We start from the raw sequence: 47,582 nt of genomic DNA on the forward strand, positions 1-47,582 counted from the left end.
CTAATTATTTTTTTTCTAAAAAATTAGAATTTTAGCTGTGCGCCAACAGTCATAAGATCTACATCATCACCTAGCATGTCATATTCAGCTTCTACACTGAAGTCAGAGTTTACTGCGTAACCTAGACCTACACCACCAGCAATGTTGGTATCATCATCTGAGAAATCAGAGGCACCAGCAAAGTTGGTATCGTCAGCTTCGATTTCAGTTTTTGCAACACCTAACTTACCTTTAGCATATAGACCGCTGTTTGGGAATGCGTAACGGTAAGTACCATAAGCGCCATACGATTTAGCATCAATGTCGCCGCCTCTATAGTCAGCATCATCTGAACCTACATACTCAGCTTCGATACCGAAGTTAGGATCAAAGTTATAACCAGCAGTTACACCATATGCAGTTGGGTCATCAGCACCATCGACATCTAGATCGAATTGACCAACTTTAGCACCAACGTACGGTTGACCTGTATAGCCATTACCATAACCAACGGCAGCTTGTGCACCTACAGTCAATAAAGAACCAGTTGCTAGTGCAAGTATTGTTTTTTGTAGAGTTTTCATAATTAGCTCCTTGAAAGAAATTTGGACAAACAAGTTATTTATTTATATTGGCCTTGTGGCCCTATCGCCTTGTCTGCTAACGATGGATACATAGTAACAAACTATTTCAGACACTCTGTCAGTGTTTAATGGTACGAGAGTTAAGATTTGAAAGCGTTTATCATCGTGTGGGTTACAAAGGCTTAGATATGAAACCTTTTGTTACATCCACCCAATTTATGCAATAATCCGTACTCATTTCACAGTTTTCTTACTAGGCAAGTCAGCTAAATACGACCGTTGTAACAATAATTAGAGAGAAAAAATGCAAAATTCTATTACTGAGCGTTTGCAAACCGCACTTGGCGATCTAAAAACCAAGCAACAGTATCGTCAACTACCAGACTTGCAACATAATGGACGTTACGTGATTAGCAAAGGCAAAGCTCTACTTAATATCGCGAGTAACGACTATCTTGGTTTGGGTGGTGATGCTGAGTTGCAAGCTGAGTTCCTTGCTCAAGTAGGACAGTTACCTGCTACACATACTCCCAAAATGAGTGCCACCTCCTCACGCCTACTTACAGGCAATGATATACAGTTACAAGCCTTAGAAGAGGAACTGCAACACTGGTATCAAAGTGCAAGAGAAAAACAGAATTTAACCGACTCAAAATCTGTGTTGGTTTTGAACAGTGGCTACCATGCCAACCTAGGTATCTTGCCAGCATTGACAGCTTTGCCAGTCAAGACACTTATTTTGGCTGACAAGCTAGTTCATGCCAGTATTATTGATGGGATGCGTCTAAGCCAAAACAAGCTTGTCGCCTATCGTCGTTACCGTCATAACGATTATGAGCACTTGGCAAAACTCATTGAACAAGCAGACGAGACGGTTGAACGCATCATTATTGTCACCGAGAGTGTCTTTAGTATGGATGGTGACCGTGCTGACTTGCCTCAACTCGTACAACTAAAAGCCAAAGATGATCGTATTGAGCTGTATATTGATGAAGCTCATGCTATTGGAGTGCTTGGCAATACAGGTCTAGGATTGGCGGAAGAAACGCATACCTTGGCTGGTATTGATTATTTAGTGGGCACTTTTGGTAAAGCATTTGCTTCAATAGGTGCTTATATAATGTGTGACGAAGTTGTCAAACAATGGCTGATCAATGCCATGCGTCCACTGATTTTTAGTACTGCACTCCCTCCAATAAATCATGCTTGGACACGATTTATATTAGCAAAAATGCCGACCTTAACTGACGAACGTGCGCATCTAGCACAGTTGTCTACTACACTTAGTCAAGCCATTGATCCACAGCACCGTGTGTTACCCTCTTTGCAAGAGGTACACTACGCATCGCCTATCGTGCCTTATATGTTAGGCGATAACGCAAGTACGCTTGCCAAAGCACAACAGTTGCAAGCTGCTGGATTTTACGCGCTCCCTATCAGGCCACCTACTGTACCTGCAAATACTGCTCGCATTCGCTTAGTTATGAATGCCAACTTGACTAATGAAGACTACGAGCGATTAATACAGCAGCTGTAGCGTCTCGTTTAACGCAAACATTATTTCTACTATTGATAGATAACTGGCTCACTTGGATATCATAAAGCCTATGACAACACTCGACACCTCTAACGACCTCAGTGTTAGAAAACAGACCATTGCTCGCCACTTTGCGAGTGCTGGTGACTATGACCAACATGCCAATATTCAGCAGAAGGTCTGTCAGTCCTTACTTACTAATATTACTCAGACCGAACAAGACAGTGTATTAGAAGTGGGTGCCGGCACAGGTCAAATGACACGACTACTCGCTGAGCATATACAAAGCCCATACTGGGTCATTAATGAGTTATGTAGTGAGCAAGCTGCTACATTGCAATCCATATTGCCAACTGCTGGCATCGTCATTGGTGATGCTGAGACCATAGACTTAAAGGAAAATCATAGTTTGATTATCAGTGCCAATGCAGTGCAGTGGTTTGATGATCCATTGAGTTTCGTCACGCAGTCAGCAAGCCGTCTACGAACGGGAGGTCAACTGGTATTCAGTACCTTTACCCCAAATAACTTTTTGCAAATTAAAGCACTAACAGGTCAAGGACTCTACTATCCAGATATCGACAAGTGGCAATCTACATTGGTTGATGCATGTTTTGAGAATATCAAACTCTCAACTCAGCGTTTTGATTTACCATTTCCCACTCCTTACGCTATCCTAAAACATATGAAACTGACTGGCGTATCAACTAATCAGACACAAGTGAAAGCAGATAATACCCAGACCTTTATATGGACAAAATCGCGTCTACGGCAGTTTGAATCAGACTATTGGCAACATTTTTCAGAAGAGGACGAAACAGGAAAGCTCGTGGTTAATTTAACTTATGAAGTGCTCACAGTGAGTGCGTTTAAATCATAAGCACGCCTCTTAATTAATAAAAAAATAGCTAGTAGAAATAATAGCAAACAGGAAAAACAGCCATAAAAAAACGCACCCCGAAGGATGCGTTTTTTAATTTAACCAGTTAGTAGCCGTATTATTTTTTGTCTTCGTCTACTTCAGTAAACTCAGCATCAACGACGTCGTCATCTGCTTGGTTGTTATCAGCTGCACCCTCAGCACCTTGTTGGAACTGGCTTGGGTCCATACCTTCTGCACCAGCGCCACTATCAGCGTAGATTTTTTGGCTGATTGGCAAGAATGCATTGTCTAATGCTTCAAGCTTAGCTTTGATTTCATCATGGTCATCTTCTTTCGCTGCTGCTTCAAGCTCAGTGACAGCAGATTCTACTGTTGATTTTTCTTCATCAGTTACTTTATCTTCTGCTTCTTTTAGTGCTTTTTGTACAGCATGAATACGACCATCTGCTTCGTTACGAACTTGCGCTAGGTTAGCGAACTTCTCATCTTCAGCAGCGTTAGCTTCTGCATCTTGTACCATTTGTTCGACTTCTTCGTCCGACAAACCAGAATCTGCTTTGATCTGGATACTTTGTGCTTTACCAGTACCTTTATCTGTTGCAGAAATATTCATGATGCCATCAGCGTTGATGTCAAAAGATACTTCGATTTGCGGTAGGCCACGTGGTGCTGGTGGAATATCCGTCAAGTCAAAACGACCAAGCATTTTGTTTTGGTTAGCGATTTTACGCTCACCTTGATATACCTGAATCGTTACTGCTGGCTGGTTGTCTTCAGCAGTTGAGAATACCTGTGATTTCTTAGTAGGAATCATGGTATTTTTCTCGATAACTGGCGTCATAACACCACCCATCGTTTCGATGCCTAGCGTCAATGGCGTTACATCAAGTAGCAATACGTCAGTTTTGTCGCCAGATAATACGGCACCTTGAATCGCTGCACCAGCTGCAACTGCTTCATCAGGGTTCACGTCTTTGCGTGGCTCTTGACCGAAGAAGTCTTGTACTTTTTGCTGTACTAGTGGCATACGAGTCTGACCACCCACTAAGATAACGTCATCGATATCGCCAATTTTTAGACCAGCATCTTCAAGTGCAGTCTTACAAGGACCCATAGTACGCTGTACTAGGTCTTCAGTTAAGCTCTCAAGTTTTGAGCGGCTGATAGTCACAACCAAATGCTTAGGACCACTGCTATCAGCAGTGATGTATGGCAAGTTCACTTCTGTACTTTGTGCACTTGATAGCTCAATCTTCGCTTTTTCAGCCGCTTCTTTTAGACGCTGCATTGCAAGAGAGTCACCTTTTAGGTTCACATCTTGCTCTTTTTTGAACTCAGCAACTAAGAAGTCAATCAACGCTGAATCAAAGTCTTCACCACCTAGGAAAGTATCGCCGTTAGTCGCTAGTACTTCAAACTGTTGCTCGCCGTCTACATCTGCGATTTCGATGATTGAGATATCGAAAGTACCACCACCTAAGTCATATACAGCAACCGTGCTATCGCCTTGCTTCTTGTCCATACCATAAGCAAGTGCAGCAGCAGTTGGCTCATTGATAATACGTTTTACATCAAGACCAGCGATTTTACCAGCATCCTTAGTTGCTTGACGCTGTGAATCATTGAAGTAAGCAGGTACCGTTACAACTGCTTCAGTTACGCTTTCACCAAGATAGTCTTCTGCTGTCTTTTTCATTTTCTTCAAAATTTCAGCAGAAACCTGTGGTGGCGCAAGCTTTTTGCCGTTGATTTCTACCCATGCATCGCCGTTGTCTGCTTTAGCGATTTTGTAAGGAACCATGCCGATATCTTTTTGTACAACTTTGTCATCAAAACGACGACCGATCAAACGCTTGATCGCAAACAATGTGTTGCTTGGGTTGGTTACTGCTTGACGCTTAGCTGACTGACCAACAAGTGTTTCGTCATCTTTATAAGCGACGATTGATGGTGTTGTACGGGTACCTTCAGCGTTTTCGATGACTTTAACTTTGTCACCTTCCATTACTGCTACACACGAGTTAGTAGTACCTAAATCAATACCAATTACTTTACCCATAATCAATTGCTCCTAATTTGTTTTTAACAATAAATACTTATTTATCCAGACCGTAGTCGGTCACTTGTTGCTATATATCGGTTTACCCGTTGTATTTTTCAAGGCGATAATCACGCAAAAACGGTGTTTCATGTGATTTTTTGTGAAAAGCCTTCATATTAGTAGGGTTTAGCCCTAAAAATATTACTGACCAACACGAACCATAGCTGGACGCAGTAGACGACCGTTTAGGCTATAGCCTTTTTGTAAGACCGTACCAACCGTATCGGCTTCAGCTTCTGGGTCAATACCAACGGCTTCATGGAAGTCAGCGTTGAATTTTTCGCCTTGTGGGTCGACCACTTCTACGCCGTGCTTGGTCAATACTGCTACCAACGCTTTGTGCGTCAATTGAACACCTTCAGCAACTGGATCATTGGCATCAGCGTTTTCGATAGCACGCTCTAAATTATCAACGATGTCTAACAATTCTTTAGCAAACTTCTGTAGCGCAAATTTTTTGCTCTTATCCGCTTCTTGTTCCATGCGTTTTTGCGCATTATAAGCTTCAGCATTAGCGCGTGCAGTACCTTCTTTAGCTTGCTTTACTTCGCCTTCTAGCTCGGCAATACGTGCTTTGAAAATATCAAGGTTGATTTCGTTTTCGATAGTCGCTTCTTCACCTGAATTATTCTGTGGATCAAATTCTTTCATGGTTTCTTCTAAGATACTGTCATTCTGATCAATATTTTCATGTGCCACATTCTGGTCAAGATTTTCGTGGTTCGGGTTTTGCTCGCTCATGATAGCTCCTTGGAATTTCAATAATGAAGATTAAGATACGGCATAGTAGACCGAATAATTGCTGGATCATACTATGCCATTATTAAATGCTCGATAATTCTGACTCATTGTTTTTTTAATACGCTCTAATAGCTGCTTGATAAAGGTGATGAAGACAAATTTCAAGCCTAAAGCAAAGGATTTTTTACCATTTAAGACAAATATTAGTGAAGTATTATCTTGAACGTAAATTTAAGATTTTGCTTCTATGCCAATAAACCTCAATATTCGCTCGCAAAAAGAACAAAAAGCGGCTATTTATTCCAAGTGCTTTACGCTTACTAATCAAGCTATTACCAAAAGACACGCTGTTGCTTTGTTAACTATCTTATTATTACCATAAATAGTATCGCCTACACTCGAATGCACGCTAAAAATCATTTATGAGAGCTGTCATGCCTAATTCAAGAAATTTATCTATCAATACTTTACTGAATAAAGCGTTGATGACATTGCAATTAGCGTCAAAAAAGCCGTCGAACCAAGATGAAAAGTTATTTGACTGGTTAGAAAAACGTCTAAGCGTTAAAGAGAAAATACTCACCTATAACCCTGTGACAAATTACCAGCAGCATACATTGCATTATGCAATGAAGGGTCTAGGCTACCTACCAGATCCTATATTAGAGGGCATGATTGGTTACCTGAAAGGTCCCAACTCAAAACAATACCTACATGCTAATGCTCATCTGCGCCTTATCCTTGCAGTAAACAACTACCTCAAAATACCGTTAGAACTTATGTCAATGCCAGAATTACGTGAGAAATTTACTGCTGATGCGGTAGCCATGCAATCACCTAAGGTATGGCAGCAAACCAATAGCAATATGCTAAGTAATATAACGCCCTTTACCAAAAGAAGTGACTCATCTGTTAGCTGGAAAAACGAGGTGATTGCCAATGCTGATGATGGCGGTATGACGCTTCGTTGTTACAAAGCAGGTGGTAAAAAGTCTGGTTTCAGAAGAAAACGTATCCATAACCCTGACGAAACGGTGATGCTATTCTTTCATGGTGGCGGTTTCTGTATTGGTGACGTTGATACGCATCATGAATTCTGCCATACAGTCTGTGAGCAGACTGGTTGGTCTGTCGTTAGTGTCGATTACCGCTTAGCACCTGAATGTCCTGCTCCAGCAGCACTAAAAGACTGCATCACCGCATATGCTTGGTTGGTTGAACACTGCGATAAATTAGACGCATTACCTTCTCGTATCGTCTTAGCAGGTGATAGCGCAGGGGGTGGACTATCTACTCTCATGGCGCAGCAACTGACAGCGCCGAGCAAAAGTGCATGGACAGATCTAGGTATAGATGAACAGAAGACGTACAGTTTATTAAAGAAACTACCCAGCCCCTTAGCTCAAATGCCTTTATACCCAGTCACTGATATTGAGACAGATTATCCAAGTTGGGAGATATATGGCGAAGGACTGCTGTTAGACCATGCTGATGTAGCAGTATTTGATGCTGCTTGTTTGGAGAATAGCCTGCTGCCTCGCCTACACGTATTGAACTCACCTATGCTGGGCGATAATAGTAAAGTTTGCCCAACTTACATTGTGGCTTCTGAGCTTGATGTATTGCGTGACGAGGCTTTTGCTTATGCAAAGCAATTGGAGGGCTATGGCGTTGCTGTGGAGACACATACGGTACTGGGCGCACCGCATGGCTTTATTCATTTGATGAGCATTCACCAAGGTCTTGGACAGGAGACAAACAATATCATTCACAGTTTTAGTAACTTTGTACGTGAGATTATCGGTACACAATCGCGGTTAGCTGCATAAACTGCTAGCTACCTAACTGCTGGTTTTACATCTAGCTAATTCGTACTGCCAGAGAGCGTAATTAACCAAATCTCTGAACGCGACCCTAGCCGAAAAGGAATACCCCAAAAACCATAACCAGAAGACACAACAAAGTGTCCTTTACCAATCTGCTCATAGCCATAACCCAATCGATTGATAGCATTGACGATGAAGTTAGCAGGGAATACTTGACCGTTGTGAGTATGTCCTGAGACTTGTAAATCTATAGGTAATTGACTGTGATTATCTATATCGCTCGGTCTATGGTCTAACAATATCACTGGCTGCGACGTATCTACTTGCGCAAGTAGATTAGTAGTCGCTACACGTTGACGTTTATGATTATCAAAACGGCCAACCAACCATACCGGTTGACCTTCATGCTCGATACAGAGCACCTCATCGTTCAATAGTTGTACACCTGCATTTTGTAGCGCTTCGCTAATAGGCCGCTCATGGCCATATAAGTCATGATTGCCCAACGTTGCATAGACACCACGTGGCAGACTACTGCACAATTCTGATAAATTCCGCTCCATATGATAGTCATTAAACGCATCTGTATTATCATCCATGATATCTCCTGGCATCAGTAGCATATCTGCACCAGAACGAACCATAAGTTGATGCAATCTATCTATAGCTTTCACACCAAATAATCGTCCTATATGCAAGTCACTAGCGACTGCAATACGTAGTGGCTTTGCCAAAGGTTTATCTATCTTGATAGACAGTTTGCGCACGACAGGAGAATAGGCGCTATATAAGGAGTAGCTGAATAGTGCTAACAATAGGAATAGCGCTAGTACTCTTAGCCCTATAGCCATTTCATTAGGTTGGTACAACATACTATCTAATGAAGCAATTACTAGCAGATACCCTCCGTAGAGTAGACTCACTGCTAATGCCGTCAGTATCATAAAATGCATGACTAGCATCCAACCACTAACCCAGCGATAACTGTTAGCAAATACTCTTTTTATGCTCAATACTAGTAGACCATTAGTAATAATAAATATACTAGCCCATATCGTTGTCTGTAATGTGGAAGTCATCCAAGGCTGGAGCCACCATTGTATGCTTAATACTGTACCCAAACTAAACAACTGTAATAGCAAAAAGATAGTGAAGAAAAACGCATAACGCATGGACTGCCCTCAGACACAAATACGGTTCAATAAGCGGTTATCGAAAAATGAGTATTAATGTTTCACATGAAACAATTGACATATACCTATTTCTGATCTTCTAATGCTTGCTGCAGTGTCGAATGTTTGAACGAATAACCTGCATCTAATAGCGCTTGTGGTAGCACCTTTTGCCCATCGATAAGTAATGTCGACATTTCCCCAAACATCAGTTTGAGCATAAACTCTGGTAAAGTAAAAAATGTAGGACGCTGTAACCAAGATCCAAGTGCTTTGGTAAAAGTATGGTTAGTCACAGGGTTTGGAGCGGTCAGATTATATACGACTGCAGTCGTATCATTTCCTGCACTATTTTCAGTTTCAAAGGTATTTTCACTAATAGATGTGTTGTCTTGGGTTAAACTATTGATGTGATTGATATCTGTTTTGCTTGCAGATTTCAGGTGCTGCTCGATAATAAAGATAACTGCACTGACCCAGTCCTCACGGCTAATCCAACTCATCATCTGTTGTCCATCACCCAACTGTCCGCCGACGCCAAATTTAAACGGCAGCAGTAATTTAGCCACCATACCACCCTCAGGGTGAATCACCACACCTGTTCTGACAATAGCCACAGGCACATCATAATCAGTCGCTTTGAGTGCCAAGCGCTCCCATTCATCACATAATGTATGGGCAAAATCCGTCTTATAGTCGCTGTTTTCAGTCAGTGGCTTGTCGCCCTGTGTACCATACCAACCGATTGCTGAACCGCTCACTAGCAAATTAGGTTTTGTGCTAGCACGTGCGATAAAATCCAATATCGACTGAGTAGGCTTGATACGGCTCGCCATCAACTCTTCTTTTCGCTCATCGCTCCAACGAGAGTCAGCAATCCCAGCACCTGCTAAATTCAGTATGACATCAAAGCTCATATCAGACGTCGCAAGCTCGTCATAAGTCATCATATTGATATCATCGGGATGTGCTTGGCTTGCATCACGAGTTAACCAAGTAATCGTCACGTTTTTATTTTGCGCGCGATACCGTGCCATTAGTTCTCGACTGAATGCACTTCCCAAAAACCCTGAACCGCCACTAATTAAAATATTCATACCCTACTCCCTATATACATCAAATATAGCCGCTATGACTTATTGTTGAATTGCTCATCGTTCAACAAAGACTAGCCTGTTGTAACCATCGTCTACTTTTTTGTGGTTTTTATCAAAACGACTTTTACATACTTTTGGTAAAGGTGTGTGGAGAGAAATAGTCAAATTAGAAAATATTTGATTTATGAATGCTCAAATGAATAAGGCGCAGCAATACCTATCACTTTGTATGACAAGTAATCGTATTTGAGAAGTTTAAGAAATTTTATAGCGAAAGCTATCGAACGACGAAACCTGTCGTTGCATCACGAATCTGGCTAGGTAAGGTATAACCCAACGTATCACCTTGCAAGTAACCAATTTCATCTTCGAAATAAGCATAGGCGGCTTTAAAGGTGCTAGCAGGTGTTTGACCTGATGGGTTGCAGCTTGTAGAAACTAACAGACCAAACGGGTTCTGTTTACTAACTACCTGCTGGCAAAGCTGACGGATTATAGGATGCGAGATAACTCGAACAGCGATAGTCTGATGCTGACCCGTAATCCAAGTGGGTATAGTGTCAGCAAGCTGCTGAGGAATTGGTAATAACCAAGTATGTGCTTGGTCATTTCGCAGCTCACCTTCACTATCATCTGTCTGCCAACTATCAATAACCTGCTGGCGCTGAGTATCGTCTAAAGATGCGAGCAAAGACGCCAAGCGAGATACACTATCAGTAACGACTATCATGCCTTTAGCTTGTGGACGTTTTTTGATATCCAATATACGTTGAACAGCCACTTGATCATAAGGGTCACAGCCGATACCCCAAACGCTTTCTGTGGGATACGCGAGAAGCTGTCCGTCTTTAAGCCATTTAGCAGCTTGGATAGTAGAATCAGTGATAAGAGGTGTAGGTTGGCTCATGACTTAAACGGTTCATAGAAGTAAATTCTAATAATACCACAAGAAAGATATTATCTAGGAGAGTCTATAACTAAGACTATCTATGCCACTGTCTAATAAGGAATGTTTTCAGTCTTTTAAACGCGTAAATATCGTCCGCCCTGTTCGCTGATGAGACCCATTAGCTCAAGCTCCATCAGCTGACCAATCAACTGCGGTGGTGCAAGCTTGGTTACACTAACAAGCGCATCTAAATCCTGCCCATGCCAATCAAGCTGCTCATAGATTATAGCTAAATGCTCAGGTACAACGACTGTGCTACGAGCAGGCTTTATCTCAGAGGATGGTTGCTGGCCAGTGGGCTGGATTAAGTTAGCTTTTACTTTTGTCTCAAGCGCATCAGAAGTTTGAGTAATGTTCGAGTAATTATTGGAGTTGGTCGCGTTCGCTGCTCTATAAGCGCCTTGATTATAGTCAAGCTGACCATAGACGTCTTCTAGTACTTGCTGAGGATGATAAACTAAAGTCGCGCCTTCACGTATCAAATGATGGCAACCCTCTGCATTACTATTATCAATATGACTGGGAATGGCAAAGACCTGCTTACCTTGCTCAGACGTTAGACGTGCAGTGATAAGCGAGCCACTTTTGATCGTCGCTTCCGTCACAATGGTTGCGAGACTCAGCCCAGCTACCAGACGATTGCGACGCGGAAACGTATGTTTATGCGGCTGAGTATGCGGTAGTAACTCACTGATGATGCAGCCACCTTGCTCGATAACTTTAGTAAACAACTGATCCCTATGATTAGGATAGTTTACATCGATTCCCGTACCCATTACCCCAACTGTCCGTCCCTGATAGTCAGAGTCTGTCTGTGCTAGTGCACCTAAATGCGCACGTTTATCCACACCCATAGCTAGACCGCTAGTGATGATGTAACCTGCTTGCGCTAAGTACTGCGCCATATCGAAAGTAATTTTTTGCGCATGTGCAGTGGGTTTTCGACTACCTACTATAGCGATTTGTGCCTGATGTAGGCGCGCGCTATTGCCACGATAAAATAATAAGGGTGGTGGATCGTATATTTGTGAGAGTTGGGCAGGATAGTCGGAATCATCAGCAAATAACAAACCATAGCGTCCCTCTATCAATGCTTGGTGAATTTTCTCGATATTAGCGAGTGTTTGCTCTGGCTGTTCATGACGTTTTAGATGGGTATGATGAATACCCAACTGCCGCCACGCTTCTACTTTAGCTTGCCAAGCAAGCTGCGGATAACCAAAAGAGGTAATGAGTTTTTGATAAGCAGATAACGACGCGTTCACCTCGTACCACAGCGCTAAAATAGCACGCTGATCGTCGGATAAAGAAGAGGTGACTGTCGTCATTGTCATCTGTCTCGTATAGGCAAGCTTAGGTTAGTATGTCGTTTAATATATTACTTAATGAAGCCTTATCGCTATTTATAAATAAGGAGGTGGCAATAACTGATCACCAATATTAAGTGGTAACTCAGAGTCTAGTACATAAGCATAGCTGATGTGATCAAAAGTATTGAAAACCATCACCATACCGCTAGGCTCGTTTGGTAGACGTACAGGCGTATCGTTGTCCTTAGTATCACGTACCAAAGGTCCTTTTTGATAAACCGTCAGCACATCACCTGGCTTAGCACCCTGCAAACTACCCAAATTGATAGCGACCACACTGCCCTTCGCAGCCGAGCTGATAGAATCCATCACACGTACAATCATACCACCACGACTGACACTCGCAGGCGTTGGATAAAAGACAGGCGGAATAGCGTTGTCTAACTCTACAAATACGCGATCTCCTTCGCGTACTTCTTTGCCATAGCTATCGATAAGCTGCAAGCTAGTCACACCATTACTCTCTGTAGACGTAACAAGACCCGTCGCTACTTGTGTAACTTCTAGGCCAATCATTTCTTGGGTCTTAGGGTCCACGTATAGCTCACCCTCACGGTAAACTCCGTAACGCTGACCCACGATAAGTGGGACACCTTTAGCATAGACCTTATCACCGCTAGCGGTAATCAAGTTACGATTTTTAGACGCTAAAATATAGGGCGTAGTATTGAAGTCTTGGGGATCAACGATAAGCGTTTTATCAAGCCAATGCTGAACCGCTGACCACGGAATCGGAGGAACGCTATTAGCGGTTGAGGTAATCGCGAGCGTACTTGTACCTACATTCCCATTAAGCTGTTTTTCAATGCCAGCACAGCCTTTACCTGTGTCAACGCCTATCAGTGTTTTACCTTGAATCACACATAAGATAAGAACGTCATTAGGATAGATAAGGTTTGGATTTTTGATTTGCTTATTGGTTGCCCAGATTTCTGTCCAGCGCCACGGGCTATCTAGGTAGCGACCTGAGATATCCCATAAGGTATCGCCTTTTTTGATAGTATAACGATTAGGCGCATCAGCTTTGATAGCAGGTGGAGGGTTGTTTGCTTGAGCTGTGCTCATCAACATGGCGCTACTAAACGTCGTAATCAGTAGTGCTTTTGCTATTTTTTTTAAGCTCATCTTCATCGTTATATCCACAATATGTACCATTATGTTTGCTATGAAAAGTCGTATTTTATTTATCACTGTAGATATTTTTTAAATTAGTAAATAATCAATATTATCAGCAATTTATAAAAAAAGTTCTCATAGTAACTATAGGGTAACTGTTTAGCATAATTGGCTAGAATAATTCCTAAAAAAGCGCCTAGCACAATGATGACTTGCTGGCGCTATTTTTTAATATTACAATTATATCTACCATAACACAATCATAAACACTTTATTACAATAGTGTAACTTTTGCGTGGACACTTTTTTATCGACGATAGGCCCAAAAGCCTTAACTACCTAAGCAGGATTCGGTGTGACATGTTGACGAATTTGCTCAGCGACTAGCTCGGCCTCGTTACCTAATACAACCACATGCTGTGGTAGGTCTTCCAAACCTTTGGTATGCGCTGGACGCTCAATGTCTATGTGACCTACCGATTCTACGATAGTGTCAGCAAATTTAACTGGTAGTGCCGTCTCTGCACAAACTATGATCTCATCATCTAGCTGCAACTCTTTGGCGACTTTAATTCCGTCTGCAGTATGTGGATCAACCAATTCACCATGTTGCTCATAAAGCGATTTGATAGTTTGTAGGCGGTCGTTATGAGTAGATTTACCAGCAGCAAATCCATAACGGTTATTGACCGTCTCCATCAAGTCGGATAAGTCAAACCCTCGACCTGATTTTACGCCGTCAAATAACTCATGAACACGCGCACTGTCTTTATCCAATAATAGGTACACAAAACGCTCAAAATTAGAGGCTTTTGAAATATCCATTGAAGGACTTGACGTTACATAGGTTTTTTCAGTCGGACGCGGTTGGTATGCGCCTTGGTTAAAGAAGTCATTCAATACATCGTTTTCATTGGTTGCGACAATCAAACGGTCAATTGGTAGCCCCATTTCACGAGCGATATGACCAGCACAGATATTACCGAAATTGCCCGATGGTACACTAAAGCTGACTTTTTCATCATTGTTTGAAGTCACAGCGAAGTAGGCTTTAAAATAGTAAACAATCTGCGCTAGGATACGGCCCCAGTTGATTGAGTTTACCGTGCCTAGATTATAAGTTGCCTTAAACTCAGCATCTTGCTGTAGCGCTTTGACAATATCCTGACAATCATCAAACATACCATCGATAGCGATATTATGGATATTAGTATCAGTCAAGCTATACATCTGCGCACGTTGGAATTCACTCATTTTGCCATGAGGTGACAGCATAAAGACTTCAATGTTTTCTTTACCACGCAATGCGTACTCTGCTGCACTACCTGTGTCACCACTGGTCGCACCAATGATGGTGATACGCGCGTCTTTTTTCTTGAGCACATATTCAAAGGCATTACCTAAGAACTGCATCGCAACGTCTTTAAATGCTAGTGTTGGACCATTTGATAGTCCTAGAATGTATAAACTGTCTTCAAGTTTGCGGACAGGAACAATCTCTTCACTACCAAATACCTCAGCAGTATAAGTACGTTCAATAATATCTTGCAAATCAGCCGTAGGAATATCAGTGGCAAAATGCTGCATAATCGCCATAGCAAGCTGCGGATAGCTTAGCGTACGCCACTCATTGAGGGTTGCACTACCGATGTTTGGGTACTGCTCAGGCAGCATCAGACCGCCATCTGGGGCAAGACCCATCAAAAGCACATCACTAAAGTCCATCGGCGCTGTCTGACCACGAGTACTGATATATTTCATTAGCTTGTCCTGTCTACAATAATGTTATTCAATAGTTAAAAACGTTTTATTCAGCTGTTTTTTGTAGCAACGCATAATAAAAACCATCGCCACTTGCGCTATCAATCGGTAAGCACTGTCGACCAATCGCTTGTCCGATACCCCAGTTGCAATCCTCTGTAAACTCAATCACTACCGCATCATTATGATGAGTGATGAAGTCCTGCATTTGCTCGACGTTCTCTTGTTTTAAGATAGAACACGTTACATACAGCAGATAGCCACCAGCTTTGAGTTGTGGCCATAGATTATGCAAAATGTCTGCTTGCAATAGTGCCGTTTGCTCAACATCCTCTTCAGTACGCAGGATACTGATATCAGGATGACGACGAATCACCCCAGTCGCGGTACAAGGAGAGTCCAATAATATCGCATCAAATACTGGCTCATTAGTAGCCGCTTTTTTATTTTTTCCATGCTGCCATCTGGTCGCATCGGCACAAACGATGTTAAGTGCGACACTTTTCTCTGCTTGCTGCAAATCATGCTGACTTAAATTCAAACGCTGTAAATTCTCACAAATACGCTCAATACGTGGTGCTTCATTATCAATAGCTGTTACTTTGAGATTAGTAGTCACAGATGATGTTTTAGCATTATCTTGTTTCACGTGAAACAACGATGATTGATCATTAGCACTTATGAGTTCTAACCAATGAGCAAGTTTGCCACCAGGTGCCGCACAGGCATCTAAAATATGTATTCCTTTTCCAGTACTATCGCTATCAGTACCATCAATGTCGGCAACTTCAGAACTGTTTATATCAGCCCTGAGCTTAGCCATCAATGCTTTGTTGATAATCGGTGCTGCTAGCTGGGCATGCATGTCTTGGACGCTAGCAGTTCCTTGGGCAAATTCAGGCAATGCGTTAACGGCCGTGCTTTGATGTAGTCTAAGACCTTTGGTTGATAGTGTTGTAGCCGTAGCAGACTCTGACGCGTTCAATAATTTAAAACCACTCGTTAGTTCAACGATGTCAGCATCAACTTCTGCACCATACAGTGCATGATGATAATCTTCTACCGACGTAACCGACGAGTTTACTCGTAAAAACATCGGAGCTGATTGGCGTAAGCCTTGTGTTAACTCATCATACTGCTCGCTCCAGTCTTGCTTAAGCTGATAAGCAAGCCAATTCGGTAGGCTATGCTTTTTATCGCACTTCTTACGAAACTTACTTGGGTTCTTAGCGACTTTGCGCAAAATAGCATTGACTAGACCAGTAGAGTGAGCAAATCCAATCTCTTTTGCTGCTTCAACGGTTTCATGAATCGCAGCATGGTCAGCCACTTCCAAATACAGCAATTGCACTAAACCTACTTGAATAGTGGTACGAACTTCTACCTCATCAATCGGGTTGTCTGCTAGCGTATCGAGCAAACGTGCCAGCGCATGCCACTGACGTAATGTCGTGAGTAGTAACGCATGGGCAAAACCTTTATCACCATCGTGCAGACTATTTAGTAATGGGTCGAGGACGCTTGAGAGTGACTGGCCATTTTGGATAGCCAGTAAGGTACGAATCACACGCACGCGTACGCTACCATTCATAATAAGGTTGCTTGATGGTTTGAGCTTATTGTTTCTAGGCGCAGTACTGTTTTGTCTCATTAAATTTTATTTCCTTGACGTATGATCGATAGCGTCTTGTGCAAGTAGGTTAAATATAAGTAAAAGTTATTTTGATTCTGTCGTAAATTGATCGCCATCGTTTAATTGATTGCCGTGGCAAACTTGCTCAGCAGTCATTGGCTTACCACCCGCAAACTGTAAGCGAGTAATGGCTAACGTAGTAGCTGTTGATTCAGCTTCGCTCTCTTTACCACAAGCGACTAGAATCGCTTTGCGACCGACACTGATAACCGTTCCAGCAGCCTCATTGGTTGGCTGCGACGTATTGACAGGCAGACTAGCCAATATTTTGACACGTTGCCCTGCGAGGAAAGTATATGCACCTGGCCATGGTGTCAGCCCTCGGATTTGGCGTTCAATAGCAGCGGCAGACTGCGACCAGTCAATTTCACCTTCGGCTTTGACCAGTTTTTCAGCATAGTTAGCCTGACTCTCATCTTGAACCACAGCCTGTGCTTGATAATGCGGCAAATCTTGTAATACAGTGCTAACGGCATCCGCACCAAGCTCAGCCATTTTATCGTGGAGACTGGCAGCAGTATCATCAGCCTCAATACGAGCGCTGGTTTTGTAAATCATATTGCCAGTATCTAAGCCCTTATCCATCTGCATAATGGTAATGCCTGTTTCATCATCGCCAGCCAACAGCGCGCGGTGTATTGGTGCAGCGCCGCGCCATCGTGGTAGTAATGAAGCATGAATGTTTAAGCAACCATGAGTAGGCGTATTTAACACACCAATAGGTAGGATCAATCCGTAAGCGGCGACAATCATCACATCTGGCTGATAGGTGCGTAGCGTTTGCCGTGCAGCCATTCCTTCTGTGCTAGATTTCTTAAAGGTGGTTGGTTGCTCTACAGCGATATCGTGTGCCAATGCCACCTCTTTTACCGCAGAGGCTGACAGTTTTTGACCACGGCCTGCTTTACGATCAGGCTGCGTATAAACAGCGACTATCTCTATATTGAGTGCTTCCTGCTGATCGATCAATGCTGATAGACTGATAGCTGCAAATTCAGGTGTCCCTGCAAATACTACCCTCAATCGATAAGTAGTTGGGGTATCATGGTCAGTGAACGAATTGGATGTATCAAAGGTGGGAGTAGTCATAGTCATACATTATATAAGGTTTATTTGTTCATTATAGGTGAGTTTACGGCGCAGTGCCATGATTGTAATGGCCTCACTTCATGATAACCGATGACATGGTTTATCCTCATAATATAAAGAATATTAAATGTTCTATTTATATCTTTTACAAAACAATTTGATGTTAACAACCACTCTCTATAAACAGAGAGCTGTTATTCTGCTATAAATAGAAGTAAGCATTTATACCTTTAGGCAATCTAGCTATCGTATAATCCACTTTCTGTATGTAGAAACCTCATTTTAGTTTCACTATATTTTTCGTGTCGAGATAGGGCAACGCTTTCATGCAACAGTATCAGTCCTTACAGCGCTTATTGATTTTTTATACCTTATCTCTAATGGTTATGTTGCTGTTGTACTATGTCACACTGTTTGATGGGTTGCAGAAACATAGCGAGCAACACAGTATAGATACGTTTCATTCTTTACAGCACAATATCGTTGAGCATGCAGCGCCTGTAGATAATGAAATAAAGAAAATCTTAGAACAACCTACTTTTGACCGCATCAGTTACCAACTGATTTTAATGATGCCTTCTGGACAAACCTATATTCATCATAATACCCGTCCCAATGAGTCTGCTTTTTCTACCGTTACTTTTCCTACTATTGGTACATCAACTTCTAACAGCAATGATCATAGCTCTTACACAGTCAACAGCAATGAATTAACAGGAACAATTAACCTAAACAGCGGACATCAGATTTACATCATATTGCGTCACGAACCTTTTGATATCGACTGGGTATCCTACCATTATTGGCTCCCTTTAATGGTAGCCATCGTACTTTTCTTTATGGCACTACTTTATGTACTTAATCGTCGAACCAACTGGGAACAATTACTGATCTATACCGATAATTTGAGTAATCGCGCCAAAGAGTCCTATGCGCCACCGCCTTTCTTACAGAAAAAATCTACTACCGAGTTCATGCTTTTAGGTCATGCACTAAGTCGCGCTAGCTACCAAATGCATAATGACTATCGGCGTATCAAAACGTTGACGCATCGTTTAGAACGTTTAGTTGATCAAGCACCCTTACCGATGTTGATGAGCATACGTCATGATAAAATCAGTTTCTACAATCAGCGTTTTGAACAGGTATTCACTCCTTCTACGCAGAAGGAGCAGAGCTATCAGCTGACTGATTTCGTTGAAGGGAAAGATGAGGCCACTCAAATACTCTTACAAAACATCTCGAGTCTACGCGTTACTCGTACACTCATAGTTTACGGCTTGGAAAACAAACAAGCCTACCAACTACACGTCACCCCATGGTTTGGTGAACACGGGCAAGCTCACGGCTTTACGGTACTTCTTAGTAATATTGATGAATTTACCAATCAAATTGAACAATTACAGCTGCACAACCAACAACTGCAATTACAAATTAATGAATCAAACGAAGCCCGAGCATTTATAGGTCGTAAGTTAAGGCTACCACTAGAGAAGATAATTGATTCGTTAGAGCCCATCGACCCTTCAACATTGACGGATCAAGGCAAAAAAACTCTAAATACATTGATTGCAACCAGTCAAAAGATGCTAGCGACACTCAATGACACGTTAGCGACAGAAGAAGTTGAAGTCAGAAAAACACATCTAAGTATCGAAACGGTTGATATTTATAAGGTAAGCAAAAAGGTTAGTAATTTAGTCACAAAAGAAATAAGACAACAAGGGTTAGAATTGATCTACTTCTTTGCGCCAGACTGTCCTCGTTATATCGAAACTGATTACATTCGACTGCACCATATCCTATTAAACCTGTTGAAAAACGCCATTAGCTTTACAACGTCAGGCTATGTCGCGCTCACTGTGGATCGTTTATCTGAAGATAAAGTAACGCGAGTAAGCAATCAGTATTTAACTCCTGACAATGACCCTACAATACCTGCGCAGACACCTTATTGGATTCGGTTTAGCGTAAAAGACACTGGAGCAGCCATTACTCCTGAGAGACAAAATCAATTAGTTAACATCTTGAATCAAGACAGTGACCAAACCAATCACAACTTAGTTGAAGACAGTAATATTGGCTTGAATGATGCCAATAGCTTCGCTAAGTTACTTGGCGGTTTTATCGAACTAAACACTACGGTGGATAAAGAAACGATATTTAACCTTTACCTTCCTTATCCTCATTCCACTTTTCAGTCGGTATATCATCGTTGTTCGCAGCTACCCCATATTCATCTGATCGCTATCATCAATCAACCTCTAGTTGCTAAACATTTACAACGTTTATGCGAGTACTTAACGATATCCGTGACTACCTACAGCATTTTAGAGAGAGCCACTGTCCAGCAGCTAAAAAACAAATTAAAACAAGACGAGCAAACCGTCATTCCTGTTTTGTTATTAGATTATGAGTACAGCCAATCTATCACCTCATCAGCTCATGCGAGCAACAAGTATAGTGAGCAACAGGAAGTGTTAAACGACCTAGTCGCTACGCCTTCATTACCAAAGATATTACTTAGCATGAAACCTGAGAGGCATATCCCCTCTACTTTACTGGGACGATATGATGGATTTTTAACCAAACCCTTGGATGCAAGCTTACTACTTTCTGAGCTGCTACGCTTATCCTTGTCTGCAAGGAAAAAATTAAACATACTAGTCAAACATCAATATGACAGCAGTCCATCTTTTGTGGAAGAAGATATATCTGAAAAAGAAGCTTTGCCTCCACTAATTTTGGTCGCAGAAGATAGTCCTACTAACCAAAAAATAGCCTGCAAGATGTTAAGTAAACTCGGTTATCGTAGTATTGTTGCAGAAGACGGACAGCAAGCACTTGAAAAACTCAAAAGCCAGCGCGAAGAGATTTCTTTGATTTTGATGGACTGCCGAATGCCTGTTATGGATGGCTTACAGGCCACACAAGTGATTCGTTCACAAGGTGATAAAATACCTATTGTGGCGCTAACTGCAAATAATACAGAAGAAGATCGCGAGGCTTGTATGCAAGTAGGTATGGATGAGTTCTTATCCAAACCCATTAGCAAGAAAGATTTAGAATCCGTTTTGCAGAGTTTTATACAATAAATTTTAAAAACAAATAAAAAACACCCTTTCGATATCACTCAGTTTAAGCAATATCGAAAGGGGTAAACGCTTGGTACGAAGAGGTCATCTTTGTAAGCTTAGTGGTTATTTCATAAACCCATTATCTGCCAAAAATGACTCTGTGATTTTACTTTGCGGGCTTGACGTATTCATACCGTCAGATTGAGATTTATTTAATAGACGTTCTAGATAACGCGCAACGATATCTACTTCGATATTGACCTTATTACCTACTAACCAATGCTTAGCAATATTTGTCACTTGAGCAGTATGCGGGATAATATTTAAAGAGACGATATTATCACGCACCAAATTTGTTGTCAGGCTAATACCATCTACCGTGATAGATCCTTTAGTCGCTGTATAATGTGCCAGCTCTTGTGGTATCTCAATCTCAATATAGATAGAGCGAGCATCTTGTTGTAGTTTACTAACCACCCCTACCCCATCTACATGACCTGCAACGATATGACCACCAAAACGAGTGGTTGGTAGCATGGCTTTTTCTAGATTGACCGTGTGCCCTGCTTTTAACCCTTCTAACGCTGTTCTAGCAATAGTTTCACGTGAGACATCCACAGAGTAGTGGTTACTTCCAAGCTCCACCACAGTTAAACAAATACCATTTGATGCAATAGAATCACCTAGCTTCACGTCACTGAAATCTAAGTCATCAGACTCTACTGTCAAACGTATGTCACCGCCTGTTGCCTGCATGGACTTAACTGTTCCAACGCTTTCTATAATTCCAGTAAACATATCACCCTCATCTCATCACAGTATTGCCGTCATAGGCGAATATTTTAGTTTATCAATTCTTTATCACAATTTGTTCAAATATCTGACAATTAAACATTATTAGATTTGACCTTCAATAGGATAGATTGTGGATAAGTAAGGATAAATCAATAGAGATATATCTAAAAGTCTTTATGAATACATAGTTATCCACAATAGATGCAAATTTTTCGTGGAACATGAAAAACTAATAAAAAATACATAAAATATTGATTCTGTTAAGTATTTAGTAGAAAAATCAAGATAAATGCATATTCCCTGTTTCATGTGAAACAAAGCTATACACAGTTCCATGTGAAACATAAAAACCAATAAATTATTTATCCACATCCTAGTCTTATTTCCAGAAGCTGTGGATAGTATGATTACACAAAAAATATTTATAAAGGTAATAAAGTTAATTTGAGATCTGGGCCAAGCTGTTGATAATTTTCGATATCAAAACGTAACTGCTGAGCAAGGGAGATAGGATTGAAGTTAACCATTGGACGTGCTTGGTCACCTAGCAGACAAGGTGCCTGATAAACGATTAGCTCGTCTACCAACTGTTGACTTAAAAAACCACCTGCGACACTAGAACCTGCCTCCACTAACACGTCATAGCATTGATGCTCACTAACCAGTTTGGCTAACAACGCCGACAAATCATCTTCGTGCCAGTAGATAGTATCTGGATGCCGACACAGCTGATAATCAGACTGTAGACTGTACTTTAAACGCTGACGCCTATCAAGTATGACTATTTTGGGATTAGGTATTTTCTCAGATGGTACATCCAGTTGTCTTGAGCGCACATTGAGTTGTGGATTATCAGTTATTACGGTTTCACTGCCTGTGATAATCGCGCCACTTTGTGCTCGTAGTTTTTGAACATCTTCGCGGGCAGCTGTCGAGGTAATCCACTTTGATTCACCAGATGCCATTGCTGTACGGCCGTCTAAACTGGTCGCTATTTTCAATCGTACATAGGGCATTTGAGTGCGCATAGCTTTTAGAAAACCGCGGTTTAATGCTTCTGCCTGCTCTGTCAAAATACCGACCGTTACTGCAATTCCAGCTTGCTCTAATAGTTTCACACCACGTCCTGCAACCTGCGGATTTGGATCTAGATCCGCAATCACAACGCGTTTTATCTTAGCAGCAACAAGCGCCAACGCACATGGCGGTGTACGTCCCGTATGACTACATGGCTCTAATGTTACGTAAGCAGTTGCTCCTGCTGCCTGTGTACCAGCCTCTTTAAGCGCAAATACTTCTGCATGTGGCTCACCAGCTTTTGGATGAAACCCTTGACCGACAATCTGCTCTGCCTGAACAATAACGCAGCCTACTGCGGGATTTGGTCTAGTGGTATACAAACCGCGCTTCGCTTGTTCAATAGCAAGCATCATAAAATAGCGGTCTTGTGCATCTTGAACATGGCTTTGAATAGACATAAGGCTAAGCTTAATAAATGATTGAGGGTTCTATACAAGAAAATAAGGTTCGAAAGCTGATTGGCCGTTAAAATTTACTTATTAGGTTGGTTTGCTTACTTTTCATTTGGACGAATATTAGCAATTTCTTGATGAAAGGCATCGATATCTTGAAAGTCGCGATACACACTGGCAAAGCGTACATAGGCGACATCATCTAAAGTTTTAAGCTCACTCATGATGATCTCACCCAAGACCTTACTACTGATTTCTCGCTCACCCATCTGCCTGACACGCTTTTCTATACGACTAATCATCGCCTCTTGTTCATCGATAGTGATAGGACGCTTTTGTAAAGGTAGTAAAATAGAACGGCGCAGCTTTTCATTGTCGTAAGGTTCAATCTTGTTACTCGATTTAATAATCCTTGGCATGACAACTTCTACCATCTCAAAAGTCGTAAAACGTTCTTGGCAGCTGTTACACGAACGGCGTCGACGCACTTGTGCACCTTCCGCAGCAAGACGTGAGTCAATAACCTTGGTCTCTGACGCATTACAGTACGGACAGTGCATAGCATTTCCTTATTTTACGATTGAGCATAAGAGCAGTGTTTTTAACATAGCTAAGTTTATTAAATAGTAAAAAACACCACTTACTAGTTATTTACCAATACAAAAGCTGCCGAATATCTTACCCAACAAGTCATCGGCGCTGAACTCACCCGTAATTTCACCTAAACTTTGCTGGGCCTGACGTAAACTATCAGCAACCAACTCACCCGCTTCAAATACCGTTAATTGTTCATGTGCCTCTGCCAAGAAATCAGCTGTGCGTCTAAGCGCATCTAAATGCCTAGTACGAGCGGTTAAGCTATTCTCTGGTGGATGAAAACCTACTTTTTCACATAGTGCTTCGACTAAATTATCAATACCAACGCCTGTTTCACATGAAACATTGACTTGCTCATAACCTCTGCTCTTGATTTCAGCTTGGGTCATAGCAGCGACTTTTTCATTACTACTATCGCTCAATAAGTCGCTCTTATTAGCAATGATTAGCAAACGCTTAGCTTCTGGCAACTCACCAAATAACTGCTCTGCAAGCTGTAACGGTGTGCTCTCTTCTTCCACATCACGAGTCACATCATAGACCATCAGTAGCATATCAGCTTGCGTGATGGCAGTACGGGCACGTTCAATACCAATACGCTCAACAGTATCCTCTGTATCGCGTAGGCCTGCCGTATCAGTGAGATGTAGTGTCAAACCGTTGAGCACCACAGTCTCTTGTAGCGTATCACGTGTCGTACCAGCGACATCAGTCACAATAGCACGCTCCTGCCCTGCAAGACGGTTTAGCAAGCTCGATTTACCTGCATTTGGTCTTCCTGCTAGCACAACATGGATACCATCACGCAAAAGTTGACCCTGCTTTGCCGTTGCTAAGACTTGTTGTATTTTATCTTGCGTGTGCTCGAGTTTGCTTTGTATGACTCCATCAGACAAAAAGTCGACATCTTCTTCATCAGGAAAATCAATCGCAGCTTCAACATGTAAACGCAAGTGAATAAGTTGTTCTAATAGTTGGTTGATTTTTTGTGAAAACTCACCGCTTAGTGAGCGAATTGCACTACTGGCTGCGGCGGCACTAGTTGCATCGATCGCATCGGCAATTGCTTCTGCTTGTACCAAGTCCAATTTATCATTATCAAAGGCACGGTAAGAAAACTCTCCTGCACTTGCTTGCTTGGCACCTAGCTCAAATACACGCGAGAGCAGTTGGTTTTGTAAAATAACTCCACCATGCCCTTGCAGCTCAATCACATCCTCACCTGTGAACGAATGCGGTCCCTTGAAGAACAAGACCAGCCCTTCATCGATAACAGTGCCGTCAGCCTGATAAAAACGACAAAAACTGGCCGTGCGTGGTGTAAAAGCAGATTTACCCGTCAAAGCGCATGCCATGTCATAAGCACGACTGCCTGATAGGCGTATAACACCTACACCGCCTCGTCCAAGCGGCGTTGCAATCGCAGCAATTGTGGCCAATCCGGATGTATTAGACTTTTCAGAAGAATCAGGTTTGGCTAATGCTGTCTCTAAGGAATCCACAATTACTCTCAATGTTTAAAAACTCCATTATAGACGTCTGGACTCATACTGACAAAGCAAACTTTGAAAGGAGATAGTATTAGACGCACTTTCGTTTTGGTGTTGATAAGCTGTGGATAAAATCTATCACTTACCCACCACCTATAAAAAAACCACCGCTTACGCGATGGTTTTTTATGTTTCTTACAAAAAGCTAGTTAATCAACTACTTTTACCGTACGGCGCTTTTGCTCTTCTTCAACTTTTCTATTAACGATATATTGTTGAGTCATACTAAACAAGTTATTCACGGTCCAATATAGAACTAAACCTGCTGGGAAGAACAACATAAACGCTGTAAAGATAATCGGTAAGAACTTCATGACTTTTGCTTGCATTGGATCAGCTGGCTGAGGGTTCAGCTGCTGCTGTACAAACATTGAAGCGCCCATTAGCAATGGTAAGATAAACCATGGATCCATCGCTGAGAGATCTTGAATCCACAAAATCCATGGTGCATGACGAAGCTCAACACTCTCTACTAATACCCAATATAGCGCTAAGAAAATTGGCATCTGCATCAAGATAGGTAGACAACCCGCCATTGGATTGACCTTTTCTTCTTTATATATTGCCATCATTTCTTGTGACATTTTCATACGATCATCGCCATGCTCTTCTTTGAGCACTTTGAGTTTTGGTGCGATAGCGCGCATTTTTGCCATAGAGTAGTAGCTCTTATTAGAGAACCACATTAAGGCAATTTTAACCAAGATAGTCAGGATAATAATCGACCAACCCCAGTTACCCACTACTTTGTGCACACCATCCAAGATAGCGAACAAGACTTTAGATATAGGCCATAATAAACCGTAATCAACTGTCTGGTTGAGACCTACCGCTACATCTTTAAGCTCAGACTGTACTTTCGGGCCTGAATATAGCGTCGCATTCAAAGTAACTTGCTTGTTCGGTGCTACGTTTACTGGTTGACTGTTAAAGCCAATAAAGTAATCACTACCAGTTTCGCGGCTAAAGAATTTGCCCGTGAAGTTTTGAGGCGTCCAGGCAGAGACAAAGTAATGCTGTACGATACCAACCCAGCCTTTATCGCTGGTCGTCGTCAATTCACCATCACTAAAGTCACCAAATTTCAACTTGTTATAAGGATCATCTGGTGTACCCCAAGCACCGCCTAAATAAGTCGCCATGCTCAGCGCACCTTTATCAGACATACCAGGATCTTTACTATCATCACGCTTTAGCTGTGCAAACATTTGACCTTGCCAAGCATTGGTAGACGCGTTTTGAATCTGATAGCTAATGTCGATTGGATATTTGTTTTCAGTGAAAGTGAACGTCTTGGTAATCGTCACGCCGTCTTTTTTGTAAGTAAGCGGTACTGACAACGTTTGCTGTCCATCTTCCATTACATAGTTGTTAGCAGTATGGTTATAAGTCGCTCTACCCTCTGCTGTATCAATACCGTTCTGACCAATAAGTCCAGATTGAGCCACATATACACGGTTACTGTTATTTTCTAACAGTACGAAAGGCTTATCGCTATCGAGCGTTGCGTCATACTGCTTGAGCGCAGCATAAACAATATCACCGCCTTCTGGATTGATTTTTATATCATAGCGATCGGTTGTTACCGTGATTAGACCAGCGTTTTTCGCAGGAGTTGCTGTCACAGCACTGTTATCCACAGGTAATGTCTGTACCGGGATATCACCTGCTGCACCAGTAGTAGAAGGAATGTCAGCACCTACCGAACTCGTAGTTTCTGGCACCGCATCTACCGCTGGAGCATCGGCATAATCATCTCGCCATGCCAAAATCAGCAGATAAGCGGTAATTAGCATCGCAATGATGATCATCACCCGAAATATCTTTTGCATAAACCTTTCCTAGATTAAAAAATTAGGGAATGAAAAATTAGGGCATGTGTCATGACCGTGTTACACAGTTGTTCTGTTACAAGACAACTGTATCAGTAGTCATTTACATAAAATGTGCATCATTTTACTAAAAATCTGTCTCAAATGATACCAAGAGTGTGGATAACTTGTGGGTAACTTAATAGGGTATCTACCTGAGGCTAGAGAAAGGGATCTTATATTGATTTCAATAAATGATTAAGCTGTGAAACATAACTAGTATTGTCTTGATAGATACCCAATCCCTGAATATTAGTATCTGACACACTAATAGAAGATACGTATTGATAACTATAAGAAGCTAAAGGCAAGGGTACAAAATCCACACCGTGTCCACCCAGAGGGTGACAACTGCTAAGACGTTTTAGCAACAACCAACTACCTTTACGAACACCATGCCATGCCAAAGCTTGTTTGCCATAATTTGAGCATGTTGGATAATAGCGACAACGAGCAGGTATTATAGGACTGACTATTTTTTGGTAAAAGATTATTAAATACAATAAAATATTAAAAAATATTTCATTTATATTTTTTAATAAAAATTTCATTTTATTTATTTTCTATTTTTTTAAATATATTAATTATTTGAATTTTTAATTCTTTATTATTTATATCCCTAATAGGTTTTTTAATAATAAAAACAATATCTTTATTTTCCATTTTAAAAGCTTTTGTGCGAAACTCTTCACGCACATATCTTTTAATCAGATTTCGAGCCACAGCAGTAGGTACTTTACGCTTCGTGATAGCCATACCAACTCGCGGCTGGTCATGTTCATTGGCACGTACAAAAGCCATCAAGTGACTCTGATGAATCTTGCGTTCAGGTGCGTCAAAGACCTCACGAAAGGCTGCAGGAGTAAGCAGACGTTGTTGCTTAGTAAAACTAGCTGTAGGTGTATCTGAAAGAGTATTGGACATAGTACAACCTAGTAGGATAATGATAGAAAAAACAGTAACAAATTATAGAGACAAAAAAAGCGCCAATGTGGGCGCTTTTAATATATGGCTAAGTGTCAGTTGTGATGATTGACTATCGCAATCTATAAACAATAAGAACACAACAAGCACTATTAGCCATGCTTATCGCAATCTACTGATTATACAGTAAGGCGATGACGTCCTTTAGCGCGGCGACGAGCTAAGACCTGACGGCCTTTTTTAGTTGCCATACGAGCACGGAAACCGTGAGTACGTTTACGCTTGATCACGCTTGGTTGGAATGTACGTTTCATAACTCACCTATCAAAATAATGGACTAAATTAGTAATAACGGAGGATTATACCATTCAGTACGGTTTTGGTCAATGAACTAATTTCGTCTTTCTCTAAACCTGAAATACATAATATTAGTTTAGTAGAAAAAATTTCTTAAAAACCTATGTCTAGTCAACCAAATTTTATAGTTATCTATTGTACAATTTTAAAAGTTATCCACAGTTATGCTCAAACTCTATAATAATAATTAATTAATATAAATATAGTATTGTTATTATTAGGATCAAGAATATCTGTGGTTAAGTCGGTTTTCTTCTTTTTTATCAATTTACTAGACTATGGGTAAGGTTGTGGATAAACTGTGGGTTAAATATGGATAACTAGCTTTCTAAAGTTATGCACAAAACTATCCACAGTATTATCCACAAAAAACAAGGTTTTATCCACAGGGTGTTTGTGTTAAATTAGCCGCTACTTAATATACGGCCTCGTATAGGTTATTAATTCAAGCTTTGCGGTCAGTTATTGCACGTAGTATCAAGACTTAAGTAGCAATTTATATTGGTGTAACGTAACCATTATTTCAGATTATAAGGTTAGTATTTTTCATGATAGACACAGTAAATATTTGGGATAAATGTCTAAACGATTTGCGTTATAACGTCAAAGATAATGTGTTTACTATGTGGCTGAGACCTTTGTCAGCTCATCAAGAATCACAAACTTTAATCATTCTTGCTCCCAATGATTATTTTGTGACGTATATCAAAAAAAATCATCTTCAAGATATTCAGCAATTAGTGACTAAGCACAGTCAAGGTAGTATTGAAGAGGTCGTTGTACGTGTTGATAATGCTGGGCGCAATGAAGAAGATAATGGTCAATTAGGTTCTTTGTTTGTAGAAGACGAGGTCTCCCCTACCCCATCCGAACACAAATTTGAATCTATTCATCATAACAACGCGAAAGCAGATATCGACGCGAACATGCGTCATACTGAGCCAGTGGAGTCTGCTGATACAAAGTCACTAAGCTATTTGAATCCTGACTTCACCTTTGAAACCTTCGTTACGGGCAAGTCCAATAACTTGGCTTACAAGGCTTGTTATGAGCTTGGTAAGCGCCAATCGAAAAATCGTCACAATCCTTTATTTATATACGGTCCTTCTGGATTGGGAAAAACGCATTTAATGCATTCTGTAGCTCATCGTTATTTAAAAAATAATCAAAGTTTTTATTATTTCACTTCTGAAAAATTTATAAACCAATTAGTTTATTCATTAAGAAATAATAAAATAGAAGATTTTAAAAAGAAAATAAAAAGAGTAGACTTACTAATTGTAGATGATATTCACGTATTAGCAGGTAAGACTAAAAGTAGTAATGAGTTTTTAACATTATTTGCAGATTTTACTAGTGGTGATAAACAGTTAATTTTAGCCTCTGATCGCCATCCTTCTCAAATGACAGAGTTTGATGAACGATTTAGATCACGATTCTCTTGGGGATTAACAGTCGCTGTTGATCCTCCTGAGATTGATACTCGAGTACAGATTCTGCAGAAAAAAGCGGCCTCATACGGAATGGCATTACCAAAGGAATGTGCGCTATTCATTGCACAAAATGTGGTTTCTAATGTCAGACGTTTAGAAGGTGCCTTAAACCAAGTGTTTGCCAATGCTAACTTAACAGGGGCACAGATTACGCTTGAGATGGTGCAATACGCACTAAAAGACATCGTTGCGATGCGTGTGCAGGCAGTGAATATGGATAACATCCGTAAGATAGTTGCTGAGTACTATGATGTCACGGTCAAAGATATTATGGGACGTAAACGTACGCGTAGTATTGCAAGGCCACGTCAAATAGCGATGGCTTTGTCGCGTGAATTAACAGGCGATAGCTTCCCTGAAATTGGTCAGTCGTTCGGTGGACGTGACCATACGACGGTGATGCATGCTTGCGATAAAGTAAATGAGTTAAGAGCGGCGGATCCTACGTTTGATAAGGATTATAAGACTCTATCTCTGATGTTACAGGCAGGATAGAGTCGCCATATATCATTGTGTTTTAGTAGAGATAGATGGTTTATAATATCAAAAATATAAGTGCACGGATGCTTTGTAGATTATCATCAGCAGACAAGGTATTATTGAGTCATTACGACAATTTTTTATAAAAGAATCATTCAAATAAGAGTAACTAAGCATGCAATTATCGATCAATCGAGAATCGTTACTAAAAGCTATCAACTTGATCGCTAAAGCCGCTGATAAACGCCACAATATGGTTATATTGGGTAATATCAAGCTACAGTTATCAGAATCTGAGCTTGTTTTGACAGCGTCAGATTTAGAGGTAGAGCTGACATCGACATTGAAATTGCCTGCTGGTGCTTGTGTTGAAGCAGGTACCACGACGCTTCCTGCAACTAAGCTAAAGGATATTTGCAAATCGCTACCTGCACAGGCGCAAGTTAATCTAGCAACTCAGGCAAATGAGCGCTGCTTGTTAACTAGTGGTAAGAGCCGTTTTACATTAGGGACGTTACCAAGTGAAGACTATCCAAGCTTAGGTAATCCTGAAAATATTACACCTCTGACTATCAGTCGTAATCGTCTGACAGACTTGATTCATAAGACACAGTTTGCGATGGCGATTCAAGATGTACGCTATTATCTAACCGGTATGCTATTTGATGTGTCACAGCAGCAACTGACAACGGTAGCGACTGATGGCCATAGGTTGGCATTGGCTCGTAGTGTTATCAATGTAAGTGCCGATCTTAATATGCAGGCTATCTTGCCACGTAAGGCAGTGATTGAACTTGAGCGCTTGGCTTCCGAGCTTGGTAAGATGCTCGGAGATCAAGACAATGCAGTTACGTTGAGCTTTGGGCGTGAGTTTTTACAAGTAAGCTTGCCGTTTGGGGATGTAGATAGTACAGGGCAGGTGAGCGATAACTTGATGGTGACTTTTACGGCGCGTTTGATTGATGGTAAGTTCCCTGATTATCGCCGTGTGATGCCAAGCAATACCGATAAACTGGCGTTATTCAACCAAGAAAAAATGACAGATGTGCTACGCCGTGTTGCGATTTTAAGTAATGAGAAATCTCGTGGTGTGGTCTTTAATTTCGCTAGTGATGGTATGGTCGAAGTACGTGCAAACAATGCTGAGCAGGATGAAGCGGTTGAGATGATACAAGCTAAGTATCAAGGTGAGCCAATGGAGCTGTCATTTAACGCTGCGTACCTGCAAGATGTATTAGGTGTCATCCAAGGCGACTTACAAATGCATATGAGCCAATCTAATGCCTCTGTACTGGTCAATCAGCTAAATGACGAATTCCATCAATACGTCATTATGCCAATGCGTATATAGTGTTCTTTTTCTTTAAAAATAAATGGAATTGAATAGAAGTAATACGTTTCAAAGAGTTTTATTTCCAGTACTGAAGATTAATTTTAATAAACTTTTGCCTGCTATATTGGCAGGCTTTAATGGGCGGCTATCGGTACCATGATTGAACGTCTACAAATATCTCATCTTAGAAATCTTACACAACTTAGCTTACAGCCTGCTGCTTGCAATGTTATTGTCGGTGCGAACGGTAGCGGAAAAACCTCTTTGCTTGAATCTATATTTTTGTTATCAAGAGGTAAGAGCTTTCGCCATCACCAGCCTAAACGCTATATCCAGCATCATCAAAAAAATACAACAGTTCATGCTAAAATCAGTGATAGTCGTACTTTGGCTATTCAAAAGCAAGCAGATGCTACGACTGTCTTACGTCTCAATCAGACCACTGTTTATAATCAGAGTATCCTGACAGAACAGCTACCTACCTTACTCATAGATCCATCAACAATGGATATGTTGGAGCAAGGAAGTGCGAGCCGTCGACAGCTGCTAGATTGGTTAGTGTTTCACATGAAACAAGGGTTTCATCCGCAGTGGATGGCTTATCAACGTCTTCTAAAGCAGCGCAATAGTTTGCTAAAAAGTACTCGTCACTTAACCCAAGTACAGTTGGCTGAGCTGAAATCATGGGATAAAGGATTGAGCAACCATGCTGCCTTGATTCATCATTATCGTGAACAGGTATTTACTGCATGGCAGCCTTATTTTGCCAAGAGTATCGTACAGCTATTGCCATCTTATGCTGAGCAACTGAGCCTAAGCTATAACGCTGGGTACGACACTAGTATCGCGCTAGATGTGCAGCTTAATGAGCGGTTAGAGCAGGATTTGCAACTGGGGTATACCCGTATAGGCAACCATCGTGCTGATATTCATGTGCATTGGCGTTCTGATGTATCTATAGACAATCAAACGACAGATACTAAAACAGCAGCTTTAGGACATAGTGTTCAAACCAAATTACCGACTTTGAAAGAGCAGGCAGCCAATGTATTGTCTCGCGGTGAAAAGAAGCTGCTCATCACGGCATTGCGTTTATCGCAACTACCACTGTTGCTCAATGATAAAGAGAGCAGTAATTCACTTAATGATGATTTATCATCGAGAGCGACACCTGTTGTGCTGCTAGATGATATTACTGCAGAGTTGGATGATAGAGCTATAGAAATACTTCTGTCGACCCTAGCTAAACTCCCTTGCCAAGTATTTATGACCAGCCTGACAGATGATATTTTGCCCTTAGTCAATGAACTCTGGTCACAACCAAATATGTTTCACGTGAAACAAGGTGAAATCCTACTTACTGACTAATACCTTATATTTTTATTTATGTTTTTGATGGTTATTCAGATATTTTTACCTTTCATTCTTTGGGCTGACAGCGACCAATATTTTCCTTAAGAGCTGCTATGCTAAGACAACCTTCTGCAGGCTGTAAAACTCTCAGTAAACAGTGACTTAGCAGCAAAAAAATGTTAAAATAACCCTTTATTTTTGTCCTGTGCTCAGCAATTGATTGGATAGCATCTCAAACAAGACTTCTATTTTTCGATTTTATGTAAATACTTGATAAGTATGCATTTTATTTATTTCAATAGTTTTAACAATGGCTAGAAAAACAAAGACTATTACTAATAAATAATTTGCTAATTTGAACTCTGTGCAGCTTTTTTTAGGCTAACGGTGGTTAGTGGTTTAGCTGCTCATATGCACTCTAGATTATGAATAATAGATGTTAATTTTAAGATGCTATTATGAAGTGCATTTTTTATAAATGCGCTAACTATAAATGGCTGATTATGGCTAGATTAAGGAATGTACATGAGTGATTCATTACCTATTGACCACGAGCAATTGATAGACGACAGTGCCACTGAAGCTGCTGTGTCTGCTGTAGTTTCAGAAGTATTACCTTCTGATTATAGTTCTAAAGATATTCGTGTATTGCGTGGGCTAGAGGCTGTACGTGTGCGCCCTGGTATGTATATCGGTGATACCGATGATGGCACAGGTTTGCATCATATGGTCTTTGAGGTAGTGGATAACTCTATTGATGAGGCGCTTGCTGGTCACTGTGATCAGATTGATATCGTTATTCACGAAGATGAGTCTGTCAGTGTGATGGATAACGGTCGCGGTGTGCCTGTTGATATTCATCCAGAAGAAGGTGTATCAGCGGCTCAGGTTATTATGACTGTTCTGCATGCGGGTGGTAAGTTTGATGACAATAGCTATAAAGTGTCAGGTGGCTTGCACGGTGTAGGGGTATCAGTAGTTAATGCTCTCTCTGAAAAGCTTGAGATGAATATCTGGCGTGAAGGCTATCATTATCATCAGACTTATACTGACGGTGTGCCTGATAGTGATATCAAGCAAATGGAAGCAACCGATAAAACAGGTACACAAATTCGCTTCTATCCTAGTGCCGATGTGTTTACAGGTACAATCTTTGAGTACGATATCTTAGCAAAACGCTTACGTGAGCTATCATTTTTGAACTCTGGTGTGCGTATTGTTTTGACTGATGAGCGTATTGATAAACGTCATGAGTTTGAACATAAAGGTGGTTTGCTAGAGTTTGTCAGCTATATCAATGCAGGCAAAGATGGTATCAACGAAGTATTCCACTTTACCAGTCAACAAGATGACGGTATCAGCGTAGAAGTCGCGCTACAGTGGTCAGATACTTACAACGAAAAAGTATTGTGTTTCACTAACAATATTCCGCAAAAAGATGGTGGCACTCACTTATCAGGTTTCAGATCAGCACTCACACGTGGCTTAAATAGCTATATGGATCGCGAAAATTTGTTCAAAAAAGAGAAAGTTGCTGCAACTGGTGATGACGCTCGTGAAGGATTGACAGCCATCGTCTCTGTGAAAGTACCAGATCCAAAGTTTTCAAGTCAGACTAAAGATAAGCTGGTTTCAAGCGAAGTGAAGTCTGCTGTTGAATCAGCAATGCACGATAAATTCAATGATTATCTATTAGAGAATCCAAGTGCTGGTAAAGCCATTGCTAATAAAATTATGGAAGCAGCACGTGCTCGTGATGCGGCCCGTAAAGCGCGTGAGATGACACGTCGCAAGACGACTTTGGATATTGCAGGCCTACCTGGGAAGCTGGCTGATTGCCAAGAGAAAGATCCTGTACTTTCAGAACTCTATATTGTGGAGGGTGACTCTGCAGGTGGCTCGGCTAAACAAGGTCGTAGTCGTAAAACGCAAGCAATTTTGCCACTAAAAGGTAAAATTCTGAACGTTGAGCGTGCTCGCTTTGACAAAATGTTGTCTTCTGCTGAAGTTGGTAACCTGATTACTGCATTAGGTTGTGGTATTGGTCCTGACGAATATAACCCTGACAAAGTACGCTATCACAAAATCATCATCATGACCGATGCCGATGTTGATGGATCGCATATTCGTACGTTGTTATTGACGTTCTTCTTCCGTCAAACGCCTGAATTGATTGAGCGCGGCTATGTATATATTGCTCAGCCACCGCTATATAAAGTAAAAAAAGGCCGTCAAGAGTTATATTTGAAAGACGATGAAGCACTCAAAGCATATCTATTGTCTTCAACAATCGATAATACTAAGCTGCATATCAGTGCTGATGCACCTGCGATTACTGGACAAGCTCTTGAAGCACTGCTTAACGACTATAACCAAACGCAGTTGGTCAAAGCACGTTTACAAATTCGTTTCCCAGCGGTGATTTTGGACGCATTAACGCATACACCAAAACTTAGCACTGACATGACTTATGATGAGTCTGCTATGCAATCGTGGAAAGCAGCGATGCAGACTCAGCTTGATCAATTTGGTAGCGATCTGAGTCCTGAGATTGAACTGATTAATATCCATGCGCCGCAGCCAAAAAATATGGATGCAGCCGCAGCAGATCTATTGGGTATGACGCCAGTAGTAGGCAACGAAGAGGGCGAAGCGTCAGATAGTGAGGCTTTATCTACTAAGGCTCAATGGCTACCACGCGTCACAGTATATGTTCACCAATTAGCCCATCATTATCTACTAGATGCTAGCTTTATTAACTCGGGTGAGTATAGCAAGCTATTACGTTTATCAAGTGAATGGAATACATTGCTTGAGGACGATGCTTTTATCCGCCGTGAGAGCAATAGTGGCAGTAAAGATATGCCGATACGAGACTTTGATTATTTATGGCAACAGATGATGGTCGATGCACGTCGTGGCCTATCTGTCCAGCGTTATAAAGGTTTGGGCGAGATGAATGCGGACCAATTATGGGATACCACGATGGACCCTGAAAACCGTCGTATGCTGCGTGTGTCTATCGAAGATGCCATCGCTGCGGATCATATGTTTACCTGCTTGATGGGTGATCATGTGGAACCACGCCGTATCTTTATTGAAGAAAATGCATTGACCGTTTCTAATCTTGATATCTAGCCTTGCACCTTAAGTTTGATATCTAAGTTTGGGTCTTGTTCTAATAGCATATAAAAATACCGCTTTGGATGCCAAAGCGGTATTTTTGTTTCACGTGGAACAAAAATCTGACCATTTTATGAGAAATACAAAATGATTGAGGTGATACTACTTGCTATCGCGCTGGCCATGGATGCGTTTGCTGTCGCGATCGGGCTAGGGGCTAAATCACAAAAGCAAAGCCATTATTATGTGCTGCGTTTGGCTATTTATGCTGCTTTATATTTTGGCATTGCACAGGGCGTGATGCCGCTCATAGGCTACTTATTAGGTGCGGCACTGTTGGGTTGGTTGGCAGCGGCTGCGCCTTGGATTGGTGGTTTTATTCTTATCGCTCTCGGCGCAAAGATGCTTTACGAAGTATTCTTTGGAGTTAATGGGACTGATGAGGCTAATGATGTTACTAAAAGCACTGGAAATAAAGAGGTTGAGGTGAGTACTGATGCTGTTTTAGTCAACAGTACCGTGCAAAAACAGATCAGTCAACGCACTTTGTTTACGCTCGCTATTGCGACCAGTATCGATGCGATGGCTGCGGGATTTACGCTCAACCTATTGGCAATCAATGCTTGGTTAGCTTGTCTGATTATTGCCATCGTTACTGCTGTATTTGGCTTATTTGGTGTTTATCTAGGTTGGCGCTCGGGGACGTGGTTAGAAGATAAAGCAGAAGCTTTGGGTGGTATGGTACTTGTCTTAATCGGGCTAAAGGTGATGTTTTTTGGCTAATCTATAGTTGATTCACTATAAAATAAACACATCGATACGGGTTACATGTTGCGCCGCCTCTGTCTGCGTAGGCACAGCAAGCAAGAAAAACGTAACCCATATCGCGTAGTTGTACCTCTTTTATTTAGGACTGACTATATTTAGGTTTTTACTTAGTTTTAATAAAGGTTAGCTTTTATTAAAATTAGTCGTTATAAAAATTAATCTTTAAAAAAGGCACCGCTTTGATATTCAAAGTGGTGCCTTTTTGTTTCACGTGAAACAAGGTGTTAGTAGTCTGGTTTAGTGATTACTCTTCGTCGGTGTCGAAACGCCATGCCAATAGACGCGTGCTTTTTTGGCCTTGGCTCATCTCAATGATACGCATTTGAGTGACATTCAATTGCTTTAGTAGCAGCTGTAACGGCTTTACGTTTTCAGACTTTGAGACGAGGCTAGTAAACCAACCGACATGCTCTGCAAAGCCCTGACTTTCTTTTATCATCTTGGTTAAGAAGGCAATCTCGCCACCTTCACTCCATAGCTCTTTATGCTGACCACCGAAGTTTAGGTTTTGAGCAGCATTACCTGACTTGGTTGAATGACGACTGATTTGAGGGCTTTCGTTTTTACCACGATGGCGTTGCAGGTTATGCTGCTTACGGCTATTGGCTTCCATTGCTTCTTCTAAAGACGCATGAAACGGAGGGTTGCAAACCACGATATCAAAATAATCCTGACGACCGATGATGTTTTTAAAGATGAATTTAGGCTCAGGTTGGAGCTTTACTTTAACTGAGTTTTTCAGTTTTGGGTTTGAATCACAAATCAACGCTGCGGTATTGACCGAAATAGGATCAATATCGCTTGCGGTAAAGCGCCAGCCATAGCTCTGGCTGCCAACGATAGGATAGATAGCACTAGCACCAGTACCGATATCAAGCGCGTGAATCTCTTTGCCTGTCGGCGGTGTGTTATCAGCATTTACGTGAGTGGTTTGTGCCAATAAATCCGCGATGTAGTGAATATAATCTGCACGACCGGGGATAGGCGGGCATAGATAGCCTTCAGGAATATCCCAAAACTTGACCCCATAATAGTTCGCCAACAGGGCTCTATTGAGCACGCGCACAGCCTGATGATCCGAGAAGTTAATCGTCGACTCACCTTTAGGATTGGTAATCGTATGTTCAGCAAGCTCGGGTAAAGCGCGAGTCAGTACCGCAAAGTCATAACGACCTTGGTGCGGGTTGCGTGGGTGCAGCTGACCGAGCTTTTTTGCGGTCGCAGGAGATCTGTTTCTGTGCTTACTGTTCGAGGGATAACTGGTCATAGTGCGCGGCTTTGATGTTTGAATATAATCAACCATTTTAGCAGATTTCGCCGCAAACAAACGTTTTATCGGTTACGTAAAATGAGGTTTAAGCCCAATACTATCATCGCTGTACCTAATATGCGGTCGATCCAATGCTCAAACCTTTGAAAGCGGCGGTGAATAGCAGGGATAGAGAGCAGCATTACGACTGTACTAAACCATGACATCTGTAAGATCATCATCCATACGCCATAAATAGCCAGTTGCCAAAGCGGTATGTCAGGCGACAACACAAGCGTAAAGATAGCAACGAAATAGACAGGCGCTTTTGGATTAAAGACATTACAAAAGAATCCGCGACGCAATGTAGCAAAGGTTGATTCGCTATTGCTCGATGGTTTTTCGATAGTGGCGGCTTTAGTTGTGAGATTGGTTTGGCTAGTGAGCGTATCTTGTGAAGCGTGAGCGCTGGAGCTCACTTGTAAGTCTGCGTGCTCTAACGGATCTGCGTCTTTTAAAGGATGCGTTTCTCCTAAAAGATCGGCTGTGGCTAAATCTGCTGGTTTTTTAGGCTTGGCTTGGATACCTTGCCATCCCAAATAAATCAGATAGCCGCCGCCCAACCATTTAATAGTGGTCAATAACGGCTGCGAGTGAGCAATGACCGTCGCCAGTCCCAATACCGAATAGATAATATGTACGGCAAGACCTAAGGTAATACCGAGACTACAGATCAAACCAGTGCGTCGACCTTTTGCCAATGTCTGCTGCGATACTAAGACAAAGTCAGGCCCTGGTGAGGCGGCAGCGAGTAGATGGACGCTGGTGATAAGCAAAAAACCGTGCCAAAATTCCATAAAATGCTCTGAGTGATGTCTTAAGTTTGATAATGGTTACACTGATCGCAAATGAGGTCAACTGATATTGAACTGTGCTTTATTCGTGGCAGTTCTGCTGCTTGTGTTATAGCGCGAGGGTGTCTATATTAAAAGTGGGCCTATCGACAAATTTCTATGAGTAAAGTATCGAGATTTAACCATATAACCACCACTATAAAACTACCTACTATAAGACAACGACTATAAAACTAACCACTATAAGACAATGATTATTTGAACAAGGATGAAACCATGACTACGGACAGTAATAGCACAGACAATCGCATCACTTATGACACGCAAGGCCACGTTTGCCTTGTCGGGCTCAATCGTGCCAATAAACGTAACGCCTTTGACAGTCATATGATCGGGCAGCTGTCTGATGCGATGACCCGCTACGAGCAAGACGACAACTTACGCTGTGCGCTGATATTTGCCCATGGTGATCACTTTACCGCTGGGTTGGATTTAGTCGAGCTACAAGACAAGCTAAACGATGGTGTATTTGAGTTTAATGATGAGCAAATCGACCCATGGGGAATCAGTGGGAAACTGCGTACTAAGCCTGTGGTCGTAGCGGTTAAGGGCACGTGCTTTACCGTAGCTATCGAGCTGATGCTAAACAGTGACGTGGTGATCGCTAGTGACAACTGTAACTTTGCCCAAATGGAAGTCCAGCGCGGCATCATGCCATTTGGTGGGGCGACGGTACGCTTCGTCGCGGCGGCAGGCTGGCAAAAAGCCATGCCGTATCTGCTTACTGGTAAAGCATTCGATGCACAAACAGCTGATAGACTGAATTTGGTCAGCGAAGTGGTAGCAAACGGGTCTGAGTATGACCGCGCATTGACGTTGGCACAAGAAATCTGCAAAGCTGCGCCTTTGGGCGTCAGAGGTACATTGTCATCAGCGCAAGATGCAAGTCGCAATGGGGCTGCGACCGCACTCGCTAATATCCATAGCTATCTGCCGCCGCTGTTTCATTCAGAAGATGCAAAAGAGGGCGTAATGGCGATGGTTGAGAGACGTGAAGCTGAGTTTACGGGTCGTTAGACTTAATAATATAAGGTCAACTATGATGAAAGGGTTATTGCTATCAGCAGGTCTGTTGTTATGGATGTCATCAGGGCATGCAGGCGTTCAAACGCATACGCCAACACATGACAAAAACCATACCCATACGAAAATACAAAGCTGCGACAAGATCGAAGCTTACGATGATTATCTCCTTGAAGACTCTAATATTCTAGAAGCAAATATAGATACCCAAGGGATAATTGATGCTTGTCAGTACGCGGTATCAGAAAACCCTAATAACCCCTATGGTATTTATCAATTAGCCCAAGCTTATTACAATCATAAGGATTATGACCAAGCCTATGATTACTATCGCCAAGCTGGCGAGGATGGTTATGCACCTGCTGAGCAAAGTCTAGGCAAGCTTTATAGAATGGGCCGCGGGGTTGCTCAATCTGATACCGAAGCGGCTAAGTGGTTTTTGAAAGCGGCAAAGCAAGGAGATGTCCATGCGCAGTCTGATCTGGGCGGAATGTATTATCAAGGCCGTGGCGTGGTGCAATCTCATGAGCAAGCGCTAAGGTGGACATCATTGGCCGCTGCGCAGGGTGATTCTTATGCTCAGTATAATGTGGGACTCATCTATGAGACGGGTAGAGGCGTTACTCAGTCATACGAGAAAGCGATAGAGTGGTATCAAAAATCTGCCGATCAAGGCAATACTTCTGCACAATCCAAACTGAACTACCTGCAACGTTAGGTTTTTATCTCAGCGATTATTTAACGATTAGGTAAAAAGCGGTGCAGGCTAATGTTTCTAGCTGTCTGTCGCCGCTCTTTCATTCAGAAGATGCGAAAAAGGGTGTAATGGTAATAGTTGAGCGGCGTGAGGCTGAGTTTAAGGGGCGTTAGTTTTATGAATAATACTAAAAAATTATTAATTTATAGGAATAAATATGGAGCAGGTTGTCGTTAGAAGTGATGATTATAATTCTAAATCACAAGTTACTAAGTATGAATGGTTAGAGATATTATCTGACGATAATTTTATGACCAATAACTATAAATATGTGCTGAGCATCTTCTTTTTAGAACATGAGCACAAGGCAACCTGTAAATATTTAGCTGAAAAATATAATACATCTCCATCTTCTATCAGTGGGTTTGTCACTGGGTTTAGTAGAGTTGTTCAAGAGCGCTTAAATAGGTTTGAAATAACTACTGAGAAGGGTGATAAGACCTACTGGCTAGTTACAATGCTTGGTAAAAAGGTAGCGCGTAACTTGTTTGAATGGACACTACGAAACGAGTTAGTTGAAGCAATGATGGAACTCGACTATATCAATGCCAATGCTATCAAAATAGATAGCATTGGTCATTTAGTAAGTCTTATAAACAAAGACGTTGGTGGTTTTAAAAAAGATTTTCTCATAGCTAGAAAAGAGCTGGTAGGTAATCAAAAGATCACTAACTCACAATTATTGTTTAAATATGATAGTGAAGATAGACAATGGGCGATCAATGAAGGGGCAGGCACCGAAGTTCAGTATCATATTTACTTATCAAACAATAAAATTGGTTATGGACTAGGGTTTAATACGCTGTATGTCAGATTTAAAGATGAAAAGACACCGATAGAATATATCAAACCTTATATGGATGCTTTTATAGCTTTGAGAAGCAGTAATGAAATAATAAAGCTTACCGATAGAGATTTTGCATTGAGTACAAGCGATGCTAACTTCCAAAATCCTGTTGAAGATGAGCACTACTTATTCGGTCGAATTATAGAATTAGACGATGCACAGCAATTGTCTTTAATTGACTATTACAGCATCATAAATGACTTGAAGGGAGATTTGTTTAACGCATATAAAAAGGTTTTTGAGTTTGCCAATAAGCTAAATTTGAACGGAAAAATAGCCACTCAAAAAACACAGCAGTCAATCACTCACCCACTACTTAAAGAAATTAGCGAGCTATTATTTGCTAATAAAAATCTCATACTTACAGGTGCACCCGGAACAGGTAAAACCTATTTGGCTAAAACGTTGGCTGAGGAATGGGGTGCAAAATATGAACTCATTCAGTTTCATCCATCTTATGACTATACTGACTTTGTAGAAGGCTTGAGACCTGTTCAAAATGAAAATGGAGAAGTTGGTTTTGAGCTGCGAGATGGAAGCTTTAAAAATTTTTGTAAAGAAGCACTAAAATATAAAAATAATCAGCAGTTAAGTAATTTTGAAGAAGTTTACCAAAGGTTTATAGATGATATATCCGAAAGCGCTATAGACCTGACAACGCCAAGTCGCGAAAGTCCGTTTAGTATTATTGTCAATTCACGCGAAAATATCACAGCAGTTCTTTCGAGCGAAACACAGCGGCAAATCACTTTAACCAAGCCCTTAATACAAAATTATTTAGAAACAGGTAAATCATTACGCTGGAAACCGTACTTAACTTCAGTATGCGATTATATCGAAGAAAATTATGACCTTAGAATGTCTGATACGGGCGATAAAAGCAAAAAATTTATTATTATCTTGGATGAGATTAATCGTGCTGAAATCTCTAAAGTATTGGGTGAGTTGTTCTTCTCTATTGACCCTGGCTATCGAGGGGATAGTGGTAGAGTCACTACTCAATACGCCAATTTGCAAACGGACGAAGATGTATTCAAAAAAGGTTTTTATATACCAGATAACGTCTATATTATTGGCACGATGAATGATATCGACCGCAGTGTTGAGTCTTTTGATTTTGCTATGCGCCGCCGTTTCGCATGGAAAGAAATTAAGTCAGAAGATCGACTATCTATGTGGGAAGGCCAAATTGATGATTGGGAAGAGGAAGCTGAACAGCGCTTAATAGCTTTAAACAAGGCTATCGAATCTGTGCAAGGATGGAATTCAGCTTATCATGTTGGCCCATCTTACTTCCTAAAGCTTGCCAACTATGATGGCGATTTTGATAAGTTATGGACATATCATTTAGAGTCGCTACTTTTTGAATATCTGCGTGGTTATCCTGATGCTGAGCAACAGATTCAAGGATTAAAAGATGCCTATAATCTACAGTTAGGGTTTGATGATGATCATAACGACGGATAATGCTTCATTAATTCTTGATTCTAATGTGCCGAACGTCAACGAAGCTATAGCTGATTTATCATTACTCGCTAGTAAAAATATTGGTGAGCTAGTGACAGCACACCCCAATTTGTTGGTTTTCCCCGCACATTTTGAAGATAATGAAGACGATATTGCTAGCAAACCAATCTTTGAGTTAAAGGTTCGTGAGTCTCAGACCGTTTTAGAGACAGGAAATATCATGGGCTTTATTGGTGTGAAAGATACACAATTGAAAATTCAGTCCCGTTTTGCTCGGGCTTCTGTTGTCGATAATGATGACAGATCCAATCAAGAAGAGGCTATTGAAGAAGATTACTTTCTACATTACATGCTGCAAAAAGTATTGTGTATTAACCTGTTTGACTTAAAGCACAGTCGAAATCAAACCAACCTGTTTGATTTTTTGGTATATCTGTTTCCTTATTTTCTTAAAAAAGCACTCTCACAAGGTCTGTACAAAGAATATCAAAAGCAAAGCTACAACGACAGTAGTCTCAAAGGGACTATCGATGTCAAAGCCCATCTACGCAAAAATCTACTATTTCGAGGCAACGTTGCCTACAGTGTGCGCGAACATAGTTTTGACAATCCAATCTCTCAGCTTATTCGTCATGCTATAGAGCTTATTAAACAAAAACCTAACCTGCGAGATGTGTTGCATAGTGACAGTGAAACACTTGATTTCGTCAATCTCATTGTCCAGCATACTCCGTCATATCATGTACGTGACCGACATACTATCATCAATATGAACCGTAGGCCTTTTGTCCATCCTTACTTTACAGAATACAGTGGCCTGCAAAAAATCTGTCTGCAAATCTTACGTTATGAAGGTCTGAAATATGCTAACAATGATGATAAGGCTCACGGTATTTTATTTGATGGAGCGTGGTTATGGGAGGAGTATCTCAATACGCTACTAAGTCCTATCGGATATGACCATCCTACTAACAATACCCGACAAGGTGGTATGAAGGTGTATGCCCAAAAGTTTTCAGGTAATAACGTGCGTCGTTATCCTGACTTTGTGAAAGACAATCGTATTATTTTAGACGCTAAATATAAGCGTATGAAAAATAATGAAATTAACCGTGATGACCTAAATCAAGTACTCTCGTATTTGTTTTTATATAAAGCAAATATTGGTGGCTATATTGCCCCAAGTGACATAACCAATCTCGACTTGAATATGGGGTTACTTAATGGCTTCGGTGGTAGTATCTACAAGTTTAAATTAGCAATTCCGCAAAAAGTCGCAAGCTACCAAGCGTTTAAAAAAGCTATTTCTGAAAATGAAGCAAAGTTGGTTAAGAGTATTGACTGGCTTTCTCCTAAGCAAAGTGAAGGTTAACTCTTTGAGACAGTTTAAAATGTATTGCATTCAAATTAGCTAGATCCATTGGCGATGACGCCCTTCATGTTGTACCCTAAACCACTATTTTTATAATTAAGAAGAATACCAATGCAATACAACTTTGATGAAATAATCGATAGAAGTAATACAGGCTCACTCAAGTGGCACTATACCGATGACACGATTCCGCTATGGGTCGCAGACATGGATTTTAAGGCCGCCCAGCCCATTTTAGATTCAATTGAGCAAATCGTGCAGCATGGCATATTGGGCTATACCAAACCTACCGATGCCCTGTATGACTCAATTATTCAGTGGCACGGCAGCCGTTATGATTTGCCACTGAAAAAGCAGAATATATTGTTTTCCCCCGGTGTCGTGCCAAGCCTAGCGCTAATGATGAATGTCTTTACCGAAGTAGGTGAGGCAGTACTGGTCAACGATCCTATTTATACGCCGTTTATGAGTAAGGTTGAGCAGAATGGTCGTCGGCTCGTAATCTCTGCGTTACAAGAGGTTGAGGGTAGATATCAGCTGGATTTGGCCGATATCGAAGCCAAAATCATCGAGCATGACGTTAAGCTTTATCTGCTGTGTAACCCGCAAAACCCGGGCGGGCGCGTATGGACGACAGATGAGTTAGAAGCACTGCTTACGATTTGCAAAAAGCACAATGTAGCGATTGTCAGTGATGAGATTCATCAAGATTTGGCCTTGACTGGTCACACGTTTACGCCATTTCTAACCGTAGCTAAAGGCTATGAGCATAATGTAGTTAGCCTGACATCGATGACCAAAACCTTTAACATCGCGGGTATCAAAGGCTCTATGATATTTGCGACAGACGAAGCATTGGTCCAAAAAATCAGCCAACAGCAGCAGTTAAATGACGAATACGAGCTGAACTTATTTGCTTATACAGCGATGCGTGTGGCTTATGAGCAGGGCGGTGAGTGGCTGACGCAGGCGCTGAGTTATATCGAAGCCAACATTGAGTTAACCGTACAGTTTTTAAATCAGCATCTGCCTAAAATCAAGGTCATGCGTCCAGAAGCTTCGTACTTGATTTGGATAGATTGCTCAGCGTATGGTCAAGACGATCAAGTGCTATATGATACGCTGCGAGCTGCCAAGGTTGAGCTGAGCGCAGGATATAAGTACGGTGAGGAAGGGCATCTTAAAATGCGTATTAACGTGGCCTGTCCTAGAGCATTGCTACTCGAAGGATTAAATCGTATGCATATGGCATTGAGTGAGATGACATTGAGTGAGTCAGCCGAAGCTATATAATTGACCCATATAGCGGACAAATAAAAAGGCTGGACTATCGATATAGTCCAGCCTTTTTGGTGTTTTAGAATAATATCAAACGGCAACCATTATGATGCTCAATGATTAACTATTATTTTCAGGGTTCTCCGCATTTTCAGTATCCTCACGCATCTGCTCCCACTCTTCATTTTGATGCAGGACTGAGCCTTCTAGTGCTTCTGAGGTTTCGCCTTCTTCCCACGGCGCATTGTCAGGTAGCTCTTCGATATGGATAGTTTTGACACTGTAATCAGGTTGATACTCAAGATCATATCGAGCGGCTTTAATCACAGATATCATCATCATACCCAAAATAATGATGAGCGGTGCACCAGCGAAAATAGACGCTGTCTGTAAGGTTTGCAGATCTCCTAAGAACATCAAGGTAGCGGGTAATAAACACAAAGTGAATGCCCAAAACAAGCGATTCCAACGATGCGGCTCATCATCCACTTCTTTTTGGACGACAGACGCCAATATATAAGAGATTGAGTCAAAGGTTGTGGCAGTAAAGATAACCGATAAAAAGGTAAATACCGCGATGACTAAATAAGACATCGGTAAGCTATTTAAGATAGCAAAGATGGCAGCGGTTGGAGATTCGTTATTGAGTACCGCCACTACATCGACCGCCCCCGTCAACTGTAAATACAGACCGTAGTTGCCTAAGATAACCATAAACATAGCACAGCCAAGCGAGCCATAAAACATTGACCCTAGTACCATATTACGTATCGTACGACCTCGCGAGATTTTGGCAATAAACAATCCAATCGTTGGCGCAAATACTAGCCACCATGCCCAATAAAACACCGTCCAATCTTGTGGAAAGGTTGTGTGTTCAAAGCCGAATTCTGGGAAGTCTTTGAATGGCTCGATATACGTCATCATGCGCGGCATTTCAGTGATAGAGCGCCCGATAGCCTCCAACCCAGTATTCAAAATAAAGACAGTTGGACCGACAATCAAAATGAATAATAAGAAAATGACAGCCAAGTAAAAGTTAATGTTGGAGAGCTTTTGGATGCCGCCTTTTAACCCTTGATAGGCGCTATAAGCAAAAATTATAGTCGTGACTAATAACACGACAATCTGCATCGTGGTGTTACGTGGTAAACCAAATAGATTGTATAACCCTTCATTAATCAGTGGAGATGCCAGACCGAGCGTTGTGGCGCCACCACCAACCATGCCGAAGATAAATAACACATCTAATAGCTTGGCCCAGTTGCTGCTTGCTAGCTTTTCGCCCAATAATGGCATGAGCGTTTGGCTAACTTTCAGTACCGGTTTTTGACGTACATAATAAAAATAAGCGATAGCCACAGCAGGTACTAAGTAGATAGACCAAGCCACAGGTCCCCAGTGAAAAATCCCGTAGGTAGTCGCCCAGCGAATAGCGTCAGGTGAGCCGCCAGGTAGATTAAAAGGAGGACCTTGATAATAATACGCCCACTCAATCAAACCCCAATAAAGGATACTGGCACC

General features: G+C 41.4%; 36 protein-coding genes. 14 read left to right on the plus strand and 22 right to left on the minus strand.

What is annotated here, in order from left to right; genetic code table 11:
* Positions 1-23: 23 nt before the first annotated feature.
* A complete protein-coding gene (locus ACT3QQ_RS09520; protein ID WP_444527823.1) occupies positions 24-563 on the minus strand; it encodes a porin family protein in 540 nt (179 codons plus the stop codon).
* A gap of 304 nt (positions 564-867) precedes the next feature.
* On the opposite strand from ACT3QQ_RS09520, the gene ACT3QQ_RS09525 reads away from it, so the two are divergent.
* Positions 868-2,100 carry an 8-amino-7-oxononanoate synthase gene (locus ACT3QQ_RS09525; RefSeq protein WP_444527824.1) on the plus strand — a complete coding sequence of 411 codons (1,233 nt, stop codon included), beginning with the start codon at positions 868-870 and terminating at the stop codon, positions 2,098-2,100.
* 70 nt (positions 2,101-2,170) lie between these two features.
* The gene (locus ACT3QQ_RS09530) at positions 2,171-2,980 is read left to right on the plus strand and encodes a methyltransferase domain-containing protein (protein ID WP_444527825.1); all 810 of its coding nucleotides are present in this window, start codon (positions 2,171-2,173) and stop codon (positions 2,978-2,980) included.
* A gap of 118 nt (positions 2,981-3,098) precedes the next feature.
* Here ACT3QQ_RS09530 and dnaK read toward each other — a convergent pair whose 3' ends face one another.
* Both dnaK and grpE read right to left on the minus strand, forming a co-directional pair.
* Positions 3,099-5,042, minus strand: a complete 1,944-nt coding sequence (gene dnaK / locus ACT3QQ_RS09535) for a molecular chaperone DnaK (RefSeq protein ID WP_444520068.1) — start codon at positions 5,040-5,042, stop codon at positions 3,099-3,101.
* Between the two features lie 183 nt (positions 5,043-5,225).
* The gene (gene grpE, locus ACT3QQ_RS09540; protein WP_444527826.1) at positions 5,226-5,825 is read right to left on the minus strand and encodes a nucleotide exchange factor GrpE; all 600 of its coding nucleotides are present in this window, start codon (positions 5,823-5,825) and stop codon (positions 5,226-5,228) included.
* A gap of 434 nt (positions 5,826-6,259) precedes the next feature.
* On the opposite strand from grpE, the gene ACT3QQ_RS09545 reads away from it, so the two are divergent.
* On the plus strand, positions 6,260-7,654 hold the full coding sequence (locus ACT3QQ_RS09545) for an alpha/beta hydrolase (RefSeq protein ID WP_444527827.1): 1,395 nt from the start codon (positions 6,260-6,262) through the stop codon (positions 7,652-7,654).
* A 35-nt stretch (positions 7,655-7,689) separates the two neighbouring features.
* Here ACT3QQ_RS09545 and ACT3QQ_RS09550 read toward each other — a convergent pair whose 3' ends face one another.
* The 8 genes from ACT3QQ_RS09550 to fmt all read right to left on the minus strand — a co-directional run bounded on the left by ACT3QQ_RS09550 (position 7,690) and on the right by fmt (position 17,898).
* Positions 7,690-8,823, minus strand: a complete 1,134-nt coding sequence (locus tag ACT3QQ_RS09550; protein ID WP_444520065.1) for a metallophosphoesterase — start codon at positions 8,821-8,823, stop codon at positions 7,690-7,692.
* 86 nt (positions 8,824-8,909) lie between these two features.
* On the minus strand, positions 8,910-9,920 hold the full coding sequence (locus tag ACT3QQ_RS09555) for a TIGR01777 family oxidoreductase (protein WP_444527828.1): 1,011 nt from the start codon (positions 9,918-9,920) through the stop codon (positions 8,910-8,912).
* A 277-nt stretch (positions 9,921-10,197) separates the two neighbouring features.
* The gene (locus ACT3QQ_RS09560; protein WP_444527829.1) at positions 10,198-10,827 is read right to left on the minus strand and encodes an L-threonylcarbamoyladenylate synthase; all 630 of its coding nucleotides are present in this window, start codon (positions 10,825-10,827) and stop codon (positions 10,198-10,200) included.
* 116 nt (positions 10,828-10,943) lie between these two features.
* The gene (dprA, locus tag ACT3QQ_RS09565; RefSeq protein WP_444527852.1) at positions 10,944-12,197 is read right to left on the minus strand and encodes a DNA-processing protein DprA; all 1,254 of its coding nucleotides are present in this window, start codon (positions 12,195-12,197) and stop codon (positions 10,944-10,946) included.
* Positions 12,198-12,272: 75 nt separating this feature from the next.
* Positions 12,273-13,370 (minus strand): LysM peptidoglycan-binding domain-containing protein, encoded by a 1,098-nt coding sequence (locus ACT3QQ_RS09570; protein ID WP_444527830.1) that lies wholly within the window; start codon positions 13,368-13,370, stop codon positions 12,273-12,275.
* Positions 13,371-13,694: 324 nt separating this feature from the next.
* A complete protein-coding gene (gene thrC, locus ACT3QQ_RS09575; RefSeq protein ID WP_444527831.1) occupies positions 13,695-15,116 on the minus strand; it encodes a threonine synthase in 1,422 nt (473 codons plus the stop codon).
* 46 nt (positions 15,117-15,162) lie between these two features.
* Positions 15,163-16,767: a transcription antitermination factor NusB gene (locus ACT3QQ_RS09580; protein WP_444527832.1), complete on the minus strand. Its 1,605-nt coding sequence runs from the start codon at positions 16,765-16,767 to the stop codon at positions 15,163-15,165.
* A gap of 66 nt (positions 16,768-16,833) precedes the next feature.
* Positions 16,834-17,898 carry a methionyl-tRNA formyltransferase gene (gene fmt, locus ACT3QQ_RS09585; protein ID WP_444527833.1) on the minus strand — a complete coding sequence of 355 codons (1,065 nt, stop codon included), beginning with the start codon at positions 17,896-17,898 and terminating at the stop codon, positions 16,834-16,836.
* A 326-nt stretch (positions 17,899-18,224) separates the two neighbouring features.
* On the opposite strand from fmt, the gene ACT3QQ_RS09590 reads away from it, so the two are divergent.
* Complete coding sequence (locus ACT3QQ_RS09590) at positions 18,225-20,993, plus strand: response regulator (protein WP_444527834.1); 2,769 nt, start codon at positions 18,225-18,227, stop codon at positions 20,991-20,993.
* A gap of 105 nt (positions 20,994-21,098) precedes the next feature.
* Here the strand turns inward: ACT3QQ_RS09590 and ACT3QQ_RS09595 are convergent, their stop codons facing one another.
* The 8 genes from ACT3QQ_RS09595 to rpmH form a co-directional block, all read right to left on the minus strand.
* Positions 21,099-21,773, minus strand: coding sequence for a riboflavin synthase (locus tag ACT3QQ_RS09595; RefSeq protein WP_444527835.1), 675 nt, complete (start codon positions 21,771-21,773; stop codon positions 21,099-21,101).
* 419 nt (positions 21,774-22,192) lie between these two features.
* A complete protein-coding gene (ribD, locus tag ACT3QQ_RS09600; RefSeq protein WP_444527836.1) occupies positions 22,193-23,248 on the minus strand; it encodes a bifunctional diaminohydroxyphosphoribosylaminopyrimidine deaminase/5-amino-6-(5-phosphoribosylamino)uracil reductase RibD in 1,056 nt (351 codons plus the stop codon).
* A gap of 95 nt (positions 23,249-23,343) precedes the next feature.
* A complete protein-coding gene (gene nrdR / locus ACT3QQ_RS09605; RefSeq protein WP_057762240.1) occupies positions 23,344-23,802 on the minus strand; it encodes a transcriptional regulator NrdR in 459 nt (152 codons plus the stop codon).
* Positions 23,803-23,889: 87 nt separating this feature from the next.
* The gene (gene mnmE, locus ACT3QQ_RS09610; RefSeq protein ID WP_444527853.1) at positions 23,890-25,278 is read right to left on the minus strand and encodes a tRNA uridine-5-carboxymethylaminomethyl(34) synthesis GTPase MnmE; all 1,389 of its coding nucleotides are present in this window, start codon (positions 25,276-25,278) and stop codon (positions 23,890-23,892) included.
* A gap of 260 nt (positions 25,279-25,538) precedes the next feature.
* Positions 25,539-27,221: a membrane protein insertase YidC gene (yidC, locus tag ACT3QQ_RS09615; RefSeq protein ID WP_444520055.1), complete on the minus strand. Its 1,683-nt coding sequence runs from the start codon at positions 27,219-27,221 to the stop codon at positions 25,539-25,541.
* Between the two features lie 215 nt (positions 27,222-27,436).
* Positions 27,437-27,811 carry a membrane protein insertion efficiency factor YidD gene (gene yidD / locus ACT3QQ_RS09620; protein WP_444527837.1) on the minus strand — a complete coding sequence of 125 codons (375 nt, stop codon included), beginning with the start codon at positions 27,809-27,811 and terminating at the stop codon, positions 27,437-27,439.
* A 1-nt stretch (position 27,812) separates the two neighbouring features.
* The gene (gene rnpA, locus ACT3QQ_RS09625) at positions 27,813-28,184 is read right to left on the minus strand and encodes a ribonuclease P protein component (protein ID WP_444527838.1); all 372 of its coding nucleotides are present in this window, start codon (positions 28,182-28,184) and stop codon (positions 27,813-27,815) included.
* Between the two features lie 179 nt (positions 28,185-28,363).
* On the minus strand, positions 28,364-28,498 hold the full coding sequence (rpmH, locus tag ACT3QQ_RS09630) for a 50S ribosomal protein L34 (protein ID WP_007394757.1): 135 nt from the start codon (positions 28,496-28,498) through the stop codon (positions 28,364-28,366).
* A 591-nt stretch (positions 28,499-29,089) separates the two neighbouring features.
* Here rpmH and dnaA point away from each other — a divergent pair.
* From dnaA to ACT3QQ_RS09655, 5 genes are all read left to right on the plus strand, one after another.
* Positions 29,090-30,529 carry a chromosomal replication initiator protein DnaA gene (gene dnaA / locus ACT3QQ_RS09635; protein ID WP_444527839.1) on the plus strand — a complete coding sequence of 480 codons (1,440 nt, stop codon included), beginning with the start codon at positions 29,090-29,092 and terminating at the stop codon, positions 30,527-30,529.
* 160 nt (positions 30,530-30,689) lie between these two features.
* The gene (gene dnaN, locus ACT3QQ_RS09640; protein WP_444527840.1) at positions 30,690-31,865 is read left to right on the plus strand and encodes a DNA polymerase III subunit beta; all 1,176 of its coding nucleotides are present in this window, start codon (positions 30,690-30,692) and stop codon (positions 31,863-31,865) included.
* A 138-nt stretch (positions 31,866-32,003) separates the two neighbouring features.
* Positions 32,004-33,215, plus strand: coding sequence for a DNA replication/repair protein RecF (gene recF, locus ACT3QQ_RS09645; RefSeq protein ID WP_444527841.1), 1,212 nt, complete (start codon positions 32,004-32,006; stop codon positions 33,213-33,215).
* 510 nt (positions 33,216-33,725) lie between these two features.
* Entirely contained in the window at positions 33,726-36,338 is a 2,613-nt protein-coding gene (gyrB, locus tag ACT3QQ_RS09650) for a DNA topoisomerase (ATP-hydrolyzing) subunit B (protein WP_444527842.1), read from the plus strand.
* Positions 36,339-36,470: 132 nt separating this feature from the next.
* Positions 36,471-37,106, plus strand: coding sequence for a manganese efflux pump MntP (locus ACT3QQ_RS09655; protein WP_444527843.1), 636 nt, complete (start codon positions 36,471-36,473; stop codon positions 37,104-37,106).
* A gap of 289 nt (positions 37,107-37,395) precedes the next feature.
* Here ACT3QQ_RS09655 and rlmF read toward each other — a convergent pair whose 3' ends face one another.
* Positions 37,396-38,454 (minus strand): 23S rRNA (adenine(1618)-N(6))-methyltransferase RlmF, encoded by a 1,059-nt coding sequence (rlmF, locus tag ACT3QQ_RS09660; protein WP_444527844.1) that lies wholly within the window; start codon positions 38,452-38,454, stop codon positions 37,396-37,398.
* A 29-nt stretch (positions 38,455-38,483) separates the two neighbouring features.
* Entirely contained in the window at positions 38,484-39,257 is a 774-nt protein-coding gene (locus ACT3QQ_RS09665; protein ID WP_444527845.1) for a LysE family translocator, read from the minus strand.
* 273 nt (positions 39,258-39,530) lie between these two features.
* Between ACT3QQ_RS09665 and ACT3QQ_RS09670 the strand changes: the two genes are divergently transcribed.
* From ACT3QQ_RS09670 to ACT3QQ_RS09690, 5 genes are all read left to right on the plus strand, one after another.
* Positions 39,531-40,331, plus strand: coding sequence for a crotonase/enoyl-CoA hydratase family protein (locus ACT3QQ_RS09670; RefSeq protein ID WP_444527846.1), 801 nt, complete (start codon positions 39,531-39,533; stop codon positions 40,329-40,331).
* A 22-nt stretch (positions 40,332-40,353) separates the two neighbouring features.
* The gene (locus tag ACT3QQ_RS09675) at positions 40,354-41,055 is read left to right on the plus strand and encodes a tetratricopeptide repeat protein (RefSeq protein WP_444527847.1); all 702 of its coding nucleotides are present in this window, start codon (positions 40,354-40,356) and stop codon (positions 41,053-41,055) included.
* Positions 41,056-41,251: 196 nt separating this feature from the next.
* Positions 41,252-43,408: an McrB family protein gene (locus ACT3QQ_RS09680; RefSeq protein WP_444527848.1), complete on the plus strand. Its 2,157-nt coding sequence runs from the start codon at positions 41,252-41,254 to the stop codon at positions 43,406-43,408.
* The gene (locus ACT3QQ_RS09685; protein WP_444527849.1) at positions 43,386-44,780 is read left to right on the plus strand and encodes an McrC family protein; all 1,395 of its coding nucleotides are present in this window, start codon (positions 43,386-43,388) and stop codon (positions 44,778-44,780) included. The genes ACT3QQ_RS09680 and ACT3QQ_RS09685 overlap by 23 nt, the downstream gene beginning before the upstream one ends.
* 111 nt (positions 44,781-44,891) lie before the next feature.
* Positions 44,892-46,073, plus strand: a complete 1,182-nt coding sequence (locus ACT3QQ_RS09690; protein WP_444527850.1) for a MalY/PatB family protein — start codon at positions 44,892-44,894, stop codon at positions 46,071-46,073.
* A 105-nt stretch (positions 46,074-46,178) separates the two neighbouring features.
* On the opposite strand, the gene ACT3QQ_RS09695 is transcribed toward ACT3QQ_RS09690, so the two are convergent.
* On the minus strand, positions 46,179-47,582 hold a 1,404-nt coding region (locus tag ACT3QQ_RS09695), incomplete at its 5' end, for a BCCT family transporter (RefSeq protein WP_444527851.1).

This window comes from Psychrobacter sp. AOP7-A1-24 (genome assembly GCF_052376235.1).
In the GTDB taxonomy this organism is placed as follows: Bacteria; Pseudomonadota; Gammaproteobacteria; order Pseudomonadales; family Moraxellaceae; genus Psychrobacter.

What these genes read in the sequence shown, in the direction of transcription:
- ACT3QQ_RS09520 (WP_444527823.1), bottom strand. Translation starts at nt 563, where the DNA reads ATGAAAACTCTACAAAAAACAATACTTGCACTAGCAACTGGTTCTTTA.
- ACT3QQ_RS09525 (WP_444527824.1), top strand. Translation starts at nt 868, where the DNA reads ATGCAAAATTCTATTACTGAGCGTTTGCAAACCGCACTTGGCGATCTA.
- ACT3QQ_RS09530 (WP_444527825.1), top strand. Translation starts at nt 2,171, where the DNA reads ATGACAACACTCGACACCTCTAACGACCTCAGTGTTAGAAAACAGACC.
- dnaK (WP_444520068.1), bottom strand. Translation starts at nt 5,042, where the DNA reads ATGGGTAAAGTAATTGGTATTGATTTAGGTACTACTAACTCGTGTGTA.
- grpE (WP_444527826.1), bottom strand. Translation starts at nt 5,825, where the DNA reads ATGAGCGAGCAAAACCCGAACCACGAAAATCTTGACCAGAATGTGGCA.
- ACT3QQ_RS09545 (WP_444527827.1), top strand. Translation starts at nt 6,260, where the DNA reads ATGCCTAATTCAAGAAATTTATCTATCAATACTTTACTGAATAAAGCG.
- ACT3QQ_RS09550 (WP_444520065.1), bottom strand. Translation starts at nt 8,823, where the DNA reads ATGCGTTATGCGTTTTTCTTCACTATCTTTTTGCTATTACAGTTGTTT.
- ACT3QQ_RS09555 (WP_444527828.1), bottom strand. Translation starts at nt 9,920, where the DNA reads ATGAATATTTTAATTAGTGGCGGTTCAGGGTTTTTGGGAAGTGCATTC.
- ACT3QQ_RS09560 (WP_444527829.1), bottom strand. Translation starts at nt 10,827, where the DNA reads ATGAGCCAACCTACACCTCTTATCACTGATTCTACTATCCAAGCTGCT.
- dprA (WP_444527852.1), bottom strand. Translation starts at nt 12,197, where the DNA reads ATGACGACAGTCACCTCTTCTTTATCCGACGATCAGCGTGCTATTTTA.
- ACT3QQ_RS09570 (WP_444527830.1), bottom strand. Translation starts at nt 13,370, where the DNA reads ATGAAGATGAGCTTAAAAAAAATAGCAAAAGCACTACTGATTACGACG.
- thrC (WP_444527831.1), bottom strand. Translation starts at nt 15,116, where the DNA reads ATGAAATATATCAGTACTCGTGGTCAGACAGCGCCGATGGACTTTAGT.
- ACT3QQ_RS09580 (WP_444527832.1), bottom strand. Translation starts at nt 16,767, where the DNA reads ATGAGACAAAACAGTACTGCGCCTAGAAACAATAAGCTCAAACCATCA.
- fmt (WP_444527833.1), bottom strand. Translation starts at nt 17,898, where the DNA reads ATGACTACTCCCACCTTTGATACATCCAATTCGTTCACTGACCATGAT.
- ACT3QQ_RS09590 (WP_444527834.1), top strand. Translation starts at nt 18,225, where the DNA reads ATGCAACAGTATCAGTCCTTACAGCGCTTATTGATTTTTTATACCTTA.
- ACT3QQ_RS09595 (WP_444527835.1), bottom strand. Translation starts at nt 21,773, where the DNA reads ATGTTTACTGGAATTATAGAAAGCGTTGGAACAGTTAAGTCCATGCAG.
- ribD (WP_444527836.1), bottom strand. Translation starts at nt 23,248, where the DNA reads ATGTCTATTCAAAGCCATGTTCAAGATGCACAAGACCGCTATTTTATG.
- nrdR (WP_057762240.1), bottom strand. Translation starts at nt 23,802, where the DNA reads ATGCACTGTCCGTACTGTAATGCGTCAGAGACCAAGGTTATTGACTCA.
- yidC (WP_444520055.1), bottom strand. Translation starts at nt 27,221, where the DNA reads ATGCAAAAGATATTTCGGGTGATGATCATCATTGCGATGCTAATTACC.
- yidD (WP_444527837.1), bottom strand. Translation starts at nt 27,811, where the DNA reads ATGAAATTTTTATTAAAAAATATAAATGAAATATTTTTTAATATTTTA.
- rnpA (WP_444527838.1), bottom strand. Translation starts at nt 28,184, where the DNA reads ATGTCCAATACTCTTTCAGATACACCTACAGCTAGTTTTACTAAGCAA.
- rpmH (WP_007394757.1), bottom strand. Translation starts at nt 28,498, where the DNA reads ATGAAACGTACATTCCAACCAAGCGTGATCAAGCGTAAACGTACTCAC.
- dnaA (WP_444527839.1), top strand. Translation starts at nt 29,090, where the DNA reads ATGATAGACACAGTAAATATTTGGGATAAATGTCTAAACGATTTGCGT.
- dnaN (WP_444527840.1), top strand. Translation starts at nt 30,690, where the DNA reads ATGCAATTATCGATCAATCGAGAATCGTTACTAAAAGCTATCAACTTG.
- recF (WP_444527841.1), top strand. Translation starts at nt 32,004, where the DNA reads ATGATTGAACGTCTACAAATATCTCATCTTAGAAATCTTACACAACTT.
- gyrB (WP_444527842.1), top strand. Translation starts at nt 33,726, where the DNA reads ATGAGTGATTCATTACCTATTGACCACGAGCAATTGATAGACGACAGT.
- ACT3QQ_RS09655 (WP_444527843.1), top strand. Translation starts at nt 36,471, where the DNA reads ATGATTGAGGTGATACTACTTGCTATCGCGCTGGCCATGGATGCGTTT.
- rlmF (WP_444527844.1), bottom strand. Translation starts at nt 38,454, where the DNA reads ATGGTTGATTATATTCAAACATCAAAGCCGCGCACTATGACCAGTTAT.
- ACT3QQ_RS09665 (WP_444527845.1), bottom strand. Translation starts at nt 39,257, where the DNA reads ATGGAATTTTGGCACGGTTTTTTGCTTATCACCAGCGTCCATCTACTC.
- ACT3QQ_RS09670 (WP_444527846.1), top strand. Translation starts at nt 39,531, where the DNA reads ATGACTACGGACAGTAATAGCACAGACAATCGCATCACTTATGACACG.
- ACT3QQ_RS09675 (WP_444527847.1), top strand. Translation starts at nt 40,354, where the DNA reads ATGATGAAAGGGTTATTGCTATCAGCAGGTCTGTTGTTATGGATGTCA.
- ACT3QQ_RS09680 (WP_444527848.1), top strand. Translation starts at nt 41,252, where the DNA reads ATGGAGCAGGTTGTCGTTAGAAGTGATGATTATAATTCTAAATCACAA.
- ACT3QQ_RS09685 (WP_444527849.1), top strand. Translation starts at nt 43,386, where the DNA reads ATGATGATCATAACGACGGATAATGCTTCATTAATTCTTGATTCTAAT.
- ACT3QQ_RS09690 (WP_444527850.1), top strand. Translation starts at nt 44,892, where the DNA reads ATGCAATACAACTTTGATGAAATAATCGATAGAAGTAATACAGGCTCA.